This window comes from Massilia sp. 9I, assembly GCF_902506415.1.
Lineage (GTDB): Bacteria > Pseudomonadota > Gammaproteobacteria > Burkholderiales > Burkholderiaceae_D > Telluria.
In genome coordinates this window covers 1-56688 of the sequence record NZ_LR733275.1, presented here as the reverse complement: position 1 = coordinate 56688, position 56688 = coordinate 1, and the positions used below count along the sequence as shown (strand labels likewise).

Below are 56688 nucleotides of genomic sequence, written 5' to 3'. Positions count from 1 at the left end.
AAGCGGACCATGCAGAAGGTGGTGTGGGCGCCATGGCGCACTGCCGCCGCCTGGAAGATCAGCTCGGCGATGCGCTTGCTGGCGCCCATGATGTTGGTCGGCCGCACCGCCTTGTCGCTCGAGATCAGGACGCAGGTCTCGACCTTGTGCTGGGCGGCCGCGCTGGCCACCACCTGGGCGCCGATCACGTTGTTGCGCAGGCCCTCGACGATGTTGGCCTCGACCAGGGGCACGTGCTTGTAGGCGGCGGCGTGGTAGATGGTGTCGACCTTGCCGTCGCGCAGGATGCGCTCGACCAGCTCGCTGTTGCAGACCGAGCCCAGGTGGGCGTGGATGGTCAGGCCGGGGAAGCGCGCGGTCAGCTCCTGGCGCACCGTGTACAGGGCGTATTCGGAGTGGTCGAGCAGGTGCAGCTCGTGCGGGGTGAGGGTGACGATCTGGCGGCACAGCTCGCTGCCGATGGAGCCGCCGGCGCCGGTGACGAGCACGCTCTTGCCGCGTACGCAGCGGGCGAACAGGTCGAGGCGCGGCGGCACCGGCGGGCGGCCCAGCAGGTCTTCGAACTTGAGTTCGCGGATCGAGCCGCGTGCCGGCGGGCGGTCGTCGGCCAGGTCGACCAGGCGGCTCAGGATTTTGACCGGCACCCCGGCCTGGCCCAGGCGCTGCATGATGTCGCGCAGGCGCTCCGGCGACACCGAGGGCAGGGCGATCACGATGGTGCGGATGCCCTGGGCCGCGACCAGTTCGGCCAGGCGGGTGGTATTGAACACGCGCAGCCCGGCAATGGTGCGCTCGTTGAGAGCGCGCTTATCGTCGAAGAAGCAGACCGGGCGGTAATCGTCGCTGTGGCGCATCGCCTGGACCAGGCGCGCGCCGGCCTCGCCGGCGCCGTAGACAGCCACCGCGTCGGAATTGGCCGGACGCCGTCCGCCGTGGGCGCGCAGCAGGTTGCGCAGGCCGATCCGGGAAATCACGACATAGGAAAACACCACGAACCAGTAAATGGCGAGCGCACTGCGCGGAAAACGCGGCTCGTTCATGATGATTAATACGACATACACGCACAATATGGCGAATGCGAGCGCTGCGCCGGTAAAACTCAATAAACGCTGGTCGATAAAACGGATTACCGCGCGATATAAATCGGAGACCGAAAAAGCGGCAATTGTCACCACCGCCACCAGGGCATAGGAAGCGGGGCCGAAATTACTCGCAAGCTGTAAATCACCTCCACGCAATATCATCGCGATCAGGAAACAGACCGGCAATGCCAGCAGATCGGCCCCTACCATCAGGGCGATCTTGCTGGTGCGGCTCATCGACACCATCCTTGCGCAAAGCTGGCTGAATAGATCGGATCTGAAATTGGGCATGGCAATCCGCTGCTGGTTAGGATTGATTGAGACTGCTTTAATAATGAATTCGGGCGCGGTGATGCATAAAGGAGAAAAGCCAGGAGTGGGCCGGGTCTTTATACGAAAAATAGGTAAGAAAGTTTTGTAAATTTATTATCTGGCGACCACTACTTACGGAGTTTGACTTCACTCAACGGCAGCAAGTGAATTAATTTGAAACCGGCTAAAAATAATGATAAGAAATGTAAACAGGAAATAAATCGCTTAATTCATTTCCATTGATTACTTTATTGATGAGCAGAACTGCTGAGCGCTAGAGGGAGGGGAGGGAATAGACAGGCATGCGCATGCACTGGACGCACATGCACATGGGAAGCGGTGAAAAAACAACGCGCCGGCAAGGCGGCGCGTGTGGATGTGAAACAGGCCGCCGGCGCGGCCGATGAACGACTCAGGCCTGCGGGCGGCCCGGACGTGGCTGCGGCGCCATCGGGGGCACCGTGATCTGCTCGTTCAGGCGCAGGAACTTGAAGCCGGCCAGCACCTGGCCCGGCTTGCCCTCGCGCGCATTGCGCGCTTCGCGCTCCGCGGCGCGCGCGATGAAGGAGTCGAAGCTCTCTTCGCGCACCTGCGGCGCCTGCGAGTGCAGCAGTTGACGTTCGCCGTTCGGACCCAGCACCACCAGGCCGACGTGCGAGGCCCAGTATTCGCCGTTGCGGGTAGAGATCACGTTCACGAAGTCGCCTTCCTGCAGCTGGCTGGCGATGGCCGCCACTCCCTCCTTGGCGACATAGGCCTGGCGGCTGCTCTCCACGGGAATGTCGGCCACGGTGTTGTGGCGGGTGCGCAGGAAGCGCGCCCGGTCCACCGTCATCGCATATGACGGGCCGTTCGGTCCCGCCAGCTCGGCGCTGACGTCGGTGACCAGCCAGCGGTTGGCCACGTTCCAGTCCATCTCGGTGTAGTGGTTGCGGGTGGCGACGCCGATCACGCCGTCGCGGTAGCGGATCCGCTGCAGCATCCAGAAGAATTCCTCCCACGACTGCGACAGCGCCATCGCATAGGTGTGTTCGGCGAACACCACGCAGTCGCTTTCCTTCAGGCTGAACAGCGGCAGGCTGTCGTGGATTTCATACGGAAATTCGCCCAGCAGGTGGAGGGAATAGGGCTGGCCCAGGTTCTTGCGGCCGATCGCGGCGATGCGCTTGCGCAGGTTCGGCTCGGCCATCTGCACGTGGGCGATGTAGCGGCCCGCCTCCTGCGGCGTCATCTGGTAGATGGGCTTTTGCAGCAGCTGGGCCAGCGGAATTTCCGGCGCCGGGGTGGCGGGCGCCTGGGGCGGGGCGCTGGCGCAGCCGGCGAGGACGGCGCCGGCGAGCAGCAGGCAGGCGAGGCGAAGTGGGTTGGGCACGGCGGTAGGCACGGCGGTAGGCACGGCGGTAGGCATGGTCGTATTCTGGCTCATCTGGCAGTGGAAACTGGGTTCACGCTACTCCCGTGCGTGCGCAAGGCGGTAATGAAAATTTGTTTATTCGGTATAACTTTTGCAACGGTCGAATATGTACATTCCTCAAAGTTATATAGCCGCGAAAACAAGTGATTATTCAGCAAGGTGCATTTAATCAATACTCCAAAAATGGCAGCGATGGCGCCTGCCATTGCCTACCCAAGCTGCACATTAAAGCTATAAACACCAGGAGAGACAATATGTTCAAGCAGAAGCCGCTCGCAGCGGCCGTTTCGATGGCGGTATGGAGCCTTGCGGCCATGCCTGCGATGGCGCAGGATGCACCGTCGGGACAGATCCAGACCGTCGAAGTCACCGGTATCCGCGCCTCGATGGCCAAGTCGCTGGCCGTCAAGCGCGATTCCTCCGCCAACGTCGAGGTGATCACCGCCGAAGACGTGGGCAAGATGCCGGACAAGAACCTGGCCGACTCGCTGCAGCGCCTCGCCGGCGTGGCGGTGCGTACCGACTACGACGAAGCCGAGAAGGTCGCCATGCGCGGCACCAACCCGGACCATACCCTGATCCTGTTCAACGGCCACACCGTCTCCGGCGGCGACTGGTACGTTGCCGACCAGCTCTCGAGCAGCCGTTCGACCAGCCTGTCGCTGATGCCGTCCTCGGTCCTGAACCAGGCCGTGATCTACAAGACCTCGCAGGCCAACATCGTCGACGGCGGCATGGCCGGCACGATCAATGTCAGCACCCGCAAGCCGCTGGCCCAGAAGGAGCGCCTGACCGGCGTCGTCAACATCGGCGGCGTGTACTCGGAACTGCCTGGCAAGGCCGCCCACGACACCAATGCCTCGATGAACTGGAAGAACGAGTCGAACACCTTCGGCTTCATCCTGCAGGGCTTCGCTGAAAAGCGCCACGTGCGTCGCGACTCGGCCTCGCGCTTCGCCTACGCAGGCGGCAGCGGCTGGGACGTGATCAACACCTCCACGATGCTGGGCATTACCGACGCGTCGCTGGCCGGCACCGGCTACAAGGCCTCGGACCTGAACGGCGTTCGCATCCCGGGTTCGATGAGTACGGAATTCGTCGAAGGCGTGCGTGACCGCAAGGGCGGCATGTTCTCGGCCCAGTTCAAGCCGAACGCCGACCTCGACATGACCCTGACCGGCTTCCACTCGGAGATGAAGGCGAATAACTTCGGCCGCCTGAACGCCGGCGCCATGTTCAGCATGCTGCGCGGCCAGGGCGGCGCGCAGGGCGCCGCCACGCCGACCGATTCGAACGGCCAGCGCGTCTATGCCCAGATCAAAAACCCGGTCATCGTGACCGAGCGCACCCTGTACGGCCACGAGCTGAAGGTGCTGAAGTCGGCCGACATCGTCTACCCGACCGGCACCACCCCGCAGTACATCGGTGAAACCGAGGGCGCCTACCGTGACGGCGCCAAGGCGACCTCCGCCTTCCTCGACCTCGACGTGAAGTACCGCGTGAGCCAGGACCTGACCGTCAAGGGCCTGCTGTCGAGCACCAAGGGCGTCGGCCAGACCGCGCTCGACCAGGGCCTGACCTATACCCGCTACGGCACCGGGGTGCGCTACGCCCTGGGCGGCCTGCATGATGCGCCCTTCGTCCAGTACCTGGGCACCGGACCGAATGTCCCGGGCCGCAACGCCGACGGCAGCGGCTTCGTGCTGACCGGCCGCGCCGCGTCGGGCGTGAAGACCACCGACAAGGAAAACAGCATCAACATCGATGCCGAGTACCGCCTCGATAACGCCCTGGTCAAGTCGCTCGAATTCGGCGCGCGCCATGCCGATCACCGCCGCGACAGCGCGCGCCGCTTCCCGCAACTGCGCACCGGTAACCTGAACGACAATGCGCCGACCTCGGCGTCGAGCTTCATTCCTTATCCGTCGGACTTCGGCGCGGACCTGGACGGCCCGGCCGGCTGGGACAACACCAGCTGGACCCTGACTCCGGAAGCGATGAAGGCATACTTCGCGGCCAACTACAAGCCGACGAACGCCGACTGGGAGCGCCGCGTGTCGACCGAGCTCGATATGCGCGAGCGCCAGAGCGCCGCCTACATCATGGGTAACCTGGAAGGCGAACGCTGGTCCGGTAACCTCGGCCTGCGCTACGTGCGCACCAAGGTCAACGCCGCAGTGCCGTCGCCGATCCCGGTGGGCCTGTGCCCGCGTACCGAACCGGGCAAGCCTGCCACCACCTGCGCCGCGGTGCCGGGTGCGATCACCACCACCAGCGATGGCGTGCAGTACTACGACGGCGTGCCGTTCAACCCGCTGGCCGGCGTGATGTACTACAAGGAAGCGAAGGAAAGCACCTACGGCAATCTGCTGCCGAGCCTGAACATCCGCTACGAGCTGGACAAGGACCAGATCCTGCGCTTCGGCGCCAGCAAGACTCTCTCGCGTCAGAACTACAACCTGCTGGGCGCTGGCTATGGCTCGCCGACCTGCACCGACGGCTTCTGCCAGGTCACCGGCCCGAATCCGAACCTGGATGCGCTGGTGTCGAAGAACCTGGACCTGTCCTACGCCTGGTACTTCGCACGCCGCTCGATGGTGGGCGTGAACCTGTTCGCGTCGAACATCGAAGGCTATGCCAAGACCGGTATCGCCGGCCAGGACGTGGTGCAGCTGCTCGACCCGCGCGACAACACCATCAAGAACTTCGCGGTGAACTCGGCCTCGACGCAGGATGCCCGCATCCGCGGCATCGAGCTGATCTACGAACAGCCATTCGGCAACAGCCCGTTCGGCTTCACCTCGAACTTCAGCAAGTCGAAGACCAAGGTCGCGGACGGACGTCCGATGGTCGGCGCGTCGGAGTACGCGGCCAACCTGGGCGTGTACTTCGAGAACGACAAGCTGTCGGCGCGCGTGGTGGCGAACTATCGCAGCGAGTACATCAACACCTCGACCGCACCGGCGCCGAACGCCAACAGCCAGGGCCTGTCGACCATCAACGGCATCCTGATGCCGGTCGCGCCGACCATGGCCGCACCGGTGACCACGCTGGCCTTCAACATGAGCTACAACCTCATGCCGAACCTGGTGCTGTCCTTCGATGCGACCAACCTGACCAACGTGAAGCGCGCCTACTATCGCTACAGCGAAGAAGAGCAGCAGAAGCTGGACGTCACCGGCCGCATCTTCTACCTGAACCTGAAGTACCGCTTCTGATTCCCGTATAGATCCGTCTAAGGGGAGCTCCGGCTCCCCTTTTTTTATGCCTGTCGCGATCGCCTTCCACTGCCTCCCGCCGCCTTGTAGGAGACGGCCTATCGAAAAATGTGCGGCACCTAACGGTCGTTCGCGGAGCCCAGCCTTACCATGGAGTCGTCTGAGTGAGGGACTTGTGCGGCAAACGCACGGTGCCGACAGCTCAACAGGTTAGCCGGTCGCCTCGAGGACCGGCACCAATCTGGGCTGGCGCCACAAGGCGGCAGCCCCCAACGGTAGCGGAGGCCGCCATGTCCGAGATCAAGCAACCCCCCAAGCACCTGGTACGCGAATACCTCGAGCGCCGCGTGCGCGACAGCGCGCCGCCGCCGACGCCCGAGGAAATCCGCCGCCAGCTCGGCTGGGGCATGCTGATGCCGTCCGATCTCAAGATGGGCACCACCCGCTCCTAAGCATCCACCCGCGCCAGGACGGCGCGGCCACCACCGTGCATACGGTGCCAACCAGGAGACCTTCATGACCAAACCTATCGGCAACAAACACGAGGCACAACACCGCGGCAAGAAAGAGCGCCTCGAAATCCGCCGCACCAACATCGCGCGCGAAGCCGTGAAGATCGCCGAAGCCCGCGCCAAGTACCGCAACCAGGTCAAGGGCCGTCCGCAGATGGACCTGTCCGCATCGGCCTGATTCCGCTCTAACGCTGCCCAGCTGGCCCGCCTCCATGGCGGGTTTTTTTTCGGCCGTTCGCCGAATTCTTCTCCATTCACCGCCCCCGTTCCGCCATTCGCCGAAAGGCGCTGTTCCCGCCCATTGCCCTTGCGGTATCGTGTGTCCATACAAACTCACACACACGAGGAGTCACGCAATGTATACCAACGAACACGCATGCAGTGGGCGCAACCAGGCGGTCTGGGGCCTCATGATGATCGCCTTCGGCACCTTCGTCCTGCTCGATCGCATGGATATACTGGACGCCCGCGCCTACTGGCACTACTGGCCGCTGGCCCTGGCCGTGGCGGGTCTCATCCAGATCGTCGGCCGTCCCAGCCCGCGCGAATTCGGCAACGGCATCTGGACGATCTTCATCGGCCTGTGGCTGTTTGCCTGCTTCGAACACGTGTATGGCCTGACTTTCCGCAACAGCTGGCCGCTGTTCATCCTGGCCTGGGGCATCAAGCTGGTGTGCCAGCCCTTCATCGAACGCCGCTTCGCCTCAAGCGCCGCACTCAAGCATCCGGAGACGAAATAATGAGCAAGGAATTCCAGACCAAGGACGACTACCTGTCGAAGCCGCCGCTGCGGGCCAAGCCGGTCAGCAGCCAGGTCGTGCTCGGCCTGCTGGTGATCGTGGCGGGGGTGCTGTTCCTGCTCGATAACCTGCACATCCTCGACCTGCACCGCGCCGTCTCGTTCTGGCCGATGGTCTTCATCATCGTCGGCACGGTCAAGCTGTGCGACACGCAGACCCGCGCCGGCCAGGTCGTCGGCGGCCTCTTCATCGCCATAGGCGGCCTGCTGATCCTGGATCGACTGGACATCATCGACTTCAATTTGCGCACCATGTGGCCGCTATTGTTCATCGGCTTCGGCATCTACACGCTGTACAAGGCCAGGACCGGTCAGCGCCTGCTCCAGTTCCCCGGCCTCAAGGACGAGAAGGACGTGGACGGCACCGGCGTGCTGGACGTCACCGCGATCCTGGGTGGCTTCGAACGGCGCGTGTCCACCCCGGATTTTCGCGGCGGTGAAATCACCGCGGTGATGGGCGGCTGCGCCCTCGACCTGCGTAATTCCTCGATCCAGAGCGAGGCCGTGATCACGGTGTTCGCCTTCTGGGGCGGCGTCACCCTGAAGGTGCCGCCCGACTGGACGGTGGTCCTGAACGGCACGCCGATCATGGGCGGCTTCGAGGAAAAGACCATCGCCCCGCCGGACAACAGCAAGCGCCTGATCGTGCGCGGCTACGCGATCATGGGTGGCGTCGAGGTGCGCAACTGATGGCGGGCGCAGCGTGAGCGGCGGCTTCTGGGCGCGGCGCAGCGTCGCGCTCTACCTGCTGGCCTGGCTGATGCTGGGGATGCTGCTGGCGGGACTGATCGCCGCCACCCTCGACGCCGGGCTGCTCCCCAGCCTGCTGTTCGCGCTGCCGCTGACACTGTTCTATGCCTGCGCCTGCGGCTTCTCCGCCTACTACCTGTGCCGCGCCTATCCGCTCGCGCAGCGTTCGCTGCGCGCGGTGCTGACGGTGTTCCTGTTCAGCGCCCTGAGCGCGGCGCTGCTGTGGTGCGCCGCCGGCAGCGCCTGGGCCGCGCTGTGCCGGCTGCTGCTGCCGGATGGCGGCGCGCCGAATCTGATCCGGCCCTTCGTGGCGGTGATGCTGGGGATCGGGATGCTGCTGTACTGGATGACGGCGGTGGCGCACTACCTGGCGCTGGAATTCGAGCGCGCGCGCCGCGCCGAAACCCAGGCGCTGGAATCGCGCCTGCTGGCCCAGGATGCGGAGCTGCGCATGCTGCGCACCCAGATCGATCCGCACTTCCTGTTCAACAGCCTGAACTCGATCAGTGCGCTCACGGCGATCGACGGCGGACGGGCGCGCGACATGACCCTGCAGCTGGCGGGCTTCTTCCGCCAGACGCTGGGACTGGAAGCGCACCGCAAGGTGGCCTTGCGCGAGGAAGTGGCGCTGGTGGAGCGTTTCCTGGCGATCGAGCAGGTACGCTTCGGACCGCGCCTGGCGTTCACCTTCGGCGTCGGCGAGGGAGCAGACGAATGCCTGCTGCCGCCGATGATCCTGCAACCGCTGGTCGAAAACGCGGTGAAGCACGGGATCGGCCAGCTGCTGGAAGGCGGTAGCATTCGCTTGAAGGCCGAGCGGGCCGGCTCGCTGCTGCGGATCCGCGTCGAGAACGATGTGGACCCCGACGACTCCGGCACCGTCAAAGCCGGCACGGGGATCGGGCTGGTCAATGTCCGGCAACGCCTGGCCGCGGCCTATGGCAGGGAAGCCAGCGTGCACTGGGCACGCGAAGACAATACATTCAGGGTGGACCTGGTGCTGCCCGCACAGACCGAAAGAGATTAGCCATGCGCGTATTGATTGTCGACGACGAACACCTGGCGCGCGCGCTGCTGCGCGAGTACCTGGCTGCCCATGCCGACGTCGACATCGTCGGCGAATGCGCCAACGGTTTCGAGGCCGTGAAGGCGATCGGCGAGCTCGATCCGGAACTGGTCTTCCTCGACATCCAGATGCCCAAGCTGGACGGCTTCGAGGTGGTCGAACTGGCCGGAGGCAAGCCGCACTATGTGTTTGCCACCGCCTACGACCAGTACGCGCTCAAGGCCTTCGAGGTCCATGCGATCGACTACCTGCTCAAGCCCTTCAGCCGCGAACGGCTGGCGCAGGCCCTCGAGCATGCGCGCAGCCGCCGTCCGCAGCAGGCGCAGGTGGAAGCCGTGGTGGCGGACGCCGCCCAGCGCCGCGGCTATCTGGAGCGCGTTTTGATCAAGGACGGCGCGCGCGTGCACGTGGTGCCAAGCTGCAGCATCGACCACATCGAGGCGCAAGACGATTACGTGCAGGTGACGGCGGCTGGTAAGGCCTACCTCAAGAACCAGCGCCTGTCCGAGCTGGAAGCGCAGCTCGACCCGCAAGTGTTCATTCGCATCCACCGTTCGTACATCGTGAACGTGGGCGCGATCGCGCGCATCGAGCCCGCCAGCAAGGACAACTACTGCGCCGTGCTGAAGGACGGCAGCAAGCTGCCGATCAGCCGCAGCGGCTACCAGAAGGTGCGCGACATGATGCGCTAGGCGCGTTTGTCGCGCATGTCCACCTTCCACCAGGCCGGGAGCAGGGTGCGCACGTCCGGCCGGCCGAAACGGTCGTCGATCAGCCACACGACGCCGCGATCGGTTTCGGTGCGAATCACGCGGCCGGCCGCCTGCACCACCTTTTGCATGCCGGGATAAAGATAGGTGTAGTCGTAGCCGGAGCCGAACATCGCCTGCATCCGTTCGCGCAGCTGCTCGTTCACCGGATTCACCTGCGGCAGGCCGAGCGTGGCCACGAAGGCGCCGATCAGGCGCTCGCCCGGCAGGTCGATGCCTTCGCCGAAGGAGCCGCCCAGCACTGCGAAGCCGACGCCGCGCCCGTCATGCGTGAAGCGCTGGAGGAAGGCGACGCGCTCTGCCTCGCTCATGCGGCGCTCCTGGCGCCAGGCCGGCACCTCAGGGCGGCGCGCCTCCAGCTGGGACAGGACCTGCTCCAGGTAATCGAAGCTGCTGAAGAAGGCCAGGTAGTTGCCGGGGCGCTCGCGGTACTGGGTCGCTACAAGGTCGGCGATCGGCGCCAGCGAGGCCGCGCGATGCTGGTAGCGGGTCGAGATGCCGTCGGCAATATGGACCTCGAGCTGGCTGGCGCTGAAGGGCGAAGCGACATCGGCCCAGGCCGTGTCCGCCGGCATGCCGAGCAGGTCGCAGAAGTAGTGCCAGGGACTGAGCGTGGCCGAGAACAGCGTCACCGAATGCGCCAGCGCAAAGCGCGGTCCTAGGTAAGGCGCGGGCACCACGTTGCGGATGCTGATGGTGGAGTCGCGCACCCCGGCGCGCGTGAGGTCGCACAGCGAGTGTTCGCCGAAGGATTCGGCCAGGCGAATGAAGCCGAGCGCATCGAAGTGGAAACGCTGCAGCTCCGGGTCGAGCGGTCCGGGGTATTCGGCCAGGAAGTCGTTGACGGTGCTGGTGGCGTTCTGCAGCGCGTCCAGCAGCTTGGCCGGCAGCTCCGGCAGCACCTGGTAGGGCGCGGGCGCCTCCTTGTCGACGCCGGTCCAGGCGCGGCCGACCCGTTCCAAGGCCTTCTTCACGATCTCCGGCGCATTGGCGCGCGCGGCGCGCAGGTTGTTGCGGTCCAGCTCGATGCTGTACATCGAGCGCGCGCGCGAGACCATGTTGTGGGCCTCATCCACCAGCACGCTGGCGCGCCAGCCGTTGGCCAGCGCTAGCGCATACAGCATCGCGCCGCCGTCGAAATAGTAGTTGTAGTCACCCACCACCATGTCGGCCCAGCGCGCCATTTCGCTGCCGAGGTAGTAGGGGCAGACGTCGTGCGCGAGACCCACTTCGCGCAAGGCTTCGCGGTCAAGGAGCGATACCTGTGCGGCGGCCGCGCGCGCGGCCGGCAGGCGGTCATAGAAGCCTTTCGCGAGCGGACAGGCGTCGCCCTGGCAGGCTTTGTCGGGATGTTCGCAGGCCTTGTCGCGCGCGGTCAGTTCGAGCACGCGCAGCGGAATGGTCTTGCCCGCACCGAGGCTCTCGGCCGCGTCCAGCGCGAGCCGCCGGCCCGGTGTCTTCGCGGCCAGGAAGAACACCTTGTCGAGCTTCTCCTGCGGCATCGCTTTGAGCACCGGGAACAGGCTGCCCACCGTCTTGCCGATGCCGGTCGGCGCCTGCGCCAGCAGGCAGCGGCCGCTCGTGTTCGCGCGGTAGATATTCTCCGCCAGCTCGCGCTGGCCGGGCCGGAAGTCGGCGTGGGGGAAGCGCAGGCCGGCCAGGGCCGCGTCGCGCGCTGCGCGGTGCGCCGCTTCCGAAGCCGCCCAGGCCGAGAAGCGTTCGCACAGCCCCTCGAACAGTGCCGCCAGCGCCGCCGCATCCTGGGTCTCGCGCAGCACCGTCTCCTGGCCACTGCCGATGTCGTAGTAGACCAGCGCCAGCTTGACTTGCTCCAGCCCGAGCTGGCGGCACAGCAGGTGGCCGTAGACGCGCACCTGCGCCCAGTGCAGGTGGCGGTGGTTGTCGGGAATCGCGCTGAACTTGCCGCGGTGGGTCTTGATCTCTTCGATCAGGTTCTGGTCGGGATCGTAGCCGTCGGCGCGCCCGCGCACGTGCAAGTCGCCCCAGCTGCCTTCGAGCGCGACCTCGCTGCGGTAATTGGCGCCGCGCCGGCCCTGCACGACCGCGTGCCCGGCGATGCCCTCCTGGGCAGTGGGCGAGGGCGTGAAGCGCATGTCGAGGTCGCCCTGCTTGGCGGTGAACTCGCACAGGGCACGCACCGCAACCGTGTAGGTCAAGCGGCCTGCTCCCACTGCAGGTAGCACACCGACACCGGCATCCCGTGCGCCGCGCAGTAGTCGATCCAGCGCAGCTGGTTGTCCTGCAGGCGGTCGCCTGGGCCCTTCACCTCGATCATGGTGTAGCGCGCTTCAAGCGGCCAGAACTGGATCAGGTCGGGGAAGCCCGTGTGGTTTTCCTTGACGTCGACCAGGATGCGCTCGCACCACTTGCGCAAGTGGCTGGCCGGGATGCAGGCCAGCGCCAGCTCGATCAGTTCCTCGCTCAGGGCGCCCCAGTAGACGAAGGGAGAGGCGATGCCGGCCTTGTCCCGGTAGTTGCGGCGGACGGTGTCGCGGTAGCTGCCATCCTCCAGCTCGGCCAGGCAGGCCGCGAACTCGGCGGCGCGGCGCTGGGCGAAGTCCGGGCTGTTCAGGTCGGCCGGGCCACGGTGGAAGGGGTGGAAGAAGGCGCCGGGAATGGCCGCGAACACGGCGCGCCAGCACAGCAGGCCGAACAGGGAATTGGCCAGCGCGTTCTCGACGTAGAACACCGGCGCGTCTTCGCTCGCCAGGTGCGCGCGCACCACGCCTTCGACCCACCACTCGCCGCTGGGCATGGGCAGGCGCAGGTCGAGGCGGTCGACGGGGGCGGCGCGGCGCGCCGGCAAACGGGCATGGCCGAGGCGGCGCGCCAGGCGCGGCCCGATGCGCGTCAGGTGCTGGCGTTCGGCCTCGCTTTCCGGGGCGCTTTGGGCCACCTCGAGCAGCGCATAGGCCTCGTCGAAGCGCTCGTGCTTTTCCAGCACCCGGATGGCGCGACCGCGCGCACCGAGGTAGCGGCAGCCCGCATACACGGCGTAGGCATTGTCCCAGTCCTTGAGCTTCTCGAAGCCCTGGCCGATCTGGAACAGCAGCTTCTCGCGCCGGCTCACCAGCCAGTCGTTGTCGAAGACGTGCGAGGGCAGGTCTTGCAGGACGGCGTCGAGGGCTTCGCCGGCGTAGAAGCGTTCCTTGCAGTCGTGCAGGCGCAGGTAATGTTCGACGTCCGCGCGCGACCGGAAACCGCGCGAGGCCTGCGAGATCTCGACCTGCTCGAAGCGGAACATGCCCAGGTCGGACAGCACGAACTCGGTCCAGTCCTGGTGCAGGTTCCCGAAGAAGATCAGGCGCAGGCGGTCGCACAGGGGTTTGACGAGGATGCGCAGGGCGAGGTCGCCGCAGTCGCGGTACCAGTGCGAAAAACAGCGGCTGTCGGCGAATTCGGCGCGCAAGGCTTCCAGCTGCTCGGCCTTGCGCGCGTTCTTCTGCTGCAGGTGCGGATGGAAAGCTGCGGCGATCTCGGGCTTGGACAGCAGGTCGAACAGTTCGTCGAGCGAGACCAGCGGATCGGCTTCGACCCAGCCGGTGGCCAGAAGGTGGCTTGACGCCTCGACCGGGCAGCCGATCTCCGCGTACGTCAGTTTGCTGGCGCGGAACAGCTGCCCCTTGCGCATGACCATGCGCACGAACAGGGCGCGGGCATTCTGGGGCAGCGCGGGGAAGGCTGCCAGGAAGGCGAGTTCGTCCTCGTCCAGCAGATCGCGATAGCGTTCGCCGATCCAATCGAGGACGCGCTGGAAATTATCCAGATAATAAAACTCGTTTTCCAGAACCCTGATCATGCCGTGACGCCTTACTGTGCTTATGTACAGTATAGCGCTTCAGGGCACTTGCGACCCAGCAGTATCCCGATTTTCTCCCGCTGAAGCTGCCGCTTGCGGGCTTTTCGCCACGCTACTCGCGCGGCGGCCGCGGCTTGCAGTTGTCATTTGGGCACAGCAGCTCCGTCATCTGCGAGCTTTCCGGCGCGTGGCCGTTGGCGTGCACGATGACGGCCGAGATCAGGGCGACGTCCGCGTCCACGCCCGCCTCATCGCTCCTGGCCGGGGCGCCGCCGCGCTGGGCCTTGGGCGGCGCCGGCTTGGCGGCGTTTTTCGCCACCAGCGCCGGTTTCGGTTTGGCCGGCGGCGCGGCGGGCCGGGCCAGCGTTTTCGCCTCGGCCGGAGCCGCCACCACCGTACGCGGCGCCGGTGTGGTCTTTGCCACAGGCCGTGGCGGCGGCGCGGCCGGGGCGGGGACCGGCACGCGCACCGGTGGCGCCGCCCTGTCCGGAGCCGGTTTTAGCAGGCGTAGCGGCGGCACCGCGTCGGCCGGCGGCTGGTCGACGATGACGGCCGGGCTGCGCTGCTCGGGCGGGGCAAGCGGCGCCATCGCCACCTGGATGAGCGCCGGGACGGTGCCGGAAACCGCCTCGGGCTGCGCTGCTGCGTTACCGGCATCGGCCAGCGCCGCGTCCTGCACGTTCGGGCGCCGGCCGTCGTTGTTTGCCGCCATCCACACCAGCGAGCCGGTGAGCAGCACCGCCAGCATTGCACTCGCCCCATACCAGGCGAGACGACTGCGGGAGGCGCCGCCCTTGCGCTTGCGGGCCGGTTCGCGTTCCAGCATGGCCAGAATGCTGTCCTCGCCCGAGCTTGTCGGGCGTCGAGACGACATCAGGTTCGGACGCATGGACGGGGATTGATTTTCGTCTGTAGGCCGCACGGCATTACTCCTAAGATTGGTTCTCCCAATTCTGATTAGAAACAATCTTGGAGGTAGCGATGCTGATTTTTCTCGCCCTTCTGTACTTTTGTCTGGCGACCGCTGCGATCTGGCTGGCCTTGTTCCCGGCCGGGCGCGCTTTCCTCGCCCGCAGTCTCTATAGCTTGCGCCAACGGCTGTCCCAGCGCGCCATCGGCTGGCAGATCGCGGGCAGCGGCTACGCCGGCAGGGTGCGCGGCGAGATCCCGCGCGACATCCGGGGCAGCATCCTGCGCTTCATCGGCCGCCACCGCATCGCCTGCGCCATCGGGGTGCCGGCCATCCTGATCCCCTCGCTGCTGGCGCTGGCCCTGAGCAGCCCCACCATGCTGCCGGTGGTCGAAGGCGAAACCATCGTGCCCGACGCCCAGGTGGCGGCCCTGCTGCAGGGCGAGCGCCTGGTACCGCCGGTGGCGCTGCCGCCGATGGCCTTCACCACGGCGGAAGTCGAACTGGTGCGGCCGATGCTGGTGAGCGCCAGCCGCAACTGGGGCCTGCTGCATCCGGACTTCAGCCAGCGCCTGCTGCTGGCATTCAAGATCATGAAGGAAAAACACGGTTACGAGATGGCGCTGCTCGAGGGCTACCGCAGCCCGGCGCGCCAGGACGAGCTGGCCAAGGCCGGCAGCCACGTCACCAATGCGCGCGCCTTCCAGAGCTGGCACCAGTACGGCCTGGCTGCCGACTGCGCCTTCTGGCGCGACGGCAAGCTGGTGATCTCCGAAAAGGATCCCTGGGCCATGCGTGGCTACCAGCTCTACGGCGAAGTGGCGGAATCGCTCGGCCTGACCTGGGGCGGGCGTTGGAAGATGATGGATTTCGGCCACACCGAACTCCGGGTGCGCGGAGTGATGCAGCGATAGGCGAATGCGCAACGCCGGACAAGCTTGCGCCGCAGCAAACCTTGCCCCGCAGCGGCGTGCGAGCATTTCCTATAGAACATCCCTATAACCCAACCCCCGCTCCCGACATGGCACGAATCTGGCAGTTACTGACCGACAGCCGAGTGCTGGTCGCGATCGGCATCGCCGCGCTTGCGGCTTGCCTCTTCATCGGCGCCGACATTATCGGCATCGACCTGATCTGGGCCCTGATCGCAGGGCTGCTGCTGCTCGCCTGTTGGGGCATCTGGTGGGCGGTACGGCGCCACATCCGCGGGCGTGCGGCGCGCCACCTGGGCGAGGCCATCATCCCGGGCGAGGATGCGGCCGCGGCGGGCGGCGGCGAGATGGCGGTCCTGCGCAAGAACATGCTTGAAGCGATCGCCACCATCAAGACCTCGAAGCTGGGTCTGACGCGCGGGGCGGCGGCGCTCTACGAGCTGCCCTGGTACATGATCATCGGGAACCCGGCGGCGGGCAAGAGCAGCGCCATCGCACGCTCGGGCCTCACGTTCCCGATCCCCGGCAACAAGGCGCTGCAGGGCGTGGGCGGGACCCGCAATTGCGACTGGTTCTTCACCACTGACGGCATCCTGCTCGATACCGCCGGCCGCTACTCGGTGCAGGACGACGACCGCGCCGAGTGGTTCAGCTTCCTCGACCTGCTCAAGAGACACCGCAACAAGGCCCCGATCAACGGCATCCTGATCGCGGTCAGCGTGGCCGAACTGGTGGCCGGCCCCACCAGCGCCTCGCACGAACTGGCCAAGAGCCTGCGCACCCGTGTGCAGGAACTCACCGAACGCCTCGGCGTGCATGCGCCGGTCTACGTGGTCTTCACCAAGGCCGACCTGGTGGCTGGCTTCACCGACTTTTTCGCCGACACCGAACGCACGGAGCGCGACCGGATATGGGGCGCCACGCTGCGCTACAACCGCCGCAGCGCGCCGCAGGACGTGCTGGGCTTCTTCGACGAGCATTTCGACGAACTGTACGACGGCCTGAAAGAGATGAGCCTGGCGAACATGGGAGCGAACCGCAGCACCCAGATGCGTCCCGGCGTGTTTACCTTCCCGCTCGAGTTCGCGGCAATCAAGACGCCGCTGCGCGCCTTCCTTTCGACTTTATTCGAAGAGAACACCTACCAGTTCAAGCCGGTCTTCCGCGGCTTCTACTTCACCAGCGCGCTGCAGGAAGGCAGCGTACAGGACCTGTCGAGCAAGCGCGTCGCGAGCCGCTTCGACCTGGCGCTGCGCGAGCAGAAGGGCGGGGAAGTGGCCGAGCAGTCGGGGTACTTCCTGCTCGACCTGTTCCGCAAGGTGATCTTCGCCGACAAGGAGCTGGTCAAGCGCTACACCAATCCGCTTGCTGCGCGCCGGAAAGTGGCCGCCTTCTTCGGCGCCACCATCCTGCTGGGCGCCGCGCTGGGCGGCTGGAGCTGGTCCTACATGGGCAATCGCCAGCTGGTGGCCAACGTCCAGTCGGACCTCGACAAAGTGGCCAGGCTGCAGGCCGGCCGCATCGACTTGCAGTCGCGTCTGGAGGCCCTCGACATCCTGCAGGACCGCATCGAGCAGCTCGACAAATACCACCGGGAGACGCCATGGGCGCTGGGCTTCGGCCTGTATCAGGGCGAGGCGCTGGAGCGCAAGCTGCGCGACGAATACTTCGCCGGGGTCCGTGCGGTGATGGTGGAGCCGGTCACGGCCTCGCTGGAAAGCATGCTGGCCGAGGTCAACGCGAATGCGGCCCAGCTGCAGCCCTCCACCTCGCCGGATGCGGCCAGCGCCCATTTGGTCTCGGCCCCAGCGGCGGCGCCGGCCGCCGGCCAGTACCAGAGCGTCTCCGCCACCAGCGTGGCCGACGCCTATAACGCGCTCAAGACTTACCTGATGTTGGGCGACAAATCGCGCGCCGAACCGGGCCACCTGAACGACCAGCTGACCCGCTACTGGCGCACCTGGCTGGAAGCGAATCGGGGCAACATGCCGCGCGAGCAGATGATCCGCAGCGCCGAACGCCTGCTGACCTTCCACCTGTCGCGGGTAGAAGATCCGGCCTGGCCGCAGATGACGCTCAAACTGAGCCTGCTCGACGGCACCCGCGAGCACCTGCGCCGCGTGGTGCGCGGTACTTCGGCGCGTGAACGTGTCTACAACGACATCAAGACCCGCGCCGCGACCCGCTTCCCGGCGGTGACGGTGGCGCGTATCGTCGGCGAGCAGGACCAGGGCCTGGTGGCCGGCAGCCATGCGGTCAGCGGCGCCTTTACCCGGCAGGCCTGGAAGGACTACGTAGCGGGAGCGATCCGCGACGCCTCCAGCAGCGAGGCAAAGATCGACGACTGGGTGCTCAAGACGGCCTCGAAGGACGATCTGACGCTCGAGGGCAGCCCGGACCAGATCCAGAAGGCCCTGATCGACCTGTACAAGGCCGAATATGCGCGCGAGTGGCTCAAGTTCGTGCAGGGTGTCGCGATTGCCGACCTGAAGGGCTTCGACGGCAGCGTGCAGGCGATGAACCGCCTGGGCGACCCGCAAGCCTCGCCGATCGCGAAGCTGCTGCGCACCATCTACGATGAAACCGTGTGGGACAACCCGGGCGCGGCGGGCGCCGGCCTGTCCAAGACCGAGCGGACGTTTGCCGAATGGTTCAAGGAAGTCATCCTGCGCCGTGCTCCGTCCGATGCGCGCACGCTGGCGAATGCGGTCGACCCGGCCGCGCTCATGGGCGGGCAAGGCGTGGGTCCGATCGGGCGCGAGTTCGCGGGCGTCGCGCGCCTGGTCGGGGTCAAGGAGAAGGACGCGTCCCTGATGACCGGCTACCTCGACGCGCTGTCGAAACTGCGCACCCGCCTCAACGCCCTGAAGAACCAGGGCGACCCGGGCCCCGGCGCCAAGCAGTTCATGCAGCAGACCCTGGAAGGCAGCGGCTCCGAACTGGCCGACGCCCTGCGCTACGTGGACGAGCAGATGCTGACGGGGATGAGCGATACCCAGAAGGCGGCCCTGCGCCCGCTGCTGGTACGCCCCTTGACACAGACCTTCGCCATGATCGTGATGCCCTCCGAGGCCGAGATCAACAAGACCTGGCAGGTGCAGGTGGTCGAACCCTTCCAGCGTACGCTGGCCGGCAAGTATCCGTTCGCGGCCGGCTCCAATGTCGAAGCCACGCCCGGCGAGATCGGTCAGATCTTCGGGCCGGAAGGCGAGGTGGCGAAATTCGTCAATACCGCCATGGGCCCGCTGGTGGTGCGGCGCGGCGACGTGCTCTCGGCCCGCACCTGGGCCGACATCGGCATCACGCTGGCGCCCCAGGCGGTGAGCGGCTTCCCGGGCTGGGTGGCGCCGCTGTCCTCGAAAGGCGTCGCCTCGGGCAACGGCCCGCAGACGGTGTTCCAGATCCTGCCGCAGGCGGCGCCGGGCGTGCTCGAATACACGCTCGACATCGACGGCCAGCAGCTGCGCTACAAGAACTCGGCGGCCAGCTGGACCAATATGGTGCATCCGGGACCACAGGGCATGGCGGGCGTGCGCATCAGCGCCGTCACCTTCGATGGCCGCACGGTCGAACTGTTGAACGAACCCGGTCAGTCCGGCCTGAAACGCATGATCGACGCGGCCCAGAAGAAGAAAAAGGATGGCGGCGTGCACGAGCTGCGCTGGAGCGCGGGGAACATCGCCGTGACGGTCGACCTGAAAATCGTCAGCAGCGCGTCCGCCAACGGCAGCGGCGAGCAGAGCCAGGGCTTCCGCGGCCTGCGCCTGCCGACCACCATCGTCGGCCGCGCGCCGGACACGCCAGCCGGCCAGCCGGCCCTGGCGAGCGTCAACGGAGGCCAGTGATGCGCGGTCCTGCTTCGGAACGGATCGGATACTTCGGCAAGGTGCCGGCGCGCGCGGATTTCGTCAAGCTGGCCGACGACCCGGCCGCCATCGCGATGCTCGACCGCTGGCTGGCCCAGGTCATGACGCTGCTGCCCTCGGACGCGCGCTGGCGCATCAACTACGATGCCATGCCGCCGGTCAGCTTCGCGCTGGTGGGTCCGGCCCGCCGCCATGCCATCGCGGGCCACCTGCTGGCCAGCCACGACCAGTCGGGACGGCGCTTTCCCTTCCTGGCCGCGCGCACCCACGCGGTGCTGGACCCGGTCGCGTTCGTGACGCGCTGCCCGCTGGCGTTTGCGCCGCTGTGGTCCTTCCTCGAATCGCGCTGTCCGCGCGTGCTGTGCGAGGCCGATCCGGCGCCCCACCTACAGGCCATCGCCGACGCGGCGGTGACGCTGGGCGATGCCGAGCCGACCCTGTCGCAGTTGCTCGCCAATGGCACCGTCGGCTCGCTCGGCGCGCTGCTGGGGGAGCGCCAGTTCGCGCGCATGGTGCTGGCGCTGGGCCTGCTGCTGCAGCCCGTGATGCACAGCCAGCCGGCAGAACTGCACAAAAGCCTGGTCCTGCCGCTGCCGAACGACGCCGGGGCGCGCTATCCGGTGGCGGCGTTCTGGCTGCAGCTGGTGGCGCCCTTCCTGCGCCGCTCGAATTTCGACCTGGCGATCTTCATCACGCGCCAGGAAGGGCGGCCGGTGCTGGTGGTGGGCTTCTGCGCGGCCCTGGCCGAAACCCTGCGCGCGCTGGTCGACCCACTGGTGGGCGCCGAGCAGCAGGTGCGCTTGAGCGACACCGGCTGGATCGACGAACAGCTCTACATCGACACCGACGTGCGCTCGCTGGCGAGCTACCTGGCGCAGTCCGACCTGCCGCTCGGCCTGGCGCGCGACATGTTCATGAAGACCTTCATTGGAGCTGCGACGTGAAACCATTCGCATTCATCGCCGTTGCCGTCTTCGCCGGCGCGGCACATGCCCAGCAGGAAGCGCCGGTCGTCGTCAGCGGCACCGTGGCCGACGAGGCTACCCGCGCTGCGCTGCTCGAGCGCCTGCGCGGCGTCTACGGCGCCGGGCGCGTGGTCGACCAGCTGTCGGTCGGCACCGTGGCGGCGCCGGCCAACTGGAACGAGTACGTCTCGAAGCTGATCAACCCCAACCTCAAGCTGGTCAGCCGCGGCCAACTGAAGGTCGAAGGCAGCAACGTCAGCCTGCGCGGCGACGTCGCGAACGAAGAACAGCGCCAGAAGATCGCCGGCGACATCGCCGCCAGCCTGAATCCGACCTACACCGTCAACAACGGGCTGCGGGTGACGATGAGGCAGCAGGACGTGCTGGATGCGGCGCTGGCCAACCGGATCATCGAATTCGAGTCGGGCAAGGCGACGCTTACCGAGGCGGGGATGAAGGTGCTGGACCAGATGAGCGCCGCGATGCAGCAGATCAAGGGCGTGAAGGTGGAGGTGATCGGGCATACCGACAATGCCGGTTCGCGCGCGGGCAACCTGTCGCTAAGCCAGGCGCGGGCGGAAGCAGTCAAGACCTACGTCGTCGGTAAGGGCATCGCGGCGGACACGATCGCGGTGTCGGGGGAGGGGCCGGACCGGCCGGTAGCGGATAACCGCACGGCGGAGGGGAAGGCGAGGAATCGGCGGATCGAGTTCAAGGTGATTCAGTAGCTGCGCATGAACTTGGGCCCCGGCCTGCGCTGGGGCGACGGTCTTGGGGCCAACGAAGCAAGCACGTCGTCCCGGCGGAGGCCGGGACCCAAGTCACTCAAGGAAGTGTAATCGTCACATTTGCCGCCTTCGGCGGCAGCTTCACCAGGTCGTTGTACTTGGCCATCTGCGTCCCGGTCTCGTTCGACAGCGCGTTACGGAAGCCCACGTAGGCCCCCAGTCCCGCCACCATGAACACCGCCCCCAGCACCCACAGCGACAGGTCGCTCTGCAGCCGGTTGACCACCTGGTCCGGCCGCTCGGCGTGCGGGGCGAAGCCGCGCGTGCGGCCGCGCATGCGGGCGATTTCGTCGCCCAGGCGCGCCACCAGGTAATCAAGCTTGTCGCGCCCGTCCAGGGCGTAGCGTCCCTGGAAGCCGAGCAGCAGGCACATATGGAAGACTTCCAGCGCCTCCACGTGCACCTGCCCCTTGGCGCGCAGGTCTTCGAGGCGGTGGAAGAAGTGCTCGCCCGCGAGCTGGTCGCCGAACACGCGCAGCTGCAAGGGGCGGGTCTCCCAGGCTTCGCGCACCTCGAAGGTCGAGCGCAGGATGATCTCGTCCACCGCTGAGCAGAACGCGTACTTGGCCGCGGTCACGTCCTCGGCCGAGATGCCGAGGGCCTTGGCGTTGCGGTCGACGTCGGCCAGGAAGCCGGTCATGTTGTCGGAGAAGGCCACCTTGTCCTGCGGCCCGCAGCCGTTCTTCAGCAGGAACAGGGCATAGAAACCTTCGTACATGATGTCCACCAGGCGCTGGGGCGGGCGCTCCGCCTTCTGGCCCGGCTGCGGCGCCACGCGCCGTTCGATGAAGGCGCTCATGCGGCCACCGCGATCAGTTCGAGGCGCAGGTCGCGGATCCCATTCGGGACGTAGATCGAGATCGCCTGCGATTTCAGCATCGTTTCATACAGCATGCCACGGTTCTCCAGGATGAAGTAATAGGTATCGGGCCGCACCGGCACCGCCGCCGGCACCTGGGGCGCATGCACCAGCTTCACGCCGGGCAGGGCCGACAGCACGAACTTGTCGACGTCTTCCGGCGCGCCGACCTTGAACTGCAGCGGCACCACGTCGACCAGCTGCAGCGCTGGCATGTCGGCCGCCACCGCCAGGTAGAGCGTGGTTTGCAGGTTGATGCGTCCCGAGTCGAGCGCGCCCAGGTAGTAGGAGGGGCGCTCGCGGTTCAGGACGATCGTGAAGTAGCGCGACGAAATCACGGTGTCTAACAGGTCGCGGATGATGCCGTCCAGGCGCGCGAACTGCGGACCCGGATCGGCGTGCACGTAGGACGGCAGGTCTTCCAGCCGGTAGCTGCGCGAGTAGGTCATCAGGCCGCCGGCGAGGGCCAGCAGCTCGCCGAACAGGCGCTCCGGATGCAGGTCGCGGTGGCCCAGGTAGTGCGACAGCGCGGCGTAGCCGGTGCTGGCCGTGTGCAGCAGCCAGAAGGCGGAGACGTCGCCGCCGCGGATCTCGATCACGTTCTTGCTCGGCTCGCGCATGTGGCCGTACAGGGCGTTGACCTTGGCCAGCAGCTTTTCCATCAGGCGCGCCAGGTTCAGGTGCAGGCCGGGCGCGGCGTCGATCGACAGGCTGGGCGGAACGAAGGAGGGATCGGCCTCGAAGCCCCCTGTCGGCACGCGCCGCAGCCGCACCAGCGGGAAGCTGTCGTAGGCTTCCAGCGGCTCGGTATCGGCTACCAGCCGCAGCGCCTTGCGCAGGTAGCTGATCGGCGCCTCGGCCGCGCGCGTGTACAGGTCCTGGGTATCGCGCTCGTGGCTGGAAAAGCGGGCGTCCGGCGGCGCATCGCCTTCCGGCGCTTGGTTGTCGCCCCAGGCTTTGAGCGCCGGCAGGGCTGCGTGGAAGGTCACTGTCTGCAGGCCGGCGGGCAGCTCGCCCAGGCGCACCTGCAGCGGCAGCGGATCGCCGTCGGGAGCGCGGTAGACTTCACCGTCGGGGAACAGGACCGATAGTTCTTCGACCCGCAACACGTCGTGGCGCAGCGCCTCGTAGTCGACCACCAGCTTGCGCACACCCCAGGCATAGGGATGCAACGCGCAGGCCGTCTGGTTCAGGCGCGCCTCGTGGTAGCGGTCCTGCTGCTGGAAATGCTGGGGCCGCAGGAAAAGTCCCTCGCCCCACAGTAGCTTCGCTGGCATGCTCATCGGCGCCTCCGGCTCCAGAAATTCCTAGCTTGGCGGAAACAACGCCAGATTCATTGACAGCGCACAGAAGAAAGCGTCGATGTCTGGGAACTGCTACCCATGGTGAGTGCACAGGCGTGCAGGCCCACGGTAAGGCCGGCGCGTTCGGCATCGGCAGCGGCTACGGTGGCGCGCCAGCGCTGCTCGGCGGGACGCTGGAACAGGGCGACCACGGCCAGGTGGCTCGCCTCGCGGCTGACCTTCTCCTGCACCTCGTAGCGCTGGCCCGGCACCAGCATGATCTCGCGCACCTCGACCAGGTCGGCGCCCAGGCTCTCGCGTTCGGCCTGCGGGTTCAGGAAGGTCGAGTAGGGCGCCTGGCCGAAGGCGTCAGGGCGGCGCAGCTTGTACAGGCGCACGGCCAGCGCGATCGGCTGGCCGCGCTTGTCGAGGTTGAGCTTGGGCGAGGCGTGCAGGCGCAGCGCGACGGTACGCGGCGGTTTCTGGGCGTCGGGCAGTTCCAGCGCCTTGCTTGCGATCCCGTTGCTGCCGCAGCTGGCCACCAGGCAGGTCATGGTCAGGGCGGCCAGGCACGAAATTGTTCTCATCGCCATTTCCTTCACTCATCGTTTGCGGGCACAAGCACGGATTGAAACCCAGCGGTGTGCGCGTGCTGTGATCGCGCGCAAGCGCAAGTCGTCAACGTGGCAAAGAAAGCGAACTCGGCTTTGATTGACAGTGCGCAACTTCCGCCGGAAGCGCATGCGAATAATGGTGGCTGGTTTAACTGTCGTGGAGAGCCAGCATGTACAAACGCTTGATGCCGTTGATCGTAGGAGTCGTCGCCCTGGCCGGGTGCGCCAGCGGCCCGCAAAGCGGTGGGAGCACGTCGACCGCCGCCGCAGGAGAGCAAGTCTTTACCGAGGCCGACAAAGCGATCGCCTCGAAACAGGAAGAGAAGGCCTACGCCATGCTCAAGGCCGCAGGTGAGGCGCACCCGGTCGACAAGCGGCCGTGGGTGAAGATGGCGCAAATCCGCTTCAACGCCGGCGTGTACGGGGAAGCGATTACCAATGCCCAGGAGGCCTTGGAGCGCGATCCGGACGATACGGTGGCACACAGCATCGTTGCCGTGAGCGGCTTGCGTGTGGCCAGCAAGGCCTTGGCCGACCTGACCCGCAAGAACAACCTCAATGGCGACGTGAAGAGCGAGGCGCAGGACCTGGCCAAGCTGCTGCGCACCAGCATCGGTGATCCCATCATCGTCCCCAAAGACACAAAGACCAAGACTGAGCCGCGACGGGCGCCGTCCGTGCCAGCACAGCCTGCGCCTCCGACCAAGGCGGCCAGCAACGATAAGGATCCCTTCGGCAGTCTGAAATAAACCGCATGCCGGCGTCGCCGGCTGTCCCATCCCACCGCAACCTGGAGTCGACATGGCCAAGAGTGAAAGCGTGCAGAAACGCTTGCAAAAGGTGCGCGCGCCACGCGTGCAGATGACGTATGACGTCGAGATCGGCGACGCCATCGAAAACAAGGAACTGCCCTTCGTGGTCGGCGTGGTGGGCGACTTCGGGAACGATCCGTCGCAGGAGAAGAAGCGCCTGAAGGACAAGAAGTTCGTCAACGTCGATGCCGGCAATTTCGATGAGGTGCTGGGCGCGGTGGCGCCGAGCGTGAACTTCAGGGTCGACAACCACCTGTCGCCGGAAGGCGGCCAGTTCCCGGTGCAGCTGCAGTTCAAGGAGATGGACGACTTCCGTCCGGAGTCCGTGGTGCGGCAGGTCGCGCCGCTGAGCGGCCTGCTGGAGGCGCGTACCAAGCTGGCCGACCTGCGCAACAAGCTGGCCGGGAACGACAAGCTGGAAGACATTCTCAGCGAAGTGCTGGGCAATACCGAAAAGCTGGCAAGCCTGAAGAAGCAGGACAAACCCGAAGGGGAGGCATGAGATGGCGGCAGTCCTCGATACCGCAAGCAAGACGGCGCCCGCAGTCGAACTGGATGCGTCGCTGCTCGACCAGATCGTCGAGCAGAGCCGGGTCGCGAAATCCACCAGCGAGCATGAACGCGCACGCGACATCATCTCGGAACTCGTGACCCAGGTGATGCAGGGCACGATGGTCATGTCGAACAACCTCTCAAGCATGATCGACGCCCGCCTGGCCGAGCTGGATCGCATGATCTCCGACCAGCTGTCGGCCGTGATGCACGCCCCCGAATTCCAGAAGCTCGAGCGCAGCTGGACCGGTTTGAACTACCTGGTCAAGAACAGCGCCACCAGCGCCAACCTGCAGATCCGCATGCTCAACGCCAGCAAGCGCGAACTGGTGAAGGACTTCCAGTCGGCCCTGGAATTCGACCAGAGCAGCATGTTCAAGAAGGTCTACGAGGAAGAATTCGGCACCTTCGGCGGCGCCCCCTACGGCACCCTGATCGGCGACTTCGAGATCTCGCGCCAGCCCGAGGACATCTACTTCCTGGAGCAGATGTCGCACGTGGCCGCCGCCAGCCATGCGCCCTTCATCACATCAAGCGCGCCAGAGCTGTTCGGCATCGAGAGCTTCGGCGACCTGGGCAAGCCGCGCGACCTGGCGAAAGTCTTCGACACTGTCGAATACGCCAAGTGGAAGGCCTTCCGCGAATCCGAAGACGCGCGCTACGTCGGCCTGACCCTGCCGCGCTTCCTCGGGCGCCTGCCGTACCACCCGGCCGACGGCATGACCACTGAAGGCTTCAATTTCGTCGAGGACGTGGACGGGAGCGATCACCAGAAGTACCTGTGGTGTAACGCCGCCTATGCCTTCGCCTCGAAACTGACCAAGGCCTTCGAGGACTATGGCTGGTGCGCGGCGATCCGCGGCGTGGAGGGCGGCGGCCTGGTGGAGAATCTGCCGGCCCACACCTTCAAGACCGACGAAGGCGAGGTGGCGCTCAAGTGCCCGACCGAACTGGCGATCACCGACCGCCGCGAGAAGGAGCTGTCGGACCTCGGCTTCATCTCCCTGGTCCACTGCAAGAACACCTCCTACGCGGCCTTCTTCGGCGCCCAGTCGGCGCAGAAGGCGAAGAAGTACAACAACGAGGCCGCCAATGCGAATGCCGTGCTGTCCTCGCAGCTGCAGTACATCTTCGCGGTCTCGCGCATCGCCCATTACATGAAGGCCATGATGCGCGACAAGATCGGCAGCTTCGCGGCGGCGTCGAATGTGGAGGACTACCTGAACCGCTGGCTGACCCAGTACGTGCTCCTCGACGACAACGCGAGCCAGGACCAGAAGGCCCAGTTCCCGCTGCGCGAGGCCAGCGTGCAGGTGTCCGAAGTGCCGGGCCGTCCGGGCGTGTACCGCGCGGTGTCCTTCCTGCGTCCCCACTTCCAGCTCGACGAGCTGTCCGTTTCGCTCCGACTGGTCGCGGAGCTCCCGCAGTCGACCAACGGCTAAGCAGTCTTTTTCAACAACAGAAATTGGAGAGTAGAACATGGCAATTGACGTTTACCTGCAGATCGACGGGATCAAGGGCGAATCGATGGACGACAAGCACAAGGACTGGATCGAGTGCCTGGCCGTCGACTGGGGCGTGAAGCAACCGCGTTCTGCCACCGCGTCGACCAGCGGCGGCCACACCGCCGAGCGCTGCGAGCACGAGGAAATCACGCTCAAGAAGCTGGCCGACCTGTCCTCGCCGATCCTGCTGCAGACCTGCTCGGCCGGCAAGACGATCCCCAAGGCCAAGCTGGAATTCATGCGCGCGGACGGCCAGGGCGACCGGGTCAAGTACTTCGAGATCGAACTCGAGAACGTCCTGATCGGCGCCGTCGAGCCGAGCGTGAAGGAAGGCAGCATCATCCAGGAGCAGGTCGGCCTGAAGTTCTCGAAGATCAAGTGGAAGTACACCCAGCAGAAAATTGGCGGCGGCACCGGTGGCAACACCTCGGGCGGCTGGGACCTGGCAGCCAACAAGATCGTCTGACCGGCTGGTTTGCGCCTTCGCGCGGCGCGCGCGGCCCATGCCGCGGCGCCGCGCGTTTTTTCTTCCTCTTTTTTCGACCGGCGGAGATTCATGAAGGGCGTCAAACCCGGCCTGCTGGACCGTCTCATGGACGAACGTCTTGACGCGAACGCCGGCAGCCAGACCACCAGCGAGCAGCTCAAGGACAGCGTGGCGCGCGACCTCGAAGCGCTGCTCAACACGCGCCTGGCCTTCGACCCCGCCATCCTGAACGGCTACCCGGAAGCGCGCGGCTCGCTCCTGCACTACGGCCTGCTCGATTTCGCCGGCTACTGCCTGACCAGCAGCCACGACCGGGCCGCCGTCTGCGCCAGCATCCAGGACGCCATCGAAGCCCACGAACCGCGCCTGCGCGACGTCACCGCGACCCTCGACCTCGCGCTGGGCAGCGTCAACCGCCTGTCTTTCATCATCCATGCCCGGCTCGCGCTGCCAGACAGCAGCGAGCCGGTGAACTTCAATGCGGTGCTGCAGCCCTCGTCGCTGCACTACGCCGTCAAGCGCAACGGCCGCCCGCGCGGCTGACCATCTTCCTTAAGGACGCGACACGATGGACATCAATCTCAAGACCCTGATCGGCAAGCTGAACGACACTACCCGCGCCGCCGCCACCCGCGCCGCCTCGATCTGCGTGGGGATGGGGCAGTACGAGGTCGAGATCGAGCACCTGTTCCTGGGCCTGATCGAGCAGCCCGGCAGCGACCTGTGCGTGATCGCGCAGCACTGCGACATCAGCCTGACGGGCCTCGAGACCGACCTACGCAACGAGGTCAACCGCTTCGCCACCGGCAGCGCGCGCACGCCGGTGTTCTCGCGCCACCTGCCGCTGCTGTTCGAGCACGCGTGGCTGATCGCCTCCCTCGCGACACCAACTGCGGGACAACCAAACCAGATCCGTAGCGGCCACATGCTGCTGGCGCTCCTGAGCGAACCCTCGCTGTCGCAGCTGGCGCTGCGCGCCTCGCCGCTATTTCGCAAGTTCCCGGTCGACCGCCTCAAGCACGACTTCGAGAAAATCACGCGCGGCTCGCAGGAAGCGCAGCCGGTGGCGCTGGAGCAGTCCGACATGCCGGGCGACGCGGCCGAGGAGATTGCCGCCGGCCCGGCACGCGCCACGCCCGCGCTCGACCAGTACACCACCTGCCTGACCCAGCGCGCGCGCGACGGCCGGGTCGATCCGGTGATCGGACGCGACCCCGAAATCCGGCAGGCGATCGACATCCTCATGCGGCGGCGCCAGAACAACCCGATCCTGACCGGCGAGGCGGGTGTCGGCAAGACCGCCGTGGTCGAAGGCCTGGCGCTGCGCATTGCCCAGGGCGACGTGCCGGACGTGTTGAAGGGCGTCGAGATCCACACGCTCGACATGGGCCTGCTGCAGGCCGGCGCCAGCGTCAAGGGTGAATTCGAGAACCGCCTGAAGAACGTGATCGACGAGGTGAAGAAGAGCCCCCATGCCATCATCCTGTTCATCGACGAGGCGCACACGATGATCGGGGCCGGCGGCACGGCCGGCCAGAACGACGCCGCCAACTTGCTGAAACCCGCGCTGGCCCGGGGCGAACTGCGCACCATCGCGGCCACCACCTGGAGCGAATACAAGAAGTATTTTGAAAAGGACGCCGCGCTGGCGCGCCGCTTCCAGGTGATCAAGGTCGAGGAGCCGGACGAGCCCACCGCCTGCGCCATGCTGCGCGCCATGGCGCCGCTGATGGAAGGCCACTTCAAGGTGCGCATCTACGACGATGCCATCCTTGAAGCGGTGCGCCTGTCGCACCGCTACATCAGCGGGCGCCAGCTGCCGGACAAGGCGATCAGCGTGCTCGATACCGCCTGCGCCAAGGTGGCCCTGGGCCAGAGCGCCACTCCGGCTGCGCTGGAAGACTGCAGCCGCCAGATCGAGCGTATCGATGCCCAGGTGGCCTCGCTGCAGCGCGAAGCGAATGCGGGCGCCAGCCACGAGGAGAAGCTGGCGCAGCTGCGCCAGAAGCGCGGCGCGCTGGACGACGAGCGCATCGGCCTGCAGCAGCGCTGGGACGAAGAACAAAAAATCGCCGCCGAGATCGGCGAGATGCGAATGGCTCTGGAGGAGGGCAGGACGCAGGATGCCAGCGCCTTGCGCGCCCGGACGGATAAACTGCGCAGCCTGCAGGGCGAATCGCCGCTGGTGCCGGTGCAGGTGGACGGCCACACGGTGGCGGAGATCGTCGCCAGCTGGACCGGCATTCCGCTCGGGCGCATGGTGAAGGACGAGCTGCGCACCGTGGTCAAGCTGCAAGAGCTGCTGGACGAGCGCATTCTGGGCCAGTCGCACGCCAGCCAGGCCGTGGCCCAGCGGGTGCGCACGGCGCGCGCCAACCTGGACGATCCGAACAAGCCCAAGGGCGTGTTCCTGTTCGTCGGCACCTCGGGCGTCGGCAAGACCGAGACCGCGCTGGCGCTGGCCGATATCCTGTACGGCGGCGAGAAGAAGCTGGTCACCATCAACATGAGCGAATACCAGGAAGCGCACAGCGTCTCCGGCCTGAAAGGCTCGCCGCCGGGCTACGTGGGCTATGGGGAAGGGGGCGTGCTGACCGAGGCGGTGCGGCGCAACCCCTACAGCGTGGTGCTGCTGGACGAAGTGGAGAAGGCGCACTCGGACGTGCTGGAGCTCTTTTTCCAGGTCTTCGACAAGGGCGTGCTGGACGACGCCGAAGGGCGCCAGATCGACTTCCGCAACTCCATCATCATCCTGACCTCGAACGTGGGCTCGAGCCAGATGATGCAGGCTTGCCTGAACAAGCCCGCCAGCGAGGTGCCGGCGCCCGAGCAGCTGGCGGAGCTGATCCGCCCGCAGTTGATGAAACACTTCAAGCCGGCCTTCCTCGGGCGACTGACGGTGGTGCCCTTCTATCCGATCCGCGACGAGGTGCTGACCAACATCATCCGTTTGAAACTCGACCGCATCAAGGCGCGCGTGATGGACAACCACCGTGCGCGCTTCGAATACGACGATGCGCTGGTGTCGGCGGTCCTGAATCGCTGCACCGAGGTCGATTCGGGCGCGCGCAACGTCGACAACATCCTGAACGGTACGCTGCTGCCCGAGATCGCCGACAGCGTGCTGGCGCGGATGGCCGAGGGCGGCGCGATCACCCGGGTCAAGGTGGGCGCGACCAAGGCCGGCAAGTTCAAGTACGCGATCGAATAAGGTCTCGCCATGCAGAATGTTCAAAATTCGCTCGACAAGCTGCTGGTCCCGATCAGCATGGACCGGCCCTGCGGCGAGGACCTCGCGTTCTCGCCGGAGTTCGATGCCATCAACCGCGCGCGCCAGGCCGACGATCCGTCGATCGAGCAGGGCGCCTGGGTCACGACCCTGAAGGAAGCCGACTGGAAGTTCGTGTCCAAGCGCTGCACGGAACTGATGGAGACCCGCAGCAAGGACCTGCAGCTGGCGGTGTGGCTGGCCGAAGCCAGCGCCAAGATGGGCGGCTTGCCCGGCCTGGCCGACAGCCTGCGCTTGCTCGCCGCCCTGTGCGAGCGCTACTGGGAGGACGTGCATCCGCTGCCGGATGAAGACGGCCATGAACGCCGCATCGGCAACCTGGCCTGGATTGCCGCCCGCATCGCACCGCTCGTAAAAGAGGTGCCGCTGGCCGAGGGCGTGACCATGATGGCCTGGGAAGCGGCGCGTGCGCGCGGACCGGAAGCGGTGGCGGAGCTGGAGGCGGCGCGCGCCAAAACGCCAATGACGGCGCGCCAGGCGCTAGGGGCGGCGGCGGAAGACTGCCTGGCCGCGCTGGCCGAGCTGGAACGCGTGGTCGACGACCGGCTGGGCGCCGACGGCCCCAGTTTCGGCGCCGGCCGCGCGGCCTTGCGCGACTTCGCCGACATGGCGGCGCCTTCCACGCCGCAAGGCGCGGTCGCGGCGCAGCCAGTGGGCGCCGCGCCGTCGATGCCGGTGGTGGTGGCATCCAGCGCCGCAGTGCGGGTGATCGACGGTCCGCTGCAAAGCCGCGAGCAGGCGCTGGCGCAGCTGCGCAGCGTGGCGGAATTTTTCCGCCGCACCGAGCCACACAGTCCGGTCGCCTACCTGGCCGAAAAGGCGGCGCGCTGGGGCGAACAGCCGCTGCACGCGTGGCTGCGCTCGGTCATCAAGGATGATGCCTCGCTGGCGCGGCTGGAAGATTTATTGGGGATCGAAGGGGAGGGGTGAAAGAAAATTTCATCCAGAGGCTTCGGATGAAATTTTCTTTCAAGAGGCCGGCGGATTATTCCGCCGGTTTTTGCGTGCCCGGCTGGACCAGGGACGAGGCCTTGGCAATTTGCGCCTCGACCGTCTGCACTGCCTGGCGGGTCGCCTGCGTGACCTGCTCATAGCCCTTGAAGGCATTGTCGATCGCGGTCTTGATGATCTCGACCGCGTTCTCCGAGCCGGGCTTGACGTTCTGGGTCACGTCGTAGATCAAGGCCGACAGCGTGCTCTTGGCTTCAGCCACGTGGGTGTCGGCGGCCTGGCGGAACTCCTGGTGCATCTCGTCGATGATGGTCTTGAGATTATCGCGGTATTCCGCGGCGCCGGCGGCGCCCGGCTGCATGCGCGCATGCAGCGCCGCGATCGCGGCCTTGGGATCACCGGCTTTGGCGATTTCCTGGCTTGCAGCGATCGAGCCTTCCATCGAGCTCTTGGCTGCATTCATGTTCAGCGCCATCACCTGTTCTACCCCCTTCACCGTCCTGTCGGCGAGGGTGTTAAAGGTCTGCATCTGCAGGTCGAACAGGGTCTTGGTGGCGTTGGCGAACTGCTCCGGACTCGTGAACATCGGTGTCTCCTCAGTATTGGAATAGATCGGATGAGCCTTGCCACCCCATTATTTAGCAACAATGAGTTTTTCGCAACGCGCGTCCCGATAGGGGCCAGCGAATTTTTCCCAGCCCGCCCCGAGCGGCGTCTGCGAGCAGGCGAGAGCGCCGTTGAGTTTGCTGCGCCATTGGAAATAGGGGGCCGGAGCGGCCAGTGCGGCCTGCACAGCCAAAGCCAGCGAGATGAGGAGAGTCAGTCGTTTCATGTCCCGTCGAGCTTACCTTGCCCCCGCGCCAAGTCAAGCATTGCCTTGACCTTCCTACAGTGGGAAGGTGTATTCTGGACCTTGAATACAACAGGAGATGGCAATGCAACAAGGAGGGCAGCTCAATATCGGCGACGCCGCCAAGGCCTCCGGCGTCTCGGCCAAGATGATCCGCCACTACGAATCGATCGGCCTCATTGGCGAAGCGAAGCGCACCGAGTCCGGCTACCGCGTGTATTCGGAAGAAGATGTGCGCGTGCTGCAGTTCGTGCACCGCGCCCGCGCACTCGGCTTTTCGCTTGAGCAGATCGGTAAGTTACTCAGCCTGTGGCAGGACCAGGGCCGCGCCAGCGCCGACGTGCGCGCCCTGGCGCGCGCCCACATCGAGGAACTCAATCGCAAGATCGCGGAAATGGAAGCGATGCGGCGCACGCTGGAGACGCTGGCCGCGTCCTGCCATGGCGACGCGCGTTCACACTGCCCGATTCTCGACGACCTCGCCGCGCACTAGGACGTCGGCAGGGCCAGCGGGCGTACCCGTTCCAGGTCGGGGAATGCGGTGACGCGGTAGCGCTCCGGATACGCGTCCGGCACCGGCCTCATGAGCTCAGAGCAGGCCTCGTGCAGCGCATCCCAGGGCAGCATGAGCAGCTCCTGCATCTGATCGCCCTCGTACACGACCAGGGCCACGCGCTCGGTACGTGGCAGCAGGCTGTCGACGCCATTGGTCCAGCTGCACAGGCTGTATTCGACACCCGTATCGTCGTGGCGCATCACCTTGTAGCTGGCCACGAAAATATCGGTGCCGCTCTTCTCGTGCAGTTCGTCCAGCGTCTCCTTCTGCGCCGCATAATCGCCGTACAGGTACTGGCGCTGCAGGCTTTCCAGGGCGCCGCGCGCCGCCTCGTCCTCCGGCATATGTTCGACCGGCCGGCCATCCTGATAGCGGTACAGCAGCGCCGACACCGGCCGGGTCTCGCTGTCGGCAATGCGCTGGGCCAGCGCCACCATCGCGCGGACAGCTTCGACGTCGTTGCCGGAGGCGAGCAGCAGCGTGCCGCGCGCCGGCACCATCGCCAGCGGATTGGCGCCGGCAATGCGGTGCGCCAGGTCGGGGAGCAGCAAGCGCGAGGAATCGTAGGCGTCGCCCCATTCACCGGCATAGACGCCATGCTCCACCTGGGCGAAGCGGTCGACGGTCGCGTCGCGCAAGTTGTCCATGGCCGCTGCCAGCGCGTCGTCCGGGCTCACGCCCCAGCGCTCCAGTTGGTCGGCGCCGAAGGACTGCATCATGTGCTCGCCGTCGTGGACCAGCATCAGCGCGGTGTCGCTACTGAAGGGGAAGACCAGGCTGCCCGACGCTGCGCCCGGATCCTTACCGAGCTCCATCAGGCGCATGTATTCCATCATGCCGCGCCCGCGCAGTACCGGCATCAGGCGCGAGCGCGCTTCGGCATAAGTGGACGGCAGGCCGGGCGGGCTCACCATCGCGACCGCGCGTGCGAGCTGCAGCACGCGCTCGTGCTTGTTGGCCGCGCAATATTCGGGATACAGGTTGTGCAGGTTGATGACCTGGCCGCCGTCGCTGCCGACCAGCAGACGGAATCCAGGTTCGTCGAAGCGCACTGGTTCGTCGGGATGGTGGATAGCCAGCTTCTTCATCAGGAGCTGGGCATATTTGCGCGGCGTCGGCGGCCGGCGGAAGAAATCGAAGAGGGACATGGGCGCAGTCTAGAAGGAATGACCGCGCCTGTCCAAGCAGGGCAGGTAAAACGAAAAACGCCGTAAGCCTTTTTCAAAGCTTACGGCGTTTTGCGGGACTCTCGTCCTAGGTAGAGTTTGGTGCCCACGGAGGGACTCGAACCCCCACACCTCGCGGCACATGGACCTGAACCATGCGCGTCTACCAATTCCGCCACGTGGGCACTGATACTGCTACAACAAAACTTCTACTGCTTGCGGATAAACATCCGGTAGTTGGTGCCCACGGAGGGACTCGAACCCCCACACCTCGCGGCACATGGACCTGAACCATGCGCGTCTACCAATTCCGCCACGTGGGCATTGTGCTGCTAACTTCTTACTGCTTTACTACTTGCGGAAAACTGCTCCGGTAGAGTGGTGCCCACGGAGGGACTCGAACCCCCACACCTCGCGGCACATGGACCTGAACCATGCGCGTCTACCAATTCCGCCACGTGGGCACTGAACTGCTAACTCTGCTACAATATCAGGCTTTGTCATTTTTCGCTAGATCAACTTTCGTCGCTCATTGCGTAAGACGCTCTTCCTGCTACTGCATTTTCTCCTGCTGCAGCGAGCTGCGTTGCTGAAGAGACCGAGATTATAGCGGAAGGATTTCAAAAGTCAAAGGCCTCCACGCTGAGGTTCATAGGCAAATTCCCCGTGCACGCTTCGCTGCATATGTTAGGCGAATCCCACGCCTCTCCGTTACACTACGCCTGTCAAGGTGTCAATGAATCTGGGTCCTGCATTGGCAGCGTCCACAATATTAAAGAGAAATAAGAAAACGACTTGAAGCAACCTACTCATACCATTCCTAGCCGCGAGGAAATCCTCGCCGTATTCCGCAATGCCAAGGGCCCAGTGGGCGCCGCAGATGTGGCGCGCGCCCTGAAGGTCAAGCCCGCCGCGCAGGAAGTGCTCGGCCGCCGCCTGAACGCGATGGAGCGCGATGGCCAGATCCGCGCCGATGCCAGCGGCACCTATATGCTTGCCGACCAGTCCGGTTTCATCACGGGCAAGGTCAGTGCGCACCGCGACGGCTATGGCTTCGTCATTCCGGACGAGGGCGGCGACGACCTGTTCCTGAACGATAAGGAAATGAACAAGGTGCTCAACGGCGACCGCGTGCGCGCACGCGTCACCGGCACCGACCGCCGCGGCCGTCCGGAAGGGACCATCGTCGAGGTGGTCGAACGCGCCAACACCCACATCATCGGCCGCCTGTTGAACGAAGGCGGCGTCTGGATCGTCTCGCCGGAAGACAACCGCATCAGCCAGGACGTACTGGTGGCGGGCGGTCCGGGCAAGGCAAAGGCGGGGCAGGTCGTCAGCATCGAGCTGATCGAACAGCCTTCGCGCTTCCAGCAGCCGACCGGCCGCATCGCCGAAGTGCTGGGCGAGCTGGACGACCCGGGCATGGAAATCGAAATCGCCGTGCGCAAGTTCGGCGTCCCGCACGTCTTCTCCCCCGCTGCGCTGAAGCAGGCCAACCGCCTGCCGAACGAAGTGGTGGATGCGGACCTGGCAAACCGCGTCGACCTGCGCGACGTTCCCCTGGTCACCATCGACGGCGAAGACGCGCGCGACTTCGACGACGCGGTCTATTGCGAGCCGGTGAAGATCGGCCGTACCAAGGGCTACCGCCTGCTGGTCGCGATCGCCGATGTCAGCCACTACGTCAAGCCGAACGACGCGCTGGATGCGGATGCGATCGAGCGCAGCACCTCGGTCTACTTCCCGCGCCGCGTGATCCCGATGCTGCCGGAGAAGCTGTCCAACGGCCTGTGCTCGCTGAACCCGGCGGTGGACCGCTGCACCCTGGTGTGCGACATGGTCGTCACCGAAGACGGCGAAGTCACCGCTTACCAGTTCTACCCGGCCGTGATGCACTCGGCCGCGCGCCTGACCTATAACGAAGTGGCCGACATCCTCGGCAACACCAGTGGTCCGGAAGCCCAGCGCCGCCCGGGCATCGTGCCGCACCTGCTGAACCTGAATGAAGTATTCCGCGCGCTGCTCAAGGCGCGCCAGGAGCGCGGTGCGATCGACTTCGAGACCACCGAGACCTACATCGTCTGCAATGCCGTTGGCAAGATCGAGAAGATCATCCCGCGCACCCGCAACGATGCGCACCGCCTGATCGAAGAGTGCATGCTGGCCGCGAACGTGTGCGCCGCCGACCTCCTGATCCGCCACAAGCACCCAGGCACCTTCCGCATCCACGCGGTGCCGACCGAAGAGAAGCTGAACCAGCTGCGTACTTTCCTGAAGCTGGTCGGCCTGAACCTGGGCGGCGGCACCAAGCCGACGGCGCGCGACTACGCCGAGGTGATGCAGAAGATTAAGGAGCGTCCGGATGCGGCGCTGCTGCAGACCATGCTGCTGCGCTCGATGCAGCAGGCGGTGTATAGCCCCGACAACGTCGGCCACTTCGGCCTGGCCTACGAGGCCTACGCCCACTTCACCAGCCCGATCCGCCGCTATCCGGACCTGCTGACCCACCGCGCGATCAAGGCCATCCTGCAAGGGAAGAAGTACGAGCCGAAGGACATCGAGCTGGGCAAGCTGAACACGACCATGTCGAATTCGGCGCGCAAGCAGGCCGCCAAGGACAAAGCCGCGGGCACGCAGAAGAAAGAGCAGGACCTCACCATCTGGGATGCGCTGGGCGTGCACTGCTCGGCCAACGAACGCCGCGCCGACGAAGCCTCGCGCGACGTCGAGAACTGGCTGAAGTGCTACTTCATGCAGGACAAGCTGGGCGAGGACTTCACCGGCACCGTGTCCGGCGTGACTCCGTTCGGCATCTTCGTGACCCTGGACCAGCTGTACGTCGAGGGCCTGGTGCACATCAGCGGTCTCGGTACCGACTACTTCCAGTACGACGAAGCGCGCCATGAACTGCGCGGCGAGCGCGGCGGCGCGACCTATCGCCTGACCGACAAGGTCAACGTCAAGGTGGCGCGCGTCGACCTCGAGTCGCGCAAGATCGACCTGGTGCTGGCCGAAGCAACGGAGAGCGTCCCCGCGCCGATGGAGCGCGCGCGCCAGGCCGCCATCGATGCGATGGAAGGGAAGGCGCCGAAGTCGAAGAAAGCGAAAGCCCCGGCGGTGGAGCCGTCGCGCTACACCAGCGCCGAGGACGAGGAGGAGGAAGACGTCGTCTTCGTGCCGCCACCACGGGTGCCGCGCAGCGCGCGCAAGCCGGCAGCGAAAGCCCCGGCCCAGACCGCAAGCAAGACCGCGTCCAAGACGCCTACCAAGCGCGCCGTCAAGGCGAGTGCGCCAAAAACCAAGGCGGAGGCCAAGACCCCCGCTGCCAAAACTAGCAGGAAGAAGAAGTAATACATGAAAAATAAAATGCTTTTCGGTTTCCACGCGGTGACCTCGCGGCTGCGCCACGAGGCCCAATCGGTGGAAGAGATCTTCGTCGACGCCGAGCGTAACGACGCCCGCATGAAGGCCCTGATCGCCAACGCGAAAGAGGCCGGTGTGCGCGTCATGCCGGTAGACGCCGCGCGTCTCGACAAGATCACCGGCACCCGCCGCCACCAGGGCGTGATCGCCTTCGCCAGCCAGCTCGCGCTGGCGCGCAACCTGGACGAGCTGCTGGACGCGATCGAGGGCCCGCCGCTGCTGCTGATCCTGGACGGCATCACCGACCCGCACAACCTGGGCGCCTGCCTGCGCGTGGCCGACGGCGCCGGCGCGCATGCCGTGATCGTGCCGAAGGACCGTGCGGTCGGCCTCAACGCCACCGCGGCCAAGGTGGCCAGCGGAGCCGCCGAGAGCGTCCCCTACATCACCGTCACCAACCTGGCGCGCACCATGCGCGACCTGAAGGACCGCGGCATCTGGCTGATCGGCACCTCCGACGACGCCGACAAGGGCCTGTACGAAGCCGATTTTTCCGGCCCGGCCGCGCTGGTGATGGGCTCGGAAGGCGAGGGCATGCGCCGCCTGACCCGCGAGACCTGCGACCTCCTGGTCAGCATTCCGATGTTCGGCTCGGTCGAGAGCCTGAACGTGTCGGTCGCGTCGGGCGTGTGCCTGTACGAAGCGCGCCGCCAGCGCGTGGTGCGCGAGGGCTGATCCGCCTACGTCAAATTGGATCCCCGCCTGCGCGGGGATGACGGTCTTTGGGTCAACGGTGTACTCATGATGAGTCGCTGGCCCAAATACACATCACCACCATATGCGCGTCGTTCCGGCGAAGGCCGGAACAATGCCACTGGCATTGTTCCGCCCAATTCCCTCGCTCATCCTGTAGCTTCTCCATCCCACCGCAAGACCCAAGCAAACCCCCGCAACATACGCTACCATCATCATTGGTTTGCGATCATCTTTATTATGTTTTCCAACTTACGCGACGATATCCAGAGCATCATCCAGCGCGACCCCGCCGCCCGCAACGGCTGGGAAGTCCTGACCTGCTATCCTGGCCTGCATGCGGTGATCATGCATGGCTGGGCGCACGCCTGCTGGAAGCTCAACCTGAAGTGGATCGGCCGCTTCATCTCCTACGTCGCCCGCATCATCACCGGCATCGAGATCCACCCCGGCGCCGTCATCGGCCGCCGGGTGTTCATCGACCACGGCTTCGGCGTGGTCATCGGCGAGACCGCCGTGGTCGGCGACGACTGCACCATCTACCAGGGCGTCACCCTGGGCGGCACCACCCTGGTGGCCGGCACCAAGCGCCATCCGACCCTCGAACGCGGCGTCATCGTCGGCGCCGGCGCCCAGGTGCTGGGCGCGTTCACGGTCGGCGAGTATGCCAAGATCGGCTCCAACGCGGTCGTCATCAAGCCGGTCCCGAGCGGCGCCACCGCGGTCGGCAACCCGGCCCACATCATCCGCAAGGAAGACCAGTCGCGCAGCGCCCATCTGTTCGCGGCCTACGGCGTCACGCCCAACGGCGACGATCCGCTGTCCAAGGCGCTGCGCGCGCTGGTCGACCACGTCGCGCGCCAGGACGAGCAGATCGAGCGCCTCACCAACACCATGCGCGAGGCCGGCCTGTGCTGTCCGAAGGTGCCCGAGGGTGATAAACTCGACTCGGAACAACTGAACCGACTGGTCGACTGAGGAATGGCATGACGAATGAAGTGACGGGCGCCTTTGATTTGGATCCCATGGAAATCCGCGTGCTCGCGGTGCTGGCCGAGAAAGAAGCGCTCACGCCCGATAACTACCCGATGTCGGTGAACGCGGTCGTCAACGGCTGTAACCAGCTGTCGAGCCGCGACCCGATCATGCAGCTGACCGACGAAGTGGTGCAGGACACCCTGCAGCGCCTGATCGAAAAGAAGCTGGTGGGTACCATTTCGCAGGCGGGCGCGCGCGTCGTGAAGTACGAGCACCGCATGCGCATCAAGTGGACGCTGGAGCAGGACAAGGTGGCGGTGCTGGCGATCCTGATGCTGCGCGGCCTGCAGACCGCCGGCGAGATCCGCACCCGCACCGGGCGCCTGTTCGAGTTCAAGAGCGTGCCCGAGGTCGAGACCGTGCTGCAGTTCCTGATCGATAAATACCCGCCGCTGGTCGCACGCCTGGACCGCGCGCCGGGCACCAAGGAGCCGCGCTACGGCCACCTGCTGGGCGGCGAGCTCGCCGCCTACGAGCCGCCGGCCACCGCCGCCACGCTGGGTGGCGGCAGCGGCGGCCGTGTAGGCCAGCTGGAGCAGGAAGTCGCTGCGCTGCGCAGCGAACTCGAGGAACTCAAGGTGCAGTTCGAGGCGTTTCGCCAGCAGTTCCAGTAGGCGGCTGCGCGGGGTCGGCATAGGTCAGCTCGATCACCGCCTCGTCGCTCCAGGTGGCATTCCCGATCGGTACCTGGAATGAATCTCCTTTGGCTTCCAGCTTGGCCGAGCGGTTGCCTTCGACCAGGATCGCGCCCGCCAGCGGCTTCTCGGAGCGGAACGGGAAGTGCGCCTGCCTGCTCACGCCCTCCCAGCGGAAGTCGTCCTGGTCGCCGAAGAAGCCGCACCAGTCGGTGCGCAGCAGGAGGGTGTTGATGGTCATGACCCAGAAGGTCGGAATCTCTTCCTTGGCCATGGCGATCGTCACCTTGCATTCGAGCCGCAGGTCGCCCAGGCGCCGCTGGTTCTCCGGCAGTCCTGGCGTGCGCACCTCGGGATCGGTGCGATAGAGCTTGCGCTTGCGGTTCAGTTCCAGCTCGCTCTTCGCATCCGCGGCCGCCTCGCTCCTCGGCACCTCGAAGCGTCCGCCGGCGTCGATGACGATCGGCAGCTTGAATCCCTCGTCGCCGACCAGGCGCGCCGCCAACGGCTCCGGCGACTCGTCCTTCTTGCGCGTGGACAGGCGGAAGCGCAGGCGGTCGGCCCCAGGGGCCAGCGCGTGATACCGATCGAAGGCATCCATGCCGGCCAGGATCACCTTGTACTTGCGGACATCCGGGTTGCGCATCGCGTTGACATGCACCGGATCGATTTCGCGGACCGGCTTGTCCTCGGCGGCGCCGGCCGCGCCGCCAAGAAGCAGCGCGCCGAGCGCCAGGGCAGGGAGGGCGCGCATCCGGCTCAGCCCTCGTCGCGCCAGCGGCGCAGGCGGATCGCGGCATAGATCATTCCGGCGCCGACGATGGCGGCGACCCAGGGACCGGGCGTCGCCAGCGTGCTGTAGGAGAGGCTGAGCAGCATGCTCGGGTCCAGGCCCTGTTGGCCGTTGATGGTGTTCAGGTTCGCATCCGACAGCCAGATCCCCGGCAGCAGACCGCCCAGGCCGCGCGCCACCACTTCGCTGGTGAACCAGTCGACGTCGATGATGCGGTCCGAGACGTGGCCCACGACCATGTTGAACCACTTGAACAGCGCGATCATGATCAGCGGGATGCCGACCGCCCACAGGAAGACCTTGGAACGCGCCCAGCTCGACACCATCAGCAGCCAGCCGACGGTCGGCAGGGCCCAGACGATGTACAGCGGCAGGAAGGCCACCAGGTAAAGCGGGCTCAGATACAGGTTCGGCTCCATCAGCACCGGCGCGAACAGGTTCAAGCCCTTGCCGGCGGCGCTGATCATGCCCAGCACCAGCAGCACCAGCGCGGTCGCGGTACCGATGGCGATCGTGAGCAGCGGGGCGACGACGATGGCGGTGACGACCTTCGACAGCACGGTCTCGCGGTCCGACAGCGGCAGCGACTTCCAGAACAGGATGCTGCGGTCGCGGCGGTCGTCATGTAGCGCCGACAGGCAGTAGAAGAACACGACCACCGCCAGCACGCCGAACAGCGGCGCCGCGATGCCGAGGTAGCTCGAGGCGGCGATGTGGGCGATCTTGTAGCGCAGCGCCGGCGGGAAGCCCTGGATCGAGACCACGTTGTGGCCGTTGAACTGGATGTTCTCGTGGCCGCCGAAGGCCATGCTGTACATGAAGCCGCCGCCGATAAACAGGATCATCGCCAGCGCCACCACCAGCGGCGACCAGAAGAAGGCGCCCTTGTGCTCCCAGAACTCGCGCCGGAGCAGCCATTTCATCGTTTTCATGCGTAGGTTCCTTTCATGGTTGCCACGAACAGGTCGGCAACGCTGGGATTGCGGGTCTCGCCGAGCTGGGCGAGTTGGGCGCGCGAGACGCCATCGAACAGCATCACCGACTTGCCGAACACGGTGCGCTGGTCGATCGGGGCAAGGGCGTTGGCGGCGCCCACCTTGTCGGCCGGGACCATCACTTCGGTATAGCGCTCGCCGACTTCTTCCATGGTGGCGGCCAGCACGATCTTGCCTTCGCGGATGAACATCAGGTCGGTCAGGATGTGCTCGACTTCTTCCACCTGGTGGGTGGTGATGACGATGGTCTTCTGCTCATCGAAGTAGTCTTCCAGCAGGTTCTGGTAGAACTGCTTGCGGTACATGATGTCCAGGCCCAGGGTCGGCTCATCCAGCACCAGCAGCTTGGCGTCGATGGCCATCACCAGCGCCAGGTGCAGCTGGACGATCATGCCCTTCGACATTTCCTTCACCTTCATGCTCGGCTTGAGCTTGGTGTTGGCGATGTACTTCTCGGCGCGGGCGCGGTTGAAGCGCGGGTGCACGCCTTCCACGAAGTCGACCGCGTCCTTCACCCGCAGCCAGCGCGGCAGGATCGCGACGTCGGCGATGAAGCAGACGTCCTTCATCAGGTCGTCGCGCTGGGTGCGCGGGTCGTAGCCCATCACCTGCAACTGGCCGTCGAAGTCGATCAGGCCCAGGGCGGCCTTGAGGGTGGTGGTCTTGCCCGAGCCGTTGGGGCCGATCAGGCCGACGATGCGGCCGGCGGGGACCTCGAAGTCGATGCCGTCGACGGCGGTGCGCTTGCCGTAACGCTTGGTCAGGCCGCGGGCGGAGAGCACGGCGCTCATGCCGAACCTCCCGGGGCGTGGTTGCCGGAGGCCTGCAGCAGGGTTTCCACGTTCAGGCCGAGGCGGCGGATGCGTTCGACCATGGCGGGCCACTCTTCGCGGATGAAGCGCTCGCGCTCGGTGGCCAACAGTTTCTCGCTTGCTCCTTCGGTAACGTACATGCCAATTCCCCTTCGCTTTTCCACTAAGTTCTCGTCGACCAGTTCCTGGTAAGCCTTCGATACGGTGATCGGATTGAGTTGATATTCGGCCGCGATCTGGCGGACCGAGGGTAGGGCGTCGCCGGCTTTCAGAATACCGTCGAGCATCATGCCCACCACCCGCTCCTTGAGCTGGCGGTAAATGGGTGCGTTGTCATTCCAGCCGACTGTCATGTCCGGTCCTCCCTTGTCCTAGCGCTGCATTATTCATCGGTGTCTCCCCTGGGTGTTGCGTTGAAGTGGTGTTGTAGTGAAGTATAACAGTGGGTTGGCAAATGTAAACATACATATTGAACAAATTTTCCGGAGCGCGGCTTCATCGTCCGCTTTGGTAGGATGAGGGCATGGATAAGAGGAGGAAGCGATGCTGAGGTGCCCGAACTGCGGCGAATCCCCGCTGGCGCATGCGATCAGGGAAATGCACTACACCTACAAGGGGCAGAGCACGGCGATTCCCGACGTCGTGGTCGAGCATTGCGTCGGGTGCAAGGAGGTCATGTTCGCAGCGGGCGAGCACGATCATTACGGCGAGCTGGTGGCGGCCTTCCGCAAGCAGATCGATGCGGAAGAGCTCAAGACGATCCGGGCGATGCGCAAGCAGCTGGGGCTGACGCAGCAGAAGGCCGATGAATTGTTCGGGGATGACGTGGGGGATTTCGCGCGCTTCGAGTCGGGGGAGGCGCATGCGCCGCTGGCGCTGGTGAAGTTGCTGAGGCTACTGGGCAAGCACCCCGAGTTGCTGGATGAGGTGCGGTAGGGTGGGCGGATTTCCCGCCCACGCGGTCTGCGCGCGGCGAGATCATCGCCAACGGCATTTCATCCAATAACGATCACCGCGTGGGGTGTTTTGGTCCAGTGGACCGAAACACGAGCCGCCCACCCTACAAATCGTGGCGGGTCAGCGTGCCGTCTGCTGCGAGCTCGATCCAGCCGCCACGATGCGGCTCGACATCCAGCTCCCAGTCCGGCAGCACATAGCGCAGCCTGCCGCCGGTCTCATGCACCGCCGGGCGATGCGTATGCCCATGAATGATCACGCTGGCATCCGTCTGGTTGAACAGCGCCTCGACGCTCGAGGCCGCCACATCCATGATCTCGTAGGGCTTGCCGGCCTGCGCCTCGCGGCTGCCTTCGCGCAAGCCCGCGATGATCGCCTTGCGCTGCGTTAGTGGCATACCGAGGAATTGCTGCTGCCACTCGCGGTCGCGCACCTGGGCGCGGAAGGCCATGTACTTGAGATCCGCCGTGCACTGCGCGTCGCCATGCACCAGCGCGATACGCTTGCCGCCTGCGCTGATCACATGCGGTTCTTCCAGCAGACTCAATCCGGCCGCTTCAGCAAAGCCGCTGCCGACGAGGAAATCGCGGTTCCCGGCCAGCCAGTACACGCGCGTGCCCGCAGCGCTCACGGCGCGGATGGCATCAATGACGCGCTGGTGGAAAGGCTCGGCGAGGTCGTCGTCGCCGGCCCAGTATTCGAAGATGTCGCCGAGCAGGTAAAGCCGCTCGGCGTGGACCGCGCGCTCGGCCAGGAAGCCAAAGAAGGCTTCGGCCGTGCGCGGATGCGCCGCCTGCAGGTGCAGGTCGGAGATGAATAGCGCGAACGTGCGCTCAGGGGTGGTCATGGGATAGCTGGGACGTGCCGCCCCCGGCGCACTGCGAACATCAGACGACTTCGACCTTCTCGATGATGACCGGATCGACCGGCACGTCCGAGTGCATGCCGCTGCGGGTGGTCTTCACGTTGTTGATCTCGTCGACGATGTCCTGGCCTTCGGTGACCTTGCCGAACACGGCGTAGCCCCAGCCGTCCTGGCCCGGGTAGTTCAGGAAGGCGTTGTCCTTGGTGTTGATGAAGAACTGGGCCGATGCGGAGTGCGGCGCCGAGGTGCGGGCCATGGCGATGGTGTACTTGTCGTTCTTGAGGCCGTTCTTGGCTTCGTTCTCGACGGTCACGTCGGTGGCTTTCTGCTTCATGCCCGGTTCGAAGCCGCCGCCCTGGATCATGAAGTCCTTGATCACGCGGTGGAAGATGGTATTGCTGAAATGACCCTTGTTGACGTAGTCGATAAAGTTGGCAACGGTCTTCGGCGCTTTTTCGGCGTCCAGTTCGACGGTGATGTTGCCCTTGTTGGTGGTCATGCGAACGCTGGTCATGTGCTGTCCTGTGAGTTGGTTATTGTTAATGATGCGACAAACGCAGCCGCTATTTTACAAGCTTGTCGCCCTTGAGCACGGTAGCGGATTTCACGAAGATCGGGACCACCGGCACATTCTGCATGCCGCGCACGTCGTCCACCACCACGCCCTTGATCTTGTCCACGACTTCCTGGCCCTTCACGACCTTGCCGAAGACGGTATAGCCTGAGCCCTTGTAGTTCGGATAGTCGATGCCCGAATTGTCGGCGACGTTGATGAAGAATTGGGAGGTTGCCGAATCCGGATGGTCTTCGCGCGCCATCGACACGGTGTATGGCTGGTTCGACAGGCCGTTGTTGGATTCGTTCTTGACCGGCTTGTTGGTCTTGCGGCCCTCGAATTTCTCGTTCATCCCACCGGTCTGGATCATGAAGCCGTCGATCACGCGGTGGAAAATCACGCCCTTGTAGAAGCCTTGCTTCACATACTGCATGAAGTTGGCGACCGTCTTCGGCGCCTTTTCTTCGTCCAGCTGCAGGACGATCTCACCCATGCTGGTCTTGAGCGATACCTGCGGCCCCTTGACAGTGGGGGCGGCGGGGGCTTCGGCAGGCGCAGCGGCCTGGGCCTGGCCCTCGGTTTGCGCCAGCGCAGAGCCGGACAGCAGCAGGGCGCCGGCGCCCAGGGCGACTCCCTTGAGCAGAGAGCGGCGGAAGGCAGTGGTCATTGTCGTGGGTCTCCTCTGGTGGACACCGCGCAAGACGGTGTCAAGTCTTTTCCCGAAAAATAAAGCTGAACCATATGCGGCCAGCCGGGATTTTAACAATGCTATACTTTGCGCAGAACGTCCCATTCTATCAAAGAAGAATAACACCCGAGGGTCCAGACGATCTCGACGCAATCCCTGCTGTGCTGTCTCACTTCCAAGCGCTGCCGTTGTTGCCCCGATCCTCTCCCTCACCAGACCACACCCATGAGCCAACTCAAGATTTACAACACGCTCGCGCGTGATAAGCAGGTATTTGTTCCGATGGAAGCCGGGAAGGTCGGCATGTATGTGTGCGGCATGACCGTGTACGACTTCTGTCACATCGGACACGCGCGGATGATGATGGCCTTCGACGTCATCTACCGCTGGCTCATGGCGTCCGGCTACGAGGTCAAGTACGTCCGCAACGTCACCGACATCGACGACAAGATTATTCGCCGCGCCGTGGAAAACGGCGAGACCATCGGCCAGCTGGTGGCGCGCAACCTGAAATACCAGGACGAAGACATCTCCGCGCTGAAGATCCTGCCGCCGACCGTCGAGCCGCGCGCCACCGAATACGTGCCGCAGATGCTCTCGATCATCGAGCAGTTGGAAAGCAAGGGCCTGGCCTACAAGAGCGAGGACGGCGATGTGAACTACGCCGTGCGCGGCTTCGAAGGTTACGGCAAGCTGTCCGGCAAGTCGCTCGACGACCTGCGCGCCGGCGAGCGCGTCGACGTCAACAGCGGCAAGCGCGACCCGCTGGACTTCGTGCTGTGGAAGGCCGCCAAGGAAGCCGAGCCGGCGGAAGCCAAGTGGGACTCGAAGTGGGGCAAGGGCCGTCCGGGCTGGCACATCGAGTGCTCGGCGATGTCCTGCGCCACCCTCGGCGAACATTTCGACATCCATGGCGGCGGCGCCGACCTGCAGTTCCCGCACCACGAGAACGAGATCGCCCAGTCCGAAGGCGCCTTCGGCGGCAACATGGTCAACTACTGGATCCACAACGGCTTCGTGCGCGTGGACAACGAGAAGATGTCCAAGTCGCTGGGCAACTTCTTCACCGTGCGCGACGTACTCAAGAAGTACGACGCCGAAGTCATCCGCTTCTTCATCCTGCGCGCCCACTACCGCAGCCCGCTGAATTATTCGGACGCCCACATCGACGACGCCAAGGGCGCGCTGACCCGCTTGTACACGGCGCTGTCGACGGTCGATATCGACAACGAGACGCCGGCCGTGAACTGGGAAGAAGAACATGCTGTGCGCTTCCGCGAAGCGATGGACGACGACTTCAACACGCCGCTGGCGGTGGCCGAGCTGTTCGACCTCGCCAGCGAAGTCAACCGCAGCAAGTCGCTCGAGGCCGCGCGCCAGCTGAAGGCCCTGGCCAGCCTGCTGGGCCTGCTCGAGCGCGCACCGCAGGCCTACCTGCAGGGCGGCGCCAGCGAAGGTGGCGACGCCGGCGTCGATGACGCGATTGCGCGCCGCGCCGCCGCCAAGAAAGCCCGTAATTTTGCCGAAGCGGATGCCATCCGCGCCGAACTGACTGCCGCCGGGATCATCCTGGAAGACAAGCCGGACGGAACGACGACCTGGCGCCGCGCATAATGGCCGCCGAACAGGACAAGCCGGGCGTGGAAGCCGGGCCGCAGGAAGAGCTGTCGGTACCGGTTTACTGGGCCGAAGCCAAGGCCGCGCTCATGGGGCGCGATCGCATCATGGCCAAGCTCATCCCGCAGATCGGCGACCTGCACCTGCGTGGCCATCCCGACCCTTTCACCACGCTGGCGCGCTCGATCGTGGGCCAGCAGGTCACGCCGAAGGCGGCCGACGCGGCCTGGACCAAGCTGCTGGCAATCTGCCCCAAGCTGTCCCCGAGCCAGGTGATCAAGGCCGGCGCCGTCGAGCTGGCCGGCTGCGGTTTGTCCAAGCGTAAGACCGAATACATCCTCGACCTGGCCGACCATTTCAAGGCCAAGCGCGTCCACGCCGACCTGTGGTCGCAGATGGACGACGAGGCCGTCATCGCCGAACTGGTCCAGATCCGCGGCATCAGCCGCTGGACAGCGGAGATGTTTTTGATATTTAATCTGCTCCGGCCGAACGTGCTGCCGCTCGACGACCCCGGTCTGATCCAGGGCATCAGCCAGAATTATTTCTCTGGCGAGCCGGTTTCGCGCAGCGACGCGCGCGAAGTGGCGGCCAACTGGGAGCCCTGGCGCACGGTGGCAACCTGGTATCTGTGGCGCAGCCTTGACCCGTTGCCCTGACCAATATCCCTTATGGGTACGGTAGAATAGCGCCCAAACAGGGCCTGAGCGGTCGCGTAAGACGTCATAAGCGTTGCGGCCAAGAAATAATCCGGAGGTACAATGACTAAAACAACTTTCCTCAATTTTGAGCAGCCGATCGCCGAGCTGGATTCCAAGATTGAAGAGCTGCGCTTCGTGCAGGACGACTCCGCCGTCGACATTTCCGAAGAGATCGACCGCCTGGCCAAGAAAAGCCAGCAGCTCACCAAGGACATCTACGCCAAGCTGACCCCGTGGCAGGTGTCGCAGATCGCACGCCATCCGCAGCGTCCATACACCATGGACTACGTGAACGCGATCTTCACCGACTTCCACGAACTGCACGGCGACCGCACCTTCGCCGACGACCAGTCGATCATCGGCGGCCTGGCCCGCTTCAACGGCCAGGCTTGCATGGTCATCGGCCACCAGAAGGGCCGCGACACCAAGGAGCGCGCAATGCGCAACTTCGGCATGCCGCGTCCGGAAGGCTATCGCAAGGCCATGCGCCTGATGAAGCTGGCGGAAAAATTCGGCCTGCCGATCTTCACTTTCGTGGACACCCCGGGCGCATTCCCCGGCATCGACGCCGAAGAGCGCGGCCAGTCGGAAGCGATCGGCCACAACCTGTACGTCATGGCCGAGCTGAAAGTGCCGCTGATCGCCACCATCATCGGTGAAGGCGGTTCGGGCGGCGCACTGGCGATCGCCGTCGGCGACGCGGTGCTGATGCTGCAGTACTCGACCTATTCGGTGATCTCGCCGGAAGGCTGCGCCTCGATCCTGTGGAAGACCTCCGAGCGCGCAAGCGACGCCGCCGACGCACTGGGCCTGACTGCGCACCGCCTCAAGGCCATCGGCCTGATCGACAAGATCGTCAACGAGCCGCTGGGCGGCGCGCACCGCGATCCGAAACAGATGGCGCAGCTGCTCAAGCGCGCACTGGCCGACACCCTGCGCCAGTTCCAGGGCATGAAGACCAAGGACCTGCTCGAAGCCCGTCACGCGAAGCTGATGGCCTACGGTAAGTTCAAGGAAACGCTGCCGACCGAAGAGTGAGTGCTACCCGTGCCTGGGTCGTCCCGGCAGTCTTTGCGCAGGCCATGCAAGGCCTGCGCGACACGTATTCTTTTTCCTCCCTTGCGATCGCCTGCAGCGGCGGCCTCGATTCGATGGCGCTGCTGCGGCTTGCGCACGCCTGGGCGGTAGAAGCGGGCATCGCGCTGCATGCTTTCCACGTCCACCATGGACTGAGTCAAAATGCCGATGCCTGGCAGGCGCACTGCGAGCAGGCTTGTTCAGCGCTCGGCATCGCGTTCGACTACCGCCGTGTGGAAGTCCTCAAAGGTAAAGACGGTACCGAGGCGGCCGCGCGCAAGCTGCGCTACCGGGCGCTGGGCGAGATGTGCGTCGCTCACGGCGTACCGCTGCTACTCACTGCCCACCACCTCGACGACCAGGCCGAAACCGTGCTGCTGCAACTGCTGCGCGGTTCGGGTCCGGCCGGCCTGTCCGGCATGGATGCGGCCAACCGCGCGCCCGGCCTGCTGGGCGATCCGGAACTGGTGATGGCGCGTCCGCTGTTGCCGCTCGCGCGCGCGCAGCTGGAAGACTACGCCGCTGAACAAGGCCTGGCATGGGTCGAGGACGAATCGAATAGCGATCCGCGCTACGCCCGCAATGCGCTGCGCCATGGGGTGATGCCGGCGCTGGGCGCCAGCTTCCCCGGCTACCAGCAGCGCCTCGCCCGCGGCGCCGCGCACGTGCAGGCGGCCCAGCGCATCCTCGATGAGGTGGCCGCGCAGGACCTGGCGGCTTGTCTCGACGGCGACACCATCGACCTGGTGCGCCTGCAGCAGCTCAGCCGCGATCGCGCCGACAACATGCTGCGTCATCTGTTTGCCAGCCGTGGCCTGGCGATGCCCTCGACCGCCTGGCTGGGCGAGATGGTGTCGCAGCTGTTTTCGGCGCGCGAAGATGCCCAGCTCAAGGTCACGCACCCGGCCTGCCACATCCGCCGCCACCGCGGCAAGCTCCACATCACGCCCAAGTTGCCGGACCTGGCCGGCATGCGCGACCCGGACGACGAGGGCGTGTTGATCAAGGAAGGCGAAAGCTTCTCTTGGCGCGGAGAGGCATCGCTGGCTTTTCCGGCCTACGGCGGCGTGCTGCACTTCGAGGTGGCCGATCACGGCTTCGATCCGGCCTGGCTGAAGAGTCAGCTTCTCACGATCGACTTCCGCAAGGGCGGCGAGCGCCTCAAGCCGGCAGCCAACCGTCCGACCCGGGGCCTGAAGGCGCACTACCAGGCGCTGGGCGTGCCGGCCTGGGAGCGCGAGCGCGCGCCCCTGGTATGGGCCGACCGCGACCTGCTGTACGCCGCCGCCATCGGCATGGATTGCCGCTACCAGCGTGCAGGGCAGGGCGCCTGCATCGCCTTGCGTTGGCAATCGACTTAGCAAAGTTTCTATACGAAAAAGGTATTACTTTATTTTCTTTTCGTATAGCTTTTTGCCCTGCCAGTCTTGTGATACTGCGCTGCAGCATGGTATCGTAAGGGTCCCCTTTTGATCTTTCAACAAGCTGGAACCCTCCTGATATGGCTTTAATTGTCCACAAATATGGCGGGACGTCGATGGGCTCGACGGACCGTATCAAGAATGTCGCGGCCCGTGTGGCCAAGTGGCATGATGCCGGCCACCAGATCGTGGTGGTGCCGTCCGCGATGTCCGGTGAAACCAACCGCCTGATCGCGCTGGCCAAGGAAATCATGCCGCAGCCGGACCCGCGCGAACTGGACATGATTGCCTCGACCGGCGAGCAGGTCTCGGTCGGCCTGCTGGCGATGGCCCTGCTGGCGATCGGCAAGGATGCGGTCTCGTACACCGGCTGGCAGGCCGGCATCCGCACCGACTCCTCGTTCACCAAGGCGCGCATCCAGTCGATCGACGACACCCGCGTGCGCAACGACCTGAGCCAGGGCAAGATCGTCATCATCACGGGTTTCCAGGGCATGGACGAAGATGGCAATATCTCGACGCTGGGCCGCGGCGGTTCCGATACCTCGGCGGTGGCGATCGCGGCGGCATTGAAGGCCGACGAGTGCCTGATCTACACTGACGTGGACGGCGTGTACACGACCGACCCGCGCGTGGTGGACGAGGCGCGCCGCCTGAGCAAGATCACCTTCGAAGAGATGCTGGAACTGGCGTCGCTGGGCTCGAAAGTCCTGCAGACGCGTTCGGTCGAATTCGCAGGTAACTACCAGGTCCCGACGCGCGTGCTGTCGTCGCTGACCGATCCCCTGATGCCGCTGGAAGAAGAAGCGAACTCCGGCACCCTGATTTCGTTTGAGGAAGAAAGCAACATGGAACAAGCCGTCATCTCCGGTATCGCCTTTCATCGCGATGAAGCCAAGATCACCGTCCTGGGCGTGCCGGACAAGCCGGGCGTCGCCTACCATATCCTTGGCCCTATCGCGGACGCCAATGTTGAAGTGGACATGATCATTCAGAACCAGTCGGTGGACGGCAAGACCGACTTCACCTTCACCGTGCCGCGCAATGATTACGTCAAGGCGATGAGCGTGCTGGAAAGCCAGCGCGAGTCGCTGGGCGCGACCAAGGTGATCGGCGACGCGAAGGTGTCGAAGGTGTCGGCGGTGGGCGTGGGCATGCGTAGCCACGTCGGTGTGGCCTCGCAGATGTTCCGTACGCTGTCGGAAGAGGGCATCAACATCATGATGATCTCGACCTCCGAGATCAAGATTTCCGTCCTGATCGACGAGAAATACATGGAGCTGGCGGTGCGTGCTCTGCACAAAGCTTTTAACCTAGAGCAAGCTTAACAATTTTCAAAATTTTTGGGCGTGCGTCCTTGACGCAACGAACACCAGCCCTTAAGATGCCTGCACTCAGCGCTGACTGACAAGTTAGTCAGCTCTGATTGGAGACGTGGCCGAGTGGCCGAAGGCACTTCCCTGCTAAGGAAGCATACGGCTTATACCCGTATCGTGGGTTCGAATCCCACCGTCTCCGCCAGGAAACTTTGTTAAAGAAATTCTTTAACAATCGAAAAACCCGTTAGCCCTTAGGCAGCGGGTTTTTTGTTTTCACAACTCATGAACGTGAATTCAGTTCGAATCCTGAAAACAAGGCATCGGTAAGGGTGCAGGTTCGACCGACGGTACTTCTCCCGTTTGCCGGCTCCGATATACCTTTGTGTTCGGCGGCTTTCCCATCCGTTCGGGCAAACTGCCAATTCTTCGCCGCGATACATGCCAGGCAGCGCGTGGAAAGCCGGTCGCGCGTTTTCGCCATCGCCTCGAAGAACTCGCGATCTGCGGGCCAGAATTCGCCGCAGGTGAGACAGCGCTTCTCCAGGCCAAGCTCAGTGACGGCCAGGAGGGGAAGGAATCCCACGTTCTTCTTTCTATCAGGCGACGGCGCTGCTATCGCTACATATTGCGGCGATACTGCCCGCCAACCTCGAACAGCGCGGTCGTGATCTGGCCCAGCGAGCAGACGCGCACCGCGTCCATCAGCTTCGCGAACACGTTCTCGTTGTCGATCGCGGCCTGCTGCAGCGCGGCCAGGGCGGCTGGCGCTCCATCGGCATTGCGTGCATGGAAGGCGTTTAGGCGGGTCAGCTGCGACTGCTTCTCGTCGTCGGTGGAACGGGCCAGCTCGATGGTTGCCGGGGCCCCCGCGCCATTCGGGTTGCGGAAGGTGTTCACGCCAATGATCGGCAGGGTGCCGTCGTGCTTCTGGTGCTCGTACAGCATCGACTCTTCCTGGATCTTGCCGCGCTGGTAGCCGGTCTCCATCGCGCCCAGCACGCCACCGCGCTCGGCGATGCGCTCGAACTCCTGCATCACCTGCTCTTCGACCAGGTCGGTCAGTTCGTCGATGATATAGGCCCCCTGGTTCGGGTTCTCGTTCTTGGCCAGGCCCCATTCGCGGTTGATGAGCAAGTCGGTCCCACCCCTTCCCATCCCGAACAGGACCGTGAAACGACTTTGCGCCGATGATAGTGCTGCAACCAGTGTGAAAGTAGGTTATCGTCAGGCTAGTTATATGCGAAAGCCCGCTCAGTTGAACTGAGCGGGCTTTTTGCTTTTTATCTGTCTAAAAAAGAAAAGCCCCGGCTCTTCACCGAGGCTTCAGCCTGGCGGATAGTCCGCCAGGATTCCCAGCTGTGCGTCACCGCGGGGCGGCGGGCGGCGGATCCACGAATCCGCCTTGCCCAGTTCACCGCCGCCGCCGGTACTGTGCACGGCTGGGCCAACACTCGCCTCCGTATACGCTCCCCCCGATACCGGAACTTTGGGTTTGGCGAGTGCAGCCCAGTTCAAGAAACTTGTGCTGCGTCTTGCAGCTGACGTGCTTCGACCATGGCGCCCAGGTCTCAGTTCGATCAAACGATCATCGCTGTGACCTGACGCATTATCCGGGTGCAAAAAACCTCATCTGTTCGACAATTCACACATGGCCGAGCTACTCAGTTTGTGTGCTCGCGACGCGGTAGGACGACCGGAAGCCTGATAGGAGCCAGCGTGCCTACGCCCGCGCCCACACTTGCCTGCCATGGGCGCCGTCGCGTGGCTGTGACAGCTGCGGAAGTCGATCGCCGGCGTCATGACCACGGCAATCGAGATGATCACCATGATCATCCCTAGTGCGTGGCAGGCCTTCCCGTAGTAAGCCAATTCCTCGAAGCGATCGTTGAACAAGGCAATCGTCTGAAAACCGAACAGGGCTTGAACTCCCGGGAGGGCGATGCGCTTCTTCGATGATGTTGCGCATCTCCATGTCATGTCGTTCTTGTTGATTGTGCATTTGTTCCATCGCTCAACAGAACGCCGTAGGCCCGGAGCATCAATCCGCGCACTGTTGAAACCACTATGGAACACCGCGTCCTGAACGCCAAGGGGAATCTGATACCGATCGCAAGCTGAGTCGCGACCCGGTCACACCTTGCTGTCGCCGAATCACAATGGCAGGATCAGGCAATCCTTCACGCGGATCTGGATACCGCTGGGAACCGCATACCTCCTATGATGGTTCGACTACTTTTCGCAGGAGGAAGCATGCAAACCATCGACCGCATCTATATCAACGGCGTATTTGTCACCCCGCACGGCAAGGATGAGCTGACCCTGATCGACCCGGTCACCGAGGCACCGGCCACCCGTGTCGTGCTTGCCGATGAGGTCGACGCGCAAGCGGCAATCGCGGCCGCCTCGTCGGCTTATCGTGCACTGCAAGGCAGCACCCGCGCGCAACGCATGGATTGGCTGCAGCGCCTGCACGAAGTAGTAGCGGACGCCGAAGACGAGCTGAGTACCCAGATGATCGAGGAATATGGCGGACCGGTGCGCACCTCGACCGGCACGGCAAAGCGCGCTGCCGCGTCCTTCGCTGCCGCGCGCACGCTGCTGGCCGACTACGCTTTCGAACGCCAGATCGCAAGCGCCCGGGTGAGGATGGAGCCGCTGGGGGTGGTTGGCCTGATCACGCCATGGAATGCCAATATTGGCTTCATCTGCAGCAAGCTGTCGATGGCGATTGCCGCCGGCAGTACGGCGGTGATTAAACCCAGCGAGCTGAGCGCCCGCCAGACCGCGGTGCTGACCCGCGTCCTGCATCGCGCCGGGCTGCCGCCGGGATTGTTCAACATCGTGACCGGACGTGGCGACACCGTCGGCGCCGAGATCGTGCGCCATCCGGATATCGCCAAGATCTCCTTCACCGGTTCCACGGCCGTGGGCAAGGCGATCGCGCGCGGCGCGGTCGACACCATGAAACGCGTTACCCTGGAACTGGGCGGCAAGTCGCCGACCATCCTGCTCGATGATGCCGACTTTGCGAAAGCAGTCCCGCTTGCGGCGATGGCGGCGACCATCAACAGCGGCCAGGCATGCCTCGCCGGATCGCGCCTGTTGGTACCGCGCGCCCGACTGGAGGAAGCACATGCATTGATCGTCCGCGCCTTCGACGCTCTTCAGGTTGGCGACCCGCGCGACCCGGCGACGGTGATCGGACCGATGGTCACCCGTACGCAATATGAACGCGTGCAAGGATATATCCAGCGCGGCATTGACGAGGGCGCGCGCTTGTTGACGGGCGGCCTGGGCCGGCCGCAAGGACTGGACCACGGATACTTCGTGCGGCCGACGGTGTTCGGCGGCGTGCACAACGACATGCGCATTGCACGCGAGGAGATCTTCGGACCGGTGCTGTCGGTGATCGCCTATGAGGACGAGGAGGAAGCAGTGCGCCTGGCGAACGATACCATCTACGGCTTGCACGCCTACGTGTTCTCGGGCGACCTCGCACGTGCGAACCGTGTGGCCGCGCGCATCCTGGCCGGACGCGTCTTCATCAACGGGCTGTATGATGAGCCGGCAGCGCCTTTCGGCGGCTTCAAGCAGTCTGGTCTCGGACGGGAGTTCGGGATATTCGGATTGGAACAGTATCTGGAACCCAAAGCATTGCTCGGTTATGAACACGCCCTCTGATCAACCCGCGCATCTCGCCTTGCTGCTTGAGGTGCACCGGCGTTTTTCCACCCGTGCCGACACCGCCGACGATATCGGCACGGCACTTCCCTGGCTTACTCTGATCCGCCGGTCCGCACCGACGCCGGCGGGGAGGGGCATGCTGCAACCCTCGATGTGCATGATCGTCCAGGGACACAAGGAAATGCTGGTCGGAGACCGCGTGCTGCATTACGGACCAGCACAGTATGTGCAGACCGGCGTCGCGATGCCCGTAGCCGGCCGCATCGTAAAGGCGACGACAACCGAGCCATATTACGGATTGCGGGTGGATATCGACCCCAAGGAGATTGCCGCCTTTATGCTGGAGATGGACTTGCCACCCTTGCCGGAGCGCGACGACGGATCGATCGTGACCGTGCATCGCGCAAGCGAGGCATTGTTGGACGTTTTCCTGCGTCTCCTGCGCCTGCTCGAGCGTCCCGGCGACTTGCCGGTGCTTGGGCGCCTGATTAAGCAGGAAATCATGTACCACCTCCTTACTGGACCGGGCGGTATGTCTCTACGCCGCGCCGTGGCGGGAGGCCACCATGAGCAGGCTGTCAGCAGGGCGATTTCCTGGATCCGTGAGCATTACGACGAGCCGCTCCGCATTGCCGAGTTAGCCCAGGTGGTACACCTCAGTCCTTCCGTCTTGCATCGCCGCTTCAAGACGGCCACGATCATGAGTCCCCTGCAGTATCAGAAGCAGGTAAGGTTGCTCGAGGCGCGTCGTCGCCTCATGAGTGGGGGGGCAGGAAGCGGCGACGGTGGCCTATCAGGTTGGCTATGAAAGCCCGTCCCAGTTCAGCAGGGAATACCGCAGGCTGTTCGGCGCCACACCGCTGCAGGACGCACAGCAGCTCCGCAGTCACGTACTCGACGCCTGAGGCGGCGCCGAAACAACACCAGCGATTTACTCTTGCGCGAACACATCGCGATTTGCTATAGTTCGCCTCCGCTTCGGTGTGAGTAAAAAACGTTAACGTAATCAAGTGGTTACGGGAACAAGCTCAACAGGAAAATCTGAAATCGAAGCGAACGAGGGGTTGACGAGAAACGCGAAACACTGCATAATCTCACTTCTCTGCTGCTGACGAACACAACGCTTCGTACGGTGCAGCAAGGTAGTACAGAATACCGATCTTTAACAATCAACAGTCGATAAGTGTGGGCGTTTGATGAAGGTGCCACTGGCTTCGGTCAGTGATTACTTAAATTATCAAATGTTCACAAAAGTATTAAGCGTTGTCTCAGCAATGGGATGACGG

Annotated in this window: 51 protein-coding genes, 4 tRNA genes, 1 rRNA gene and 1 pseudogene (1 of these 57 only partly in view); 34 read left to right on the top strand and 23 right to left on the bottom strand. The window is 64.8% G+C overall.

Features of this window, described 5'->3' with window-relative positions:
• Together GV068_RS00270 and GV068_RS00265 are read right to left on the bottom strand one after the other, a co-directional pair.
• A protein-coding gene (locus GV068_RS00270; protein ID WP_229464493.1) for a nucleoside-diphosphate sugar epimerase/dehydratase crosses the window boundary here: on the bottom strand, positions 1-1244 show its 5' portion. 592 nt of this gene lie to the left of the window's left edge; only the first 1244 of its 1836 coding nucleotides appear in the window; the start codon lies at positions 1242-1244; its stop codon lies beyond the left edge, outside the window.
• Between the two features lie 562 nt (positions 1245-1806).
• Positions 1807-2802 carry an N-acetylmuramoyl-L-alanine amidase-like domain-containing protein gene (locus GV068_RS00265; protein ID WP_159695450.1) on the bottom strand — a complete coding sequence of 332 codons (996 nt, stop codon included), beginning with the start codon at positions 2800-2802 and terminating at the stop codon, positions 1807-1809.
• A 260-nt stretch (positions 2803-3062) separates the two neighbouring features.
• On the opposite strand from GV068_RS00265, the gene GV068_RS00260 reads away from it, so the two are divergent.
• The 7 genes from GV068_RS00260 (at position 3063) to GV068_RS00240 (ending at position 9845) form a co-directional block, all read left to right on the top strand.
• Complete coding sequence (locus GV068_RS00260; protein WP_159695449.1) at positions 3063-6026, top strand: TonB-dependent receptor; 2964 nt, start codon at positions 3063-3065, stop codon at positions 6024-6026.
• 290 nt (positions 6027-6316) lie between these two features.
• Entirely contained in the window at positions 6317-6478 is a 162-nt protein-coding gene (locus GV068_RS24850) for a hypothetical protein (protein WP_201303219.1), read from the top strand.
• Positions 6479-6542: 64 nt separating this feature from the next.
• Positions 6543-6716 carry a hypothetical protein gene (locus tag GV068_RS24845; RefSeq protein ID WP_201303218.1) on the top strand — a complete coding sequence of 58 codons (174 nt, stop codon included), beginning with the start codon at positions 6543-6545 and terminating at the stop codon, positions 6714-6716.
• Between the two features lie 178 nt (positions 6717-6894).
• Entirely contained in the window at positions 6895-7278 is a 384-nt protein-coding gene (locus tag GV068_RS00255; protein WP_159695448.1) for a LiaI-LiaF-like domain-containing protein, read from the top strand.
• The gene (locus tag GV068_RS00250) at positions 7278-8027 is read left to right on the top strand and encodes a LiaI-LiaF-like domain-containing protein (RefSeq protein WP_159695447.1); all 750 of its coding nucleotides are present in this window, start codon (positions 7278-7280) and stop codon (positions 8025-8027) included. Before GV068_RS00255 ends, GV068_RS00250 begins: the two co-directional genes overlap by 1 nt.
• Positions 8028-8040: 13 nt before the next feature.
• Positions 8041-9114 (top strand): sensor histidine kinase, encoded by a 1074-nt coding sequence (locus GV068_RS00245; protein ID WP_229463536.1) that lies wholly within the window; start codon positions 8041-8043, stop codon positions 9112-9114.
• Positions 9115-9116: 2 nt separating this feature from the next.
• Entirely contained in the window at positions 9117-9845 is a 729-nt protein-coding gene (locus GV068_RS00240) for a LytTR family DNA-binding domain-containing protein (protein WP_159695446.1), read from the top strand.
• Here GV068_RS00240 and GV068_RS00235 read toward each other — a convergent pair.
• The 3 genes from GV068_RS00235 to GV068_RS24840 form a co-directional block, all read right to left on the bottom strand.
• Positions 9842-12100: an ATP-dependent DNA helicase gene (locus GV068_RS00235; protein ID WP_201303217.1), complete on the bottom strand. Its 2259-nt coding sequence runs from the start codon at positions 12098-12100 to the stop codon at positions 9842-9844. The genes GV068_RS00240 and GV068_RS00235 overlap by 4 nt on opposite strands.
• Positions 12097-13743 (bottom strand): VRR-NUC domain-containing protein, encoded by a 1647-nt coding sequence (locus tag GV068_RS00230; protein WP_159695445.1) that lies wholly within the window; start codon positions 13741-13743, stop codon positions 12097-12099. Before GV068_RS00230 ends, GV068_RS00235 begins: the two co-directional genes overlap by 4 nt.
• A 112-nt stretch (positions 13744-13855) precedes the next feature.
• Complete coding sequence (locus GV068_RS24840) at positions 13856-14617, bottom strand: hypothetical protein (RefSeq protein WP_201303216.1); 762 nt, start codon at positions 14615-14617, stop codon at positions 13856-13858.
• 107 nt (positions 14618-14724) lie between these two features.
• On the opposite strand from GV068_RS24840, the gene GV068_RS00220 reads away from it, so the two are divergent.
• The 4 genes from GV068_RS00220 to GV068_RS00205 all read left to right on the top strand — a co-directional run bounded on the left by GV068_RS00220 (position 14725) and on the right by GV068_RS00205 (position 21144).
• Positions 14725-15567, top strand: a complete 843-nt coding sequence (locus tag GV068_RS00220) for a M15 family metallopeptidase (RefSeq protein ID WP_159695444.1) — start codon at positions 14725-14727, stop codon at positions 15565-15567.
• 107 nt (positions 15568-15674) lie between these two features.
• Positions 15675-19430 carry a type VI secretion system membrane subunit TssM gene (gene tssM / locus GV068_RS00215; protein WP_159695443.1) on the top strand — a complete coding sequence of 1252 codons (3756 nt, stop codon included), beginning with the start codon at positions 15675-15677 and terminating at the stop codon, positions 19428-19430.
• Positions 19430-20395, top strand: a complete 966-nt coding sequence (tagF, locus tag GV068_RS00210; protein ID WP_159695442.1) for a type VI secretion system-associated protein TagF — start codon at positions 19430-19432, stop codon at positions 20393-20395. The genes tssM and tagF overlap by 1 nt, the downstream gene beginning before the upstream one ends.
• The gene (locus GV068_RS00205) at positions 20392-21144 is read left to right on the top strand and encodes an OmpA family protein (RefSeq protein ID WP_373888395.1); all 753 of its coding nucleotides are present in this window, start codon (positions 20392-20394) and stop codon (positions 21142-21144) included. Before tagF ends, GV068_RS00205 begins: the two co-directional genes overlap by 4 nt.
• Positions 21145-21241: 97 nt before the next feature.
• On the opposite strand, the gene icmH is transcribed toward GV068_RS00205, so the two are convergent.
• The 3 genes from icmH to tssJ are packed head-to-tail and all read right to left on the bottom strand — an operon-like array spanning position 21242 to position 23933.
• Positions 21242-22003 (bottom strand): type IVB secretion system protein IcmH/DotU, encoded by a 762-nt coding sequence (icmH, locus tag GV068_RS00200; RefSeq protein WP_159695441.1) that lies wholly within the window; start codon positions 22001-22003, stop codon positions 21242-21244.
• Entirely contained in the window at positions 22000-23346 is a 1347-nt protein-coding gene (tssK, locus tag GV068_RS00195; protein WP_159695440.1) for a type VI secretion system baseplate subunit TssK, read from the bottom strand. Before tssK ends, icmH begins: the two co-directional genes overlap by 4 nt.
• Before the next feature lie 50 nt (positions 23347-23396).
• A complete protein-coding gene (gene tssJ / locus GV068_RS00190; protein WP_159695439.1) occupies positions 23397-23933 on the bottom strand; it encodes a type VI secretion system lipoprotein TssJ in 537 nt (178 codons plus the stop codon).
• A 197-nt stretch (positions 23934-24130) separates the two neighbouring features.
• On the opposite strand from tssJ, the gene GV068_RS00185 reads away from it, so the two are divergent.
• The 7 genes from GV068_RS00185 to tssA all read left to right on the top strand — a co-directional run bounded on the left by GV068_RS00185 (position 24131) and on the right by tssA (position 31535).
• Positions 24131-24709 (top strand): M48 family metallopeptidase, encoded by a 579-nt coding sequence (locus GV068_RS00185; protein ID WP_159695438.1) that lies wholly within the window; start codon positions 24131-24133, stop codon positions 24707-24709.
• Between the two features lie 52 nt (positions 24710-24761).
• Positions 24762-25274, top strand: a complete 513-nt coding sequence (tssB, locus tag GV068_RS00180; RefSeq protein ID WP_159695437.1) for a type VI secretion system contractile sheath small subunit — start codon at positions 24762-24764, stop codon at positions 25272-25274.
• Position 25275: 1 nt separating this feature from the next.
• On the top strand, positions 25276-26766 hold the full coding sequence (tssC, locus tag GV068_RS00175) for a type VI secretion system contractile sheath large subunit (RefSeq protein WP_159695436.1): 1491 nt from the start codon (positions 25276-25278) through the stop codon (positions 26764-26766).
• Between the two features lie 37 nt (positions 26767-26803).
• On the top strand, positions 26804-27295 hold the full coding sequence (locus tag GV068_RS00170; RefSeq protein ID WP_159695435.1) for a type VI secretion system tube protein Hcp: 492 nt from the start codon (positions 26804-26806) through the stop codon (positions 27293-27295).
• Between the two features lie 90 nt (positions 27296-27385).
• Entirely contained in the window at positions 27386-27859 is a 474-nt protein-coding gene (gene tssE / locus GV068_RS00165) for a type VI secretion system baseplate subunit TssE (protein WP_159695434.1), read from the top strand.
• A 25-nt stretch (positions 27860-27884) separates the two neighbouring features.
• Positions 27885-30527 (top strand): type VI secretion system ATPase TssH, encoded by a 2643-nt coding sequence (gene tssH, locus GV068_RS00160; RefSeq protein WP_159695433.1) that lies wholly within the window; start codon positions 27885-27887, stop codon positions 30525-30527.
• A 9-nt stretch (positions 30528-30536) separates the two neighbouring features.
• Complete coding sequence (tssA, locus tag GV068_RS00155; protein WP_159695432.1) at positions 30537-31535, top strand: type VI secretion system protein TssA; 999 nt, start codon at positions 30537-30539, stop codon at positions 31533-31535.
• Positions 31536-31590: 55 nt separating this feature from the next.
• Here the strand turns inward: tssA and phaP are convergent, their stop codons facing one another.
• Together phaP and GV068_RS00145 are read right to left on the bottom strand one after the other, a co-directional pair.
• A complete protein-coding gene (gene phaP, locus GV068_RS00150) occupies positions 31591-32142 on the bottom strand; it encodes a TIGR01841 family phasin (protein ID WP_159695431.1) in 552 nt (183 codons plus the stop codon).
• Between the two features lie 48 nt (positions 32143-32190).
• Positions 32191-32388 (bottom strand): hypothetical protein, encoded by a 198-nt coding sequence (locus GV068_RS00145; RefSeq protein WP_159695430.1) that lies wholly within the window; start codon positions 32386-32388, stop codon positions 32191-32193.
• Positions 32389-32491: 103 nt separating this feature from the next.
• Here GV068_RS00145 and cueR point away from each other — a divergent pair, with 103 nt between their 5' ends.
• Positions 32492-32899, top strand: a complete 408-nt coding sequence (cueR, locus tag GV068_RS00140) for a Cu(I)-responsive transcriptional regulator (RefSeq protein WP_159695429.1) — start codon at positions 32492-32494, stop codon at positions 32897-32899.
• Here cueR and GV068_RS00135 read toward each other — a convergent pair.
• The 4 genes from GV068_RS00135 to GV068_RS00120 all read right to left on the bottom strand — a co-directional run bounded on the left by GV068_RS00135 (position 32896) and on the right by GV068_RS00120 (position 34592).
• Entirely contained in the window at positions 32896-34110 is a 1215-nt protein-coding gene (locus tag GV068_RS00135; RefSeq protein ID WP_159695428.1) for a hypothetical protein, read from the bottom strand. The two genes, cueR and GV068_RS00135, sit on opposite strands and share 4 nt — an antisense overlap.
• A gap of 118 nt (positions 34111-34228) precedes the next feature.
• Positions 34229-34313 (bottom strand) — tRNA-Leu (locus GV068_RS00130).
• Positions 34314-34366: 53 nt separating this feature from the next.
• Positions 34367-34451 (bottom strand) — tRNA-Leu (locus GV068_RS00125).
• Between the two features lie 56 nt (positions 34452-34507).
• Positions 34508-34592: transfer RNA gene (locus GV068_RS00120), tRNA-Leu, on the bottom strand.
• A gap of 331 nt (positions 34593-34923) precedes the next feature.
• Here GV068_RS00120 and rnr point away from each other — a divergent pair.
• The 4 genes from rnr to GV068_RS00100 all read left to right on the top strand — a co-directional run bounded on the left by rnr (position 34924) and on the right by GV068_RS00100 (position 39896).
• Positions 34924-37479: a ribonuclease R gene (gene rnr / locus GV068_RS00115; RefSeq protein ID WP_159695427.1), complete on the top strand. Its 2556-nt coding sequence runs from the start codon at positions 34924-34926 to the stop codon at positions 37477-37479.
• 3 nt (positions 37480-37482) lie between these two features.
• Positions 37483-38226 (top strand): 23S rRNA (guanosine(2251)-2'-O)-methyltransferase RlmB, encoded by a 744-nt coding sequence (gene rlmB / locus GV068_RS00110; RefSeq protein ID WP_159695426.1) that lies wholly within the window; start codon positions 37483-37485, stop codon positions 38224-38226.
• A 258-nt stretch (positions 38227-38484) separates the two neighbouring features.
• Positions 38485-39222 (top strand): serine O-acetyltransferase, encoded by a 738-nt coding sequence (cysE, locus tag GV068_RS00105; protein ID WP_159695425.1) that lies wholly within the window; start codon positions 38485-38487, stop codon positions 39220-39222.
• Between the two features lie 8 nt (positions 39223-39230).
• Positions 39231-39896, top strand: coding sequence for a YceH family protein (locus GV068_RS00100; protein WP_159695424.1), 666 nt, complete (start codon positions 39231-39233; stop codon positions 39894-39896).
• Here the strand turns inward: GV068_RS00100 and GV068_RS00095 are convergent.
• The 4 genes from GV068_RS00095 to GV068_RS00080 are packed head-to-tail and all read right to left on the bottom strand — an operon-like array spanning position 39856 to position 42870.
• Positions 39856-40671: a hypothetical protein gene (locus GV068_RS00095; RefSeq protein ID WP_159695423.1), complete on the bottom strand. Its 816-nt coding sequence runs from the start codon at positions 40669-40671 to the stop codon at positions 39856-39858. The genes GV068_RS00100 and GV068_RS00095 overlap by 41 nt on opposite strands.
• 5 nt (positions 40672-40676) lie before the next feature.
• Positions 40677-41642: a hypothetical protein gene (locus tag GV068_RS00090; RefSeq protein WP_159695422.1), complete on the bottom strand. Its 966-nt coding sequence runs from the start codon at positions 41640-41642 to the stop codon at positions 40677-40679.
• Positions 41639-42496, bottom strand: a complete 858-nt coding sequence (locus GV068_RS00085) for an ABC transporter ATP-binding protein (protein ID WP_159695421.1) — start codon at positions 42494-42496, stop codon at positions 41639-41641. The genes GV068_RS00090 and GV068_RS00085 overlap by 4 nt, the downstream gene beginning before the upstream one ends.
• Positions 42493-42870: a GntR family transcriptional regulator gene (locus tag GV068_RS00080; protein ID WP_159695420.1), complete on the bottom strand. Its 378-nt coding sequence runs from the start codon at positions 42868-42870 to the stop codon at positions 42493-42495. The genes GV068_RS00085 and GV068_RS00080 overlap by 4 nt, the downstream gene beginning before the upstream one ends.
• A gap of 190 nt (positions 42871-43060) precedes the next feature.
• On the opposite strand from GV068_RS00080, the gene GV068_RS00075 reads away from it, so the two are divergent.
• Positions 43061-43453 (top strand): type II TA system antitoxin MqsA family protein, encoded by a 393-nt coding sequence (locus tag GV068_RS00075; protein ID WP_159695419.1) that lies wholly within the window; start codon positions 43061-43063, stop codon positions 43451-43453.
• A gap of 124 nt (positions 43454-43577) precedes the next feature.
• On the opposite strand, the gene GV068_RS00070 is transcribed toward GV068_RS00075, so the two are convergent.
• Genes GV068_RS00070 through GV068_RS00060 form a run of 3 tightly spaced genes read right to left on the bottom strand, consistent with a single transcriptional unit; the run spans position 43578 to position 45562 of the window.
• On the bottom strand, positions 43578-44321 hold the full coding sequence (locus GV068_RS00070; protein WP_159695418.1) for a UDP-2,3-diacylglucosamine diphosphatase: 744 nt from the start codon (positions 44319-44321) through the stop codon (positions 43578-43580).
• A 40-nt stretch (positions 44322-44361) separates the two neighbouring features.
• Positions 44362-44853, bottom strand: coding sequence for a peptidylprolyl isomerase (locus GV068_RS00065; protein WP_159695417.1), 492 nt, complete (start codon positions 44851-44853; stop codon positions 44362-44364).
• A 49-nt stretch (positions 44854-44902) separates the two neighbouring features.
• Positions 44903-45562, bottom strand: coding sequence for a peptidylprolyl isomerase (locus tag GV068_RS00060; RefSeq protein ID WP_159695416.1), 660 nt, complete (start codon positions 45560-45562; stop codon positions 44903-44905).
• A gap of 246 nt (positions 45563-45808) precedes the next feature.
• Between GV068_RS00060 and cysS the strand changes: the two genes are divergently transcribed.
• The 6 genes from cysS to GV068_RS00030 all read left to right on the top strand — a co-directional run bounded on the left by cysS (position 45809) and on the right by GV068_RS00030 (position 51920).
• Positions 45809-47197, top strand: coding sequence for a cysteine--tRNA ligase (gene cysS / locus GV068_RS00055; RefSeq protein ID WP_159695415.1), 1389 nt, complete (start codon positions 45809-45811; stop codon positions 47195-47197).
• Entirely contained in the window at positions 47197-47859 is a 663-nt protein-coding gene (locus tag GV068_RS00050; protein WP_159695414.1) for a DNA-3-methyladenine glycosylase, read from the top strand. Before cysS ends, GV068_RS00050 begins: the two co-directional genes overlap by 1 nt.
• Positions 47860-47961: 102 nt before the next feature.
• Positions 47962-48939: an acetyl-CoA carboxylase carboxyltransferase subunit alpha gene (locus tag GV068_RS00045; RefSeq protein WP_159695413.1), complete on the top strand. Its 978-nt coding sequence runs from the start codon at positions 47962-47964 to the stop codon at positions 48937-48939.
• 44 nt (positions 48940-48983) lie between these two features.
• Complete coding sequence (tilS, locus tag GV068_RS00040; protein ID WP_159704372.1) at positions 48984-50339, top strand: tRNA lysidine(34) synthetase TilS; 1356 nt, start codon at positions 48984-48986, stop codon at positions 50337-50339.
• Positions 50340-50479: 140 nt separating this feature from the next.
• The gene (locus GV068_RS00035) at positions 50480-51727 is read left to right on the top strand and encodes an aspartate kinase (protein WP_159695412.1); all 1248 of its coding nucleotides are present in this window, start codon (positions 50480-50482) and stop codon (positions 51725-51727) included.
• A gap of 100 nt (positions 51728-51827) precedes the next feature.
• Positions 51828-51920 (top strand) — tRNA-Ser (locus GV068_RS00030).
• A gap of 416 nt (positions 51921-52336) precedes the next feature.
• On the opposite strand, the pseudogene GV068_RS00025 reads toward GV068_RS00030, so the two are convergent.
• Positions 52337-52852, bottom strand: a pseudogene (locus tag GV068_RS00025) (methylmalonyl-CoA mutase family protein); the annotation flags it as partial.
• Here GV068_RS00025 and rrf point away from each other — a divergent pair.
• Positions 52838-52948: ribosomal RNA gene (rrf, locus tag GV068_RS00020) — 5S ribosomal RNA — on the top strand. The pseudogene GV068_RS00025 and the gene rrf sit on opposite strands and share 15 nt — an antisense overlap.
• Before the next feature lie 396 nt (positions 52949-53344).
• Here rrf and GV068_RS25440 read toward each other — a convergent pair.
• On the bottom strand, positions 53345-53695 hold the full coding sequence (locus GV068_RS25440) for a DUF6328 family protein (protein ID WP_373888431.1): 351 nt from the start codon (positions 53693-53695) through the stop codon (positions 53345-53347).
• 273 nt (positions 53696-53968) lie between these two features.
• Here GV068_RS25440 and GV068_RS00015 point away from each other — a divergent pair, with 273 nt between their 5' ends.
• Genes GV068_RS00015 through GV068_RS25435 form a run of 3 tightly spaced genes read left to right on the top strand, consistent with a single transcriptional unit; the run spans position 53969 to position 56307 of the window.
• Positions 53969-55399: an aldehyde dehydrogenase family protein gene (locus tag GV068_RS00015; protein WP_159695411.1), complete on the top strand. Its 1431-nt coding sequence runs from the start codon at positions 53969-53971 to the stop codon at positions 55397-55399.
• A complete protein-coding gene (locus GV068_RS00010) occupies positions 55383-56210 on the top strand; it encodes an AraC family transcriptional regulator (RefSeq protein ID WP_159695410.1) in 828 nt (275 codons plus the stop codon). The genes GV068_RS00015 and GV068_RS00010 overlap by 17 nt, the downstream gene beginning before the upstream one ends.
• Positions 56164-56307: a helix-turn-helix domain-containing protein gene (locus tag GV068_RS25435; RefSeq protein WP_373888394.1), complete on the top strand. Its 144-nt coding sequence runs from the start codon at positions 56164-56166 to the stop codon at positions 56305-56307. The genes GV068_RS00010 and GV068_RS25435 overlap by 47 nt, the downstream gene beginning before the upstream one ends.
• Positions 56308-56688: the final 381 nt, after the last annotated feature.

Bases quoted from the DNA above. Each gene is read 5' to 3' on its own strand.
- GV068_RS00070 (WP_159695418.1), bottom strand. From the start codon at position 44,321: ATGACCACCCCTGAGCGCACGTTCGCGCTATTCATCTCCGACCTGCAC.
- GV068_RS24840 (WP_201303216.1), bottom strand. From the start codon at position 14,617: ATGTCGTCTCGACGCCCGACAAGCTCGGGCGAGGACAGCATTCTGGCC.
- GV068_RS25440 (WP_373888431.1), bottom strand. From the start codon at position 53,695: ATGACATGGAGATGCGCAACATCATCGAAGAAGCGCATCGCCCTCCCG.
- GV068_RS00260 (WP_159695449.1), top strand. From the start codon at position 3,063: ATGTTCAAGCAGAAGCCGCTCGCAGCGGCCGTTTCGATGGCGGTATGG.
- tssJ (WP_159695439.1), bottom strand. From the start codon at position 23,933: ATGAGAACAATTTCGTGCCTGGCCGCCCTGACCATGACCTGCCTGGTG.
- GV068_RS00050 (WP_159695414.1), top strand. From the start codon at position 47,197: ATGGCCGCCGAACAGGACAAGCCGGGCGTGGAAGCCGGGCCGCAGGAA.
- GV068_RS00265 (WP_159695450.1), bottom strand. From the start codon at position 2,802: ATGCCTACCGCCGTGCCTACCGCCGTGCCTACCGCCGTGCCCAACCCA.
- GV068_RS00100 (WP_159695424.1), top strand. From the start codon at position 39,231: ATGACGAATGAAGTGACGGGCGCCTTTGATTTGGATCCCATGGAAATC.
- tilS (WP_159704372.1), top strand. From the start codon at position 48,984: ATGCAAGGCCTGCGCGACACGTATTCTTTTTCCTCCCTTGCGATCGCC.
- GV068_RS24845 (WP_201303218.1), top strand. From the start codon at position 6,543: ATGACCAAACCTATCGGCAACAAACACGAGGCACAACACCGCGGCAAG.
- cueR (WP_159695429.1), top strand. From the start codon at position 32,492: ATGCAACAAGGAGGGCAGCTCAATATCGGCGACGCCGCCAAGGCCTCC.
- cysS (WP_159695415.1), top strand. From the start codon at position 45,809: ATGAGCCAACTCAAGATTTACAACACGCTCGCGCGTGATAAGCAGGTA.
- GV068_RS00090 (WP_159695422.1), bottom strand. From the start codon at position 41,642: ATGAAAACGATGAAATGGCTGCTCCGGCGCGAGTTCTGGGAGCACAAG.
- tssM (WP_159695443.1), top strand. From the start codon at position 15,675: ATGGCACGAATCTGGCAGTTACTGACCGACAGCCGAGTGCTGGTCGCG.
- cysE (WP_159695425.1), top strand. From the start codon at position 38,485: ATGTTTTCCAACTTACGCGACGATATCCAGAGCATCATCCAGCGCGAC.
- GV068_RS00080 (WP_159695420.1), bottom strand. From the start codon at position 42,870: ATGACAGTCGGCTGGAATGACAACGCACCCATTTACCGCCAGCTCAAG.
- GV068_RS00010 (WP_159695410.1), top strand. From the start codon at position 55,383: ATGAACACGCCCTCTGATCAACCCGCGCATCTCGCCTTGCTGCTTGAG.
- tagF (WP_159695442.1), top strand. From the start codon at position 19,430: ATGCGCGGTCCTGCTTCGGAACGGATCGGATACTTCGGCAAGGTGCCG.
- GV068_RS00230 (WP_159695445.1), bottom strand. From the start codon at position 13,743: ATGATCAGGGTTCTGGAAAACGAGTTTTATTATCTGGATAATTTCCAG.
- rlmB (WP_159695426.1), top strand. From the start codon at position 37,483: ATGAAAAATAAAATGCTTTTCGGTTTCCACGCGGTGACCTCGCGGCTG.
- tssH (WP_159695433.1), top strand. From the start codon at position 27,885: ATGGACATCAATCTCAAGACCCTGATCGGCAAGCTGAACGACACTACC.
- GV068_RS00170 (WP_159695435.1), top strand. From the start codon at position 26,804: ATGGCAATTGACGTTTACCTGCAGATCGACGGGATCAAGGGCGAATCG.
- phaP (WP_159695431.1), bottom strand. From the start codon at position 32,142: ATGTTCACGAGTCCGGAGCAGTTCGCCAACGCCACCAAGACCCTGTTC.
- tssA (WP_159695432.1), top strand. From the start codon at position 30,537: ATGCAGAATGTTCAAAATTCGCTCGACAAGCTGCTGGTCCCGATCAGC.
- GV068_RS00255 (WP_159695448.1), top strand. From the start codon at position 6,895: ATGTATACCAACGAACACGCATGCAGTGGGCGCAACCAGGCGGTCTGG.
- GV068_RS00220 (WP_159695444.1), top strand. From the start codon at position 14,725: ATGCTGATTTTTCTCGCCCTTCTGTACTTTTGTCTGGCGACCGCTGCG.
- GV068_RS00095 (WP_159695423.1), bottom strand. From the start codon at position 40,671: ATGCGCGCCCTCCCTGCCCTGGCGCTCGGCGCGCTGCTTCTTGGCGGC.
- icmH (WP_159695441.1), bottom strand. From the start codon at position 22,003: ATGAGCGCCTTCATCGAACGGCGCGTGGCGCCGCAGCCGGGCCAGAAG.
- GV068_RS00185 (WP_159695438.1), top strand. From the start codon at position 24,131: ATGTACAAACGCTTGATGCCGTTGATCGTAGGAGTCGTCGCCCTGGCC.
- tssC (WP_159695436.1), top strand. From the start codon at position 25,276: ATGGCGGCAGTCCTCGATACCGCAAGCAAGACGGCGCCCGCAGTCGAA.
- GV068_RS00060 (WP_159695416.1), bottom strand. From the start codon at position 45,562: ATGACCACTGCCTTCCGCCGCTCTCTGCTCAAGGGAGTCGCCCTGGGC.
- tssK (WP_159695440.1), bottom strand. From the start codon at position 23,346: ATGAGCATGCCAGCGAAGCTACTGTGGGGCGAGGGACTTTTCCTGCGG.
- GV068_RS00045 (WP_159695413.1), top strand. From the start codon at position 47,962: ATGACTAAAACAACTTTCCTCAATTTTGAGCAGCCGATCGCCGAGCTG.
- GV068_RS00250 (WP_159695447.1), top strand. From the start codon at position 7,278: ATGAGCAAGGAATTCCAGACCAAGGACGACTACCTGTCGAAGCCGCCG.
- GV068_RS00135 (WP_159695428.1), bottom strand. From the start codon at position 34,110: ATGTCCCTCTTCGATTTCTTCCGCCGGCCGCCGACGCCGCGCAAATAT.
- GV068_RS24850 (WP_201303219.1), top strand. From the start codon at position 6,317: ATGTCCGAGATCAAGCAACCCCCCAAGCACCTGGTACGCGAATACCTC.
- GV068_RS00035 (WP_159695412.1), top strand. From the start codon at position 50,480: ATGGCTTTAATTGTCCACAAATATGGCGGGACGTCGATGGGCTCGACG.
- GV068_RS00145 (WP_159695430.1), bottom strand. From the start codon at position 32,388: ATGAAACGACTGACTCTCCTCATCTCGCTGGCTTTGGCTGTGCAGGCC.
- GV068_RS00015 (WP_159695411.1), top strand. From the start codon at position 53,969: ATGCAAACCATCGACCGCATCTATATCAACGGCGTATTTGTCACCCCG.
- GV068_RS00065 (WP_159695417.1), bottom strand. From the start codon at position 44,853: ATGACCAGCGTTCGCATGACCACCAACAAGGGCAACATCACCGTCGAA.
- GV068_RS00085 (WP_159695421.1), bottom strand. From the start codon at position 42,496: ATGAGCGCCGTGCTCTCCGCCCGCGGCCTGACCAAGCGTTACGGCAAG.
- tssE (WP_159695434.1), top strand. From the start codon at position 27,386: ATGAAGGGCGTCAAACCCGGCCTGCTGGACCGTCTCATGGACGAACGT.
- tssB (WP_159695437.1), top strand. From the start codon at position 24,762: ATGGCCAAGAGTGAAAGCGTGCAGAAACGCTTGCAAAAGGTGCGCGCG.
- GV068_RS00075 (WP_159695419.1), top strand. From the start codon at position 43,061: ATGCTGAGGTGCCCGAACTGCGGCGAATCCCCGCTGGCGCATGCGATC.
- GV068_RS00240 (WP_159695446.1), top strand. From the start codon at position 9,117: ATGCGCGTATTGATTGTCGACGACGAACACCTGGCGCGCGCGCTGCTG.